The 57,671-nt window shown below is 56.9% G+C and carries 54 protein-coding genes, 1 tRNA gene and 1 pseudogene (2 of these 56 running past the window's edge); 47 read left to right on the plus strand and 9 right to left on the minus strand.

The annotated features are described in order from the left end of the window. From CLV97_RS02240 to CLV97_RS02295, 12 genes are all read left to right on the plus strand, one after another. Positions 1-711: the 3' portion of an energy-coupling factor transporter ATPase gene (locus CLV97_RS02240; protein ID WP_106343892.1), read on the plus strand. The gene continues 147 nt to the left of window position 1, outside the view; 711 of the gene's 858 nt are visible here — the last part of the coding sequence; its start codon lies off the left edge, out of view; its stop codon occupies positions 709-711. Further along, positions 711-1,568 carry an energy-coupling factor transporter ATPase gene (locus tag CLV97_RS02245; protein ID WP_425440537.1) on the plus strand — a complete coding sequence of 286 codons (858 nt, stop codon included), beginning with the start codon at positions 711-713 and terminating at the stop codon, positions 1,566-1,568. The genes CLV97_RS02240 and CLV97_RS02245 overlap by 1 nt, the downstream gene beginning before the upstream one ends. Positions 1,569-1,582: 14 nt before the next feature. Continuing rightward, positions 1,583-2,425, plus strand: coding sequence for an energy-coupling factor transporter transmembrane component T family protein (locus CLV97_RS02250; RefSeq protein WP_106343894.1), 843 nt, complete (start codon positions 1,583-1,585; stop codon positions 2,423-2,425). Between the two features lie 31 nt (positions 2,426-2,456). Continuing rightward, a complete protein-coding gene (locus CLV97_RS02255) occupies positions 2,457-3,014 on the plus strand; it encodes an ECF transporter S component (RefSeq protein ID WP_106343895.1) in 558 nt (185 codons plus the stop codon). 1 nt (position 3,015) lies between these two features. Continuing rightward, a complete protein-coding gene (locus tag CLV97_RS02260) occupies positions 3,016-3,993 on the plus strand; it encodes a P1 family peptidase (protein WP_106343896.1) in 978 nt (325 codons plus the stop codon). Further along, a complete protein-coding gene (locus CLV97_RS02265; protein WP_245891330.1) occupies positions 3,990-5,210 on the plus strand; it encodes a M20 family metallopeptidase in 1,221 nt (406 codons plus the stop codon). The genes CLV97_RS02260 and CLV97_RS02265 overlap by 4 nt, the downstream gene beginning before the upstream one ends. A 70-nt stretch (positions 5,211-5,280) precedes the next feature. Then, on the plus strand, positions 5,281-6,738 hold the full coding sequence (locus CLV97_RS02270) for an aldehyde dehydrogenase family protein (RefSeq protein ID WP_106343897.1): 1,458 nt from the start codon (positions 5,281-5,283) through the stop codon (positions 6,736-6,738). Positions 6,739-7,061: 323 nt separating this feature from the next. Next, positions 7,062-8,717, plus strand: a complete 1,656-nt coding sequence (locus tag CLV97_RS02275) for an acyl--CoA ligase family protein (protein ID WP_106343898.1) — start codon at positions 7,062-7,064, stop codon at positions 8,715-8,717. A 5-nt stretch (positions 8,718-8,722) separates the two neighbouring features. Beyond that, the gene (locus CLV97_RS02280; protein WP_425440535.1) at positions 8,723-9,517 is read left to right on the plus strand and encodes an enoyl-CoA hydratase; all 795 of its coding nucleotides are present in this window, start codon (positions 8,723-8,725) and stop codon (positions 9,515-9,517) included. Positions 9,518-9,829: 312 nt separating this feature from the next. Then, complete coding sequence (locus CLV97_RS02285; protein ID WP_106343900.1) at positions 9,830-11,083, plus strand: extracellular solute-binding protein; 1,254 nt, start codon at positions 9,830-9,832, stop codon at positions 11,081-11,083. Positions 11,084-11,133: 50 nt separating this feature from the next. Continuing rightward, positions 11,134-12,015, plus strand: coding sequence for a carbohydrate ABC transporter permease (locus tag CLV97_RS02290; protein ID WP_106343901.1), 882 nt, complete (start codon positions 11,134-11,136; stop codon positions 12,013-12,015). Continuing rightward, on the plus strand, positions 12,012-12,833 hold the full coding sequence (locus CLV97_RS02295; protein WP_106343902.1) for a carbohydrate ABC transporter permease: 822 nt from the start codon (positions 12,012-12,014) through the stop codon (positions 12,831-12,833). The genes CLV97_RS02290 and CLV97_RS02295 overlap by 4 nt, the downstream gene beginning before the upstream one ends. 397 nt (positions 12,834-13,230) lie before the next feature. Here CLV97_RS02295 and CLV97_RS02305 read toward each other — a convergent pair whose 3' ends face one another. Then, positions 13,231-14,418: an ROK family transcriptional regulator gene (locus CLV97_RS02305; protein WP_106343904.1), complete on the minus strand. Its 1,188-nt coding sequence runs from the start codon at positions 14,416-14,418 to the stop codon at positions 13,231-13,233. Between the two features lie 186 nt (positions 14,419-14,604). Between CLV97_RS02305 and xylF the strand changes: the two genes are divergently transcribed. From xylF to CLV97_RS02355, 11 genes are all read left to right on the plus strand, one after another. Further along, on the plus strand, positions 14,605-15,669 hold the full coding sequence (gene xylF / locus CLV97_RS02310) for a D-xylose ABC transporter substrate-binding protein (RefSeq protein ID WP_106343905.1): 1,065 nt from the start codon (positions 14,605-14,607) through the stop codon (positions 15,667-15,669). A gap of 45 nt (positions 15,670-15,714) precedes the next feature. After that, positions 15,715-17,220 carry a xylose ABC transporter ATP-binding protein gene (locus tag CLV97_RS02315; RefSeq protein ID WP_106343960.1) on the plus strand — a complete coding sequence of 502 codons (1,506 nt, stop codon included), beginning with the start codon at positions 15,715-15,717 and terminating at the stop codon, positions 17,218-17,220. Further along, complete coding sequence (locus CLV97_RS02320; RefSeq protein WP_106343906.1) at positions 17,213-18,349, plus strand: sugar ABC transporter permease; 1,137 nt, start codon at positions 17,213-17,215, stop codon at positions 18,347-18,349. Before CLV97_RS02315 ends, CLV97_RS02320 begins: the two co-directional genes overlap by 8 nt. Continuing rightward, entirely contained in the window at positions 18,346-19,893 is a 1,548-nt protein-coding gene (gene xylB, locus CLV97_RS02325; RefSeq protein ID WP_106343907.1) for a xylulokinase, read from the plus strand. The genes CLV97_RS02320 and xylB overlap by 4 nt, the downstream gene beginning before the upstream one ends. 90 nt (positions 19,894-19,983) lie before the next feature. Then, positions 19,984-21,150 carry a xylose isomerase gene (xylA, locus tag CLV97_RS02330; RefSeq protein ID WP_106343908.1) on the plus strand — a complete coding sequence of 389 codons (1,167 nt, stop codon included), beginning with the start codon at positions 19,984-19,986 and terminating at the stop codon, positions 21,148-21,150. A gap of 103 nt (positions 21,151-21,253) precedes the next feature. After that, positions 21,254-22,525, plus strand: coding sequence for a glucuronate isomerase (locus tag CLV97_RS02335; RefSeq protein ID WP_245891331.1), 1,272 nt, complete (start codon positions 21,254-21,256; stop codon positions 22,523-22,525). Between the two features lie 192 nt (positions 22,526-22,717). Beyond that, complete coding sequence (locus CLV97_RS18030; protein ID WP_170070334.1) at positions 22,718-22,858, plus strand: hypothetical protein; 141 nt, start codon at positions 22,718-22,720, stop codon at positions 22,856-22,858. A 17-nt stretch (positions 22,859-22,875) separates the two neighbouring features. Then, positions 22,876-24,948, plus strand: coding sequence for an alpha-glucuronidase family glycosyl hydrolase (locus CLV97_RS02340; RefSeq protein ID WP_106343909.1), 2,073 nt, complete (start codon positions 22,876-22,878; stop codon positions 24,946-24,948). Between the two features lie 32 nt (positions 24,949-24,980). Beyond that, positions 24,981-26,039: a mannonate dehydratase gene (gene uxuA, locus CLV97_RS02345; protein ID WP_106343910.1), complete on the plus strand. Its 1,059-nt coding sequence runs from the start codon at positions 24,981-24,983 to the stop codon at positions 26,037-26,039. An 87-nt stretch (positions 26,040-26,126) separates the two neighbouring features. After that, complete coding sequence (locus CLV97_RS02350; RefSeq protein ID WP_106343911.1) at positions 26,127-26,972, plus strand: SDR family oxidoreductase; 846 nt, start codon at positions 26,127-26,129, stop codon at positions 26,970-26,972. Positions 26,973-27,031: 59 nt separating this feature from the next. Continuing rightward, positions 27,032-28,024, plus strand: a complete 993-nt coding sequence (locus CLV97_RS02355) for an aldose 1-epimerase (RefSeq protein ID WP_281257567.1) — start codon at positions 27,032-27,034, stop codon at positions 28,022-28,024. 63 nt (positions 28,025-28,087) lie between these two features. Here CLV97_RS02355 and CLV97_RS02360 read toward each other — a convergent pair whose 3' ends face one another. Next, on the minus strand, positions 28,088-29,260 hold the full coding sequence (locus CLV97_RS02360) for an MFS transporter (protein ID WP_106343912.1): 1,173 nt from the start codon (positions 29,258-29,260) through the stop codon (positions 28,088-28,090). A gap of 225 nt (positions 29,261-29,485) precedes the next feature. On the opposite strand from CLV97_RS02360, the gene CLV97_RS02365 reads away from it, so the two are divergent. The 5 genes from CLV97_RS02365 to CLV97_RS02385 are packed head-to-tail and all read left to right on the plus strand — an operon-like array spanning position 29,486 to position 32,230. Continuing rightward, complete coding sequence (locus tag CLV97_RS02365; protein WP_106343913.1) at positions 29,486-29,719, plus strand: DUF2249 domain-containing protein; 234 nt, start codon at positions 29,486-29,488, stop codon at positions 29,717-29,719. A 13-nt stretch (positions 29,720-29,732) separates the two neighbouring features. Then, positions 29,733-30,080, plus strand: a complete 348-nt coding sequence (locus CLV97_RS02370; protein WP_106343914.1) for a hypothetical protein — start codon at positions 29,733-29,735, stop codon at positions 30,078-30,080. Between the two features lie 13 nt (positions 30,081-30,093). Next, positions 30,094-30,642, plus strand: coding sequence for a DUF2249 domain-containing protein (locus CLV97_RS02375; protein ID WP_106343963.1), 549 nt, complete (start codon positions 30,094-30,096; stop codon positions 30,640-30,642). Positions 30,643-30,655: 13 nt separating this feature from the next. Further along, positions 30,656-31,888: a hypothetical protein gene (locus CLV97_RS02380; RefSeq protein WP_106343915.1), complete on the plus strand. Its 1,233-nt coding sequence runs from the start codon at positions 30,656-30,658 to the stop codon at positions 31,886-31,888. A 36-nt stretch (positions 31,889-31,924) separates the two neighbouring features. Then, positions 31,925-32,230, plus strand: a complete 306-nt coding sequence (locus tag CLV97_RS02385; RefSeq protein WP_106343964.1) for a metal-sulfur cluster assembly factor — start codon at positions 31,925-31,927, stop codon at positions 32,228-32,230. Between the two features lie 119 nt (positions 32,231-32,349). Here CLV97_RS02385 and CLV97_RS02390 read toward each other — a convergent pair whose 3' ends face one another. The 4 genes from CLV97_RS02390 to CLV97_RS02405 form a co-directional block, all read right to left on the minus strand. Continuing rightward, on the minus strand, positions 32,350-32,877 hold the full coding sequence (locus tag CLV97_RS02390) for a nitroreductase family protein (RefSeq protein WP_106343916.1): 528 nt from the start codon (positions 32,875-32,877) through the stop codon (positions 32,350-32,352). Positions 32,878-33,010: 133 nt separating this feature from the next. Continuing rightward, positions 33,011-33,268: a ferredoxin gene (locus tag CLV97_RS02395; protein WP_106343965.1), complete on the minus strand. Its 258-nt coding sequence runs from the start codon at positions 33,266-33,268 to the stop codon at positions 33,011-33,013. A gap of 213 nt (positions 33,269-33,481) precedes the next feature. Continuing rightward, a complete protein-coding gene (gene wrbA / locus CLV97_RS02400) occupies positions 33,482-34,090 on the minus strand; it encodes an NAD(P)H:quinone oxidoreductase (RefSeq protein ID WP_106343917.1) in 609 nt (202 codons plus the stop codon). 190 nt (positions 34,091-34,280) lie between these two features. Continuing rightward, positions 34,281-34,727, minus strand: coding sequence for a MarR family winged helix-turn-helix transcriptional regulator (locus CLV97_RS02405; RefSeq protein ID WP_106343918.1), 447 nt, complete (start codon positions 34,725-34,727; stop codon positions 34,281-34,283). Between the two features lie 171 nt (positions 34,728-34,898). On the opposite strand from CLV97_RS02405, the gene CLV97_RS02410 reads away from it, so the two are divergent. Further along, on the plus strand, positions 34,899-35,705 hold the full coding sequence (locus tag CLV97_RS02410; protein WP_211295654.1) for a cyclase family protein: 807 nt from the start codon (positions 34,899-34,901) through the stop codon (positions 35,703-35,705). Then, a complete protein-coding gene (locus CLV97_RS02415) occupies positions 35,702-36,700 on the plus strand; it encodes a fumarylacetoacetate hydrolase family protein (protein WP_106343919.1) in 999 nt (332 codons plus the stop codon). Before CLV97_RS02410 ends, CLV97_RS02415 begins: the two co-directional genes overlap by 4 nt. A 38-nt stretch (positions 36,701-36,738) precedes the next feature. Here the strand turns inward: CLV97_RS02415 and CLV97_RS02420 are convergent, their stop codons facing one another. Continuing rightward, positions 36,739-38,397: an alkaline phosphatase D family protein gene (locus tag CLV97_RS02420; RefSeq protein ID WP_106343967.1), complete on the minus strand. Its 1,659-nt coding sequence runs from the start codon at positions 38,395-38,397 to the stop codon at positions 36,739-36,741. A gap of 276 nt (positions 38,398-38,673) precedes the next feature. Here CLV97_RS02420 and CLV97_RS02425 point away from each other — a divergent pair, with 276 nt between their 5' ends. The 17 genes and pseudogenes from CLV97_RS02425 to CLV97_RS02510 all read left to right on the plus strand — a co-directional run bounded on the left by CLV97_RS02425 (position 38,674) and on the right by CLV97_RS02510 (position 56,238). Continuing rightward, positions 38,674-39,123, plus strand: a complete 450-nt coding sequence (locus CLV97_RS02425) for a MarR family winged helix-turn-helix transcriptional regulator (RefSeq protein WP_106343920.1) — start codon at positions 38,674-38,676, stop codon at positions 39,121-39,123. Positions 39,124-39,223: 100 nt separating this feature from the next. Further along, positions 39,224-40,057: a glutamate racemase gene (racE, locus tag CLV97_RS02430; RefSeq protein ID WP_106343921.1), complete on the plus strand. Its 834-nt coding sequence runs from the start codon at positions 39,224-39,226 to the stop codon at positions 40,055-40,057. A gap of 95 nt (positions 40,058-40,152) precedes the next feature. Then, positions 40,153-41,211 (plus strand): GerMN domain-containing protein, encoded by a 1,059-nt coding sequence (locus CLV97_RS02435; protein WP_106343922.1) that lies wholly within the window; start codon positions 40,153-40,155, stop codon positions 41,209-41,211. A 102-nt stretch (positions 41,212-41,313) separates the two neighbouring features. Further along, on the plus strand, positions 41,314-42,126 hold the full coding sequence (gene rph, locus CLV97_RS02440) for a ribonuclease PH (RefSeq protein WP_106343923.1): 813 nt from the start codon (positions 41,314-41,316) through the stop codon (positions 42,124-42,126). Beyond that, the gene (locus CLV97_RS02445; RefSeq protein WP_106343924.1) at positions 42,059-42,727 is read left to right on the plus strand and encodes an XTP/dITP diphosphatase; all 669 of its coding nucleotides are present in this window, start codon (positions 42,059-42,061) and stop codon (positions 42,725-42,727) included. The genes rph and CLV97_RS02445 overlap by 68 nt, the downstream gene beginning before the upstream one ends. Next, a complete protein-coding gene (locus CLV97_RS02450) occupies positions 42,724-43,227 on the plus strand; it encodes a metallophosphoesterase family protein (protein WP_106343925.1) in 504 nt (167 codons plus the stop codon). Before CLV97_RS02445 ends, CLV97_RS02450 begins: the two co-directional genes overlap by 4 nt. Positions 43,228-43,305: 78 nt before the next feature. Next, a tRNA-Arg gene (locus tag CLV97_RS02455) sits at positions 43,306-43,382 on the plus strand. 178 nt (positions 43,383-43,560) lie between these two features. Then, a pseudogene (locus CLV97_RS02460) lies at positions 43,561-44,244 on the plus strand (HAD family hydrolase). Positions 44,245-44,585: 341 nt separating this feature from the next. Continuing rightward, positions 44,586-45,104, plus strand: coding sequence for a hypothetical protein (locus CLV97_RS02465; protein WP_106343926.1), 519 nt, complete (start codon positions 44,586-44,588; stop codon positions 45,102-45,104). 16 nt (positions 45,105-45,120) lie between these two features. Continuing rightward, a complete protein-coding gene (locus CLV97_RS02470) occupies positions 45,121-46,446 on the plus strand; it encodes a vWA domain-containing protein (RefSeq protein WP_106343927.1) in 1,326 nt (441 codons plus the stop codon). A gap of 281 nt (positions 46,447-46,727) precedes the next feature. After that, the gene (gene tig, locus CLV97_RS02480) at positions 46,728-48,020 is read left to right on the plus strand and encodes a trigger factor (RefSeq protein WP_106343929.1); all 1,293 of its coding nucleotides are present in this window, start codon (positions 46,728-46,730) and stop codon (positions 48,018-48,020) included. Positions 48,021-48,111: 91 nt separating this feature from the next. Continuing rightward, the gene (gene clpP, locus CLV97_RS02485) at positions 48,112-48,708 is read left to right on the plus strand and encodes an ATP-dependent Clp endopeptidase proteolytic subunit ClpP (RefSeq protein WP_106343930.1); all 597 of its coding nucleotides are present in this window, start codon (positions 48,112-48,114) and stop codon (positions 48,706-48,708) included. A 4-nt stretch (positions 48,709-48,712) separates the two neighbouring features. Beyond that, positions 48,713-49,975 (plus strand): ATP-dependent protease ATP-binding subunit ClpX, encoded by a 1,263-nt coding sequence (clpX, locus tag CLV97_RS02490; RefSeq protein ID WP_106343931.1) that lies wholly within the window; start codon positions 48,713-48,715, stop codon positions 49,973-49,975. A gap of 162 nt (positions 49,976-50,137) precedes the next feature. Then, positions 50,138-51,823, plus strand: coding sequence for an ATP-dependent protease LonB (gene lonB / locus CLV97_RS02495; protein ID WP_211295655.1), 1,686 nt, complete (start codon positions 50,138-50,140; stop codon positions 51,821-51,823). Positions 51,824-52,000: 177 nt separating this feature from the next. Then, entirely contained in the window at positions 52,001-54,340 is a 2,340-nt protein-coding gene (gene lon / locus CLV97_RS02500) for an endopeptidase La (RefSeq protein WP_106343932.1), read from the plus strand. Next, on the plus strand, positions 54,321-54,902 hold the full coding sequence (gene yihA, locus CLV97_RS02505) for a ribosome biogenesis GTP-binding protein YihA/YsxC (protein ID WP_106343933.1): 582 nt from the start codon (positions 54,321-54,323) through the stop codon (positions 54,900-54,902). The genes lon and yihA overlap by 20 nt, the downstream gene beginning before the upstream one ends. A 226-nt stretch (positions 54,903-55,128) precedes the next feature. Further along, the gene (locus CLV97_RS02510; protein WP_106343934.1) at positions 55,129-56,238 is read left to right on the plus strand and encodes a D-alanine--D-alanine ligase; all 1,110 of its coding nucleotides are present in this window, start codon (positions 55,129-55,131) and stop codon (positions 56,236-56,238) included. Between the two features lie 130 nt (positions 56,239-56,368). Here the strand turns inward: CLV97_RS02510 and CLV97_RS02515 are convergent, their stop codons facing one another. Both CLV97_RS02515 and CLV97_RS02520 read right to left on the minus strand, forming a co-directional pair. Then, the gene (locus tag CLV97_RS02515; protein ID WP_106343935.1) at positions 56,369-56,827 is read right to left on the minus strand and encodes a LiaF transmembrane domain-containing protein; all 459 of its coding nucleotides are present in this window, start codon (positions 56,825-56,827) and stop codon (positions 56,369-56,371) included. A 17-nt stretch (positions 56,828-56,844) separates the two neighbouring features. After that, positions 56,845-57,671 carry the 3' portion of a DMT family transporter gene (locus CLV97_RS02520; RefSeq protein ID WP_245891332.1) on the minus strand. The gene runs 151 nt beyond the window's last position, so 827 of the gene's 978 nt are visible here — the last part of the coding sequence; the start codon falls outside the window, past its right edge — the gene reads right to left on this strand; its stop codon occupies positions 56,845-56,847.

Consider the following 57,671-nt stretch of genomic DNA (forward strand, 5'->3'; position numbering starts at 1 on the left):
ACCTTGGCCAAGCATTTCAACGGAATTCTCAAGCCGAAAGAAGGAAATGTGTACGTGGCGGGATTCAACACCAGGGATGCTCGCCATACGCGGGAGATCCGGCAAAGGGTGGGGATGGTTTTTCAGCATCCGGACAATCAGATTGTGGCGACGATCGTGGAGGATGATGTGGCTTTCGGCCTTGAGAACATCGGCGTGCCCCCTCGGGAAATGAGAAGCCGGATCGACTTTGCCCTGAAAGCCGTCGGCATGTACGAGTACCGGAACCGCCCTCCCCACCACCTGTCGGGCGGGCAGAAGCAGCGGGTTGCCATCGCCGGGGTGCTCGCCATGAAGCCACGGTGCCTGGTCCTCGATGAGGCGACCAGCATGCTGGACGCCCACGGGAGAGGGGAGATCCTGCAGGTGGTAAGGCGTCTTCACCGAGAGGGCATGACCGTCATTGCCGTCACCCACCACATGTCTGAAGCGGCCGAGGCGGATCGGGTGCTGGTGATGGAGGCGGGGAGAATCGCGATGGAGGGTTCCCCCCGCGAAATCTTTCAACAGCGGGAAATCCTCCGCGGGCTTCAGCTGGATATTCCGGTCGCAGGCCGGCTGGCGGAGCGGGTCCATGCGCAGGTTCCCGAATTTCGACCGGATTTGATTCATCAGCGGGAGATTATTGACGAGGTGGTCAGGATCTCCGGAAAAAAGGGGGCGGCGGGGTGATGGGGAACATCATCGAGGTGAAGGATCTGAGTTACACCTACATGGAAAAAACCCCCCTGGAGCATCAAGCCCTTTCAGAGGTCGATCTGACCGTCGAGGAAGGGGAATGCGTGGCGATCATCGGCCATACCGGTTCGGGAAAATCGACGTTGATTCAGCATTTCAACGGGCTGTTGCGTCCGCAGCGGGGAAAGGTGGTGGTAGACGGCCGGGATCTGTCCGATCCCAAGCTGGATCTCAAAGATTTGAGGAGGAAGGTGGGCTTGGTCTTTCAAAACCCGGAGGATCAGCTTTTCGAGAAGCTGGTCGGGGATGACATCGCCTTCGGCCCGCTAAAAATGGGGCTGCCATTGAAGGAGGTGCGCGACCGCGTCCGATGGGCGATGGAGATGGTGGGGCTTTCCTTTGATGAGATGAAGGACCGACCCACCTATTCCTTGAGCGGCGGCCAAAAGAGAAAAGTGGCCTTGGCGGGGGTGTTGGCTCTGCGGCCGAAGGTTCTGGTGCTGGATGAACCGACGGCCGGATTGGATCCCCGTTCCCGCATCGAACTTTTGGATCGCATCGAGGGTTTCAACCGGAAGGAGAAGCTCACGGTGATCTTTGTCTCCCACAACATGGAGGAGGTGGCCAGCCTGGCGGACAGGATTCTGGTCATGGCCGCAGGGAAAATCATCGCCCGAGGCACTCCCCGGGAGATCTTCGGAAACCGGGACATCCTCTTGAAACACCGAATCGGCACGCCCGAAACCGTGGAAATTTTGTACCGGCTTCAGGGGTTGGGATATCCGGTGGACGCAGGAGCCTTCGAGGTGGATTCGGCGGCGGCGGAAATTGTCTCCATTCTTCGACCGTGAAGAGGTGACCCCCAATGGCCCGAGAATTCGAGTTGACGCGCAACATCACCATCGGCCAATATCTGCCGACCGGTTCCTTCGTTCACCGCTTGGATCCGCGAATCAAGCTGTTCTCCTTCGGGATCCTGATCCTGGCCATCGCCTTCTGCAACTCCTACGGCGGCAATTTCATCGTCCTCTGCTTTTCGCTCCTCCTGTTTCGACTATCCCGGATTCCCCTCCGCTACGGTCTGTCCGGAGTGAAGCCGGCGATTCCGTTCATTGTGATCTTGGCCGTGCTGCAGCTGTTGTTTTACGGGGACATCGCCTCCGGCGGAAGAGTCTATCTGGAGTACGGATTCATCGTCATCACCAGTGACAGCGTTCGCCTCGTGATCGTATCCGCCCTGCGCTTTATCGAAATCATCTTTGTCAGCAGCGTGTTGACCCTGAGCACATCCACCACGCAATTGACCCACGGTATGGAAAGCCTGTTGAAGCCGCTGAAGTACGTGAAATTTCCGGTTCACGAGTTTTCCCTGATCATGACCATCGCCATCCGTTTCGTGCCCACCTTTGCCATGGAAATGGAGAAGATGATGAAGGCCCAGGCGTCGAGGGGTGCGGAATTCGGGACCGGATCCTGGTGGCGGATCTTTCGGCGCACGAAGGAGATGTTTCCGATCATCGTTCCGCTGTTTCGCGTGGCCATGGAAAGGGCGGAGGATCTGATTCTGGCGATGGAGGCGAGGTGCTATGTACCGGGTGGAGATCGTTCAAAATTCAGAAAATACAAATCAAGTCCCGGAGATTTTTTAGTCCTGTTCTTTCTCCTCGCCTTTTCCGCCTTTTTGTTGATGTACCCCTTCCCTTATTGAAGGGTAGATTTCCGGAAGGGAGGAACAGCCTGTGGAAAAGGGTCTGACCGTGCGCAAGATCGTCGTCGCCGGAGTGTTGGGGGCTGTTGCCATTTTGCTCGGCGTCACCCGCCTGGGATATATTCCGGTGCCCACCGCGGCGGGAAATGCGACGATCATGCATATCCCGGCGATCATCGGGGGCATTCTGCAGGGGCCGCTCGTCGGTCTGATCATCGGTCTGATTTTCGGCATCACGTCCTTTCTCAACGCGACCATTCCCCTGTTCAAGGATCCGCTCGTCGCCATCCTCCCCCGATTGTTCATCGGGGTGACGGCTTATTTGGCGTACAGGGGGATCAGGAACATCAACGAATATGTGGCGGTGGGGATTGCCAGCTTCGTCGGTTCGATCACAAATACGGCCCTCGTTTTGATCATGGCCGTCATCAGAGGATACCTGGCGCCGGGGGTGGCCTGGGCGGTGGCTTTGACCAACGGCATTCCCGAAGCGGTGGTTTCGGTGGTGATCACCCTCGCGGCGGTGGCGGCCTGGATGAAGATCGGTCACTGGGGAAGGCGGAAATCCAAGATTTCGGAGGATATGTGATATGGGGCTGTACAACAACATTACGGACGTTCCCGGGATCAAGGTGGGGAATGCCGAGGATCGGCGCGCCCTCACCGGATGCACCGTTCTGCTGATGGAAGAGGGGGCCGTTTGCGGGGTCGATGTCCGGGGATCCGCCCCCGGAACGCGGGAGACGGATTTGTTGAATCCCGTCCATTTGGTGGAACGGGTTCACGCCATCTGTCTCTCCGGGGGCAGCGCCTATGGCCTCGATGCGGCCGGAGGTGTCATGAAGTATTTGGAGGAGCGGGGCTGCGGGTTTCAGACGGGGGCGGGGGTGGTCCCGATTGTCCCCGCGGCCGTCCTGTTTGATCTGGATGTCGGAGATGCAAAGGTTCGTCCCGACGGGAAGATGGGCTATCTTGCCGCGTCCAGAGCGGCCCGGGGCTCCTTTCCCCTGGGAAATGTAGGAGCCGGATGCGGTGCAACGGTCGGAAAGATGGCCGGCCCCCATCGCGCGATGAAGGGAGGATTGGGGTCGGCTTCCCGGGCATGGGGGGATCTGATTGTCGGGGCGATCGTGGCGGTGAACGCGTTGGGGGAAATCCGGGATCCCTCATCGGGGCGGATTTTGGCGGGCGCCAGGGATGATGAGGGGAGAATCCGCAGTTATCTCCACTGGATGGGGATGCAGCCTCTCTCGTTCTCCGGAGGGATGAACACGACGATCGGCGTCGTGGCCGCCAACGCCCGTCTCACCAAGGGGCAGGCCAGCAAGGTGGCTTCGATGGCGCACGATGGATTGGCCAGAACCATCTATCCCGCCCATACGATGGTGGACGGGGACACCGTGTTTGCCGTGGCGACGGGCGAAGTGGAGGCTTCCGTCGATCTGGTGGGGGCGATCGCCGCCGAGGTGTTGGCGGAGGCGGTCCTTGCGGCCATTCGGTCGGCTGAAGGGTTGGAGGGGATTCCCGCATATCGCGATTTGCAGAATGGGAGGGGTGAGGGGAGTTGAAGAGGGTGGAAGAGGCGGTTCTCCGTTTCATCGATGAAGATGAATTGATCCGCCTGACCCGGGAGCTCGTCCGGATCAAAAGCGTTTACCGTCCCGAAGCCGAGGACGGCAACGAGGAGCGGGCGGCCCGGTTCGTAGCGGGCTATTTGCGGAAAATGGGGCTGCAGGTGCACTATGAAGAGGTGGTTCCCGGGCGTCCAAACGTGATCGCCCTCTTGGATTTTCGGCGTCCGGGGAAGACCCTTCTGTTTGAAGCCCATACGGATGTCGTCACCGAAGGGGATCCGGAGGCCTGGAGCCATGATCCCTTCGGCGCCGTGATGGAAAACGGGAGAATCTACGGCCGGGGGGCGTGCGACACGAAGGGGAATCTCGCCGCAGCCATCTCCGCCGTCCGTGCCATCAAAAGATCGGGGGCCGATTTGGCGGGGAAAATCATCCTGTGCATTCCCTGCGACGAAGAGGGGATGATGATCGGGATCAAGGATTTCATCCGCCGCGGTTGGGCCCGGGGAGTGGACGGCGCGATCATCTGCGAACCGGAAGAAAATCAGCTATGCATCGCGCAAAAGGGTGCGATGAGGGTCCTCGTCAGAACGTACGGCAAGATGGCTCACGGGGCGATGCCGCTGACAGGGATCAATCCCAATACGCGGATGGCCAGACTGCTCCTGGAACTGGAGAAGTTGGAACGGCGCGAAAGGGAGCGGGTCGGAGAGCATCCCTATCTGGGGTGGCCGAGCATCACTCCCACCATCCTGCGCTCCCCGGTAAAGGGGGAACCGCAGATCAATGTGGTGCCCGATCAGTGCGAAGCCGCTTTGGATATCCGGACCGTCCCGGGGCAGGAACATGAATCGCTCCGGAGGCAGATGGAAGAGATTCTTGACGATCTGGGGAAGGAGGACCCTCATTTCAAGGCGTCCATCGAGGTGATCGAGGAGCGCCCCTGGACCGAGACGGATAAGGAGAACGGGATCGTCGTCGCCGTCGCGGACGCTTACCGGGAAGTCACGGGAAGAGAACCGGTTTACAACGGGGTTCCGGGAGCGACGGACGGCACGTTCCTCCATCTGGCGGGGGTGCCCATCGTCACCACGGGGGCGGGGGATCGCCACATCCCTCACCATGCGGATGAATATGTGGAAATCGACGAGTTGATCGAAACGACGAAAATCTATTGTCTCGCGGCCCTCAAGTTTTTGAGCCGGGATTAGCATGCATCCGCCTTTCGATCGAGTATTCCCGGGATGCTGCCCATTCTGTGAAGGTGAGGGAGGAGGAAAAATGGACCGTTACGGATTGTGGATCAATGGTGAGTTTACGGAATCCAAACGAAACGAGTGGTTTGAAACCCGCAACCCTGCGGACCAATCGGTGATCGCCCGGGTTGCCCGCGGACGCGGTGAAGACGTGGATGCCGCCGTCAAGGCGGCCAAATCCGCCTTTGAAAGCGACGGGTGGCAAAACATGCATCCGGCGGAGCGAGGCCGGATTCTGCTCCGCGCCTCGGAATTGATCCGCAGAGATCGGGATGAATTGGCGTTATTGGAGACGATGGACAACGGGAAACCGCTGAATCAGGCGCGGACGGATATCGAAGTCAGCGCGCGGTATTTCGAGTACTATGCGGGGGTTGCCGACAAGATCCTGGGGGAGACCATACCCGTGTCGCCGGGCTATATCGACTTTACCCAACGGGAGCCCTTTGGGGTTTGCGGTTTGATCATCCCATGGAATTACCCCATGCAGGTCGCCGCACGGACCGCCGCACCGGCGCTGGCCGCCGGCAACACGGTGGTTTTGAAACCGGCGGAAGAGACCCCGCTTACGGCTTTGAAATTGGGTGTCCTGCTGAAGGAGGCGGGTCTGCCCGACGGGGCCTTCAACGTGGTGCCGGGTTTCGGCGTAGAGGCGGGAGCGGCGCTGGCCGCACATTCCGGGATCGATCATTTGTCCTTTACCGGTTCCGTTCCGGTCGGGACGGAGGTGATGACTTCGGCGGCAAAAAACATCGTTCCCGTCACACTGGAACTGGGCGGCAAATCGCCCAACATCGTTTTTGCCGATGCGGACTTGGAGGAAGCCGTCCGGTGGGTGGTGAATTCCATCATACAAAATGCCGGCCAAACCTGTTCGGCGGGATCCCGGCTGCTCGTCGAGCGTTCCGTCCACGATCAATTGGTGTCGATGGTCAAAGACAGAATGGAATCCCTCACGGTGGGTCCCGGGATCAACAATCCGGATATGGGGCCGATCATTTCGGAGAAGCAGCTGAATACCGTTCTGAGATACATCTCCCTCGCCGAGGAGGAGGGGGCGGAAATCCTGACCGGGGGGTCCCGGCTCGAGGAGGGGGAGCTCGCCAAGGGCTATTTTGTACAACCCACCCTGTTGGATCATGTGCCCCGGGGCTGCCGGGTGGCCACCGAGGAAATCTTCGGACCGGTGTTGTCCACCCTGGTTTTCGATGAGGTGGATGAAGCGATTTCCATCGCCAATGAGACGCCGTACGGTCTGGTCACCGGCATTCACACCAGAGACTTGTCAAAGGCCCTGACCGTTGCAAAGAAGGTTCGGTCCGGCCAGGTATTCATCAACACGTACGGAGCCGGAGGAGGGGTGGAAATGCCCTTCGGCGGTTACGGAAAAAGCGGATTCGGTCGGGAAAAGGGGCTGGAGGCGCTCCTCCACTTCACGCAGCTGAAGAACGTGTTGATCCGGTACGGTTCTTCCCTTGCCTGAAGAGAAAAGCGCTTTGGACATCCGATGGCCGCTTCCGTCGTTAAATCAATATTACCAACTTGACTACTATGATAAATCGGATTAAACTGATATAAATCAAAGGATTTGGCTTGCATCGAAGGAGGAGGTGAGGCGGGGCGCCGGTTCGCCGGTTCGGAGACACCGCGAGGACCGATGATCGCATGCCTGCCGGGTGTTTTGAACCCCTGTTGTCCGGGCGGAAGTTTCACACCCCTACAGCGCGTGTGGAAGATTTTTTGAAACAGTTTTTGGATAAGGCCGAATATTGGGTCCAATCAGTCGGCGACAGAGGAGGGGCGGTCATGGAGAAACGGTTGTTCCAAAAGGTGTGGTCCAAGGCGCAATGGGAGGATCTTCCGGTTCATCGTTCCCTCTTGACTCCGATGATGTTTCTGGAGCGCGCATTGCACGTCTTTCCCGAAAAGACGGCCGTGGTGGACGGAGATCGCCGTTATACCTATGCGGAGTTCGGTTCCCGCGTCTATCGTTTGGCGAGCGCCCTGGTCAAGGCGGGGATCGGCAAGGGGGACCGCGTGGCGGTATTGCTTCCCAACACGGTGGAATTTCTGGAAATCTATTTCGCCGTTCCCCAGGTGGGGGCCGTGCTGGTTCCCATCAACCGGCTGCTCTCTCCCGGGGAGGTGAAGTACATCCTCCGGCATTCGGGGGCCGCAGCCCTGATTGTCCACGGGACGCTCGGCCACCTCCTGGAGCCGATTCGAGGCGAGCTGGATCTCCCTTTGGTGATCTGGACCGGACCGGAGAAAGAAGAGAGAGATCCGGCGGATCTCATCTATGAAGATTTCCTGCGGGAGGGACGGGCCGAACCCTTCGTCTACCGGGTGGATGACGAAGACCAGACCATCAGCATCAACTACACCAGCGGCACGACAGGGCGACCCAAAGGGGTGATGTACACGCACCGGGGAGCCTACCTCAACGCGATGGGGGAGATCGTGGAGACGGGTCTGACTCCTTCCAGCGTCTATTTGTGGACGCTGCCCATGTATCATTGCAACGGATGGTGTTTTCCCTGGGCCGTCACAGGGGTGGGCGCGCTCCACGTCTGCTTGCCGAAGGTGCGGTCCGAGGAGATTTTCCGGCTGATCGAGGAGGAGAAGGTGACCCACCTGTGCGCCGCTCCCACCGTGATCATCAAGATGATTACCGAAGCCCCTTCGGGATACCGCTTTCCGCGCCCGCTCCGCATCGTGACGGCCGCGTCCCCGCCGCCCCCGGCGGTGATTGAACAGGCGGAAAAGATGGGGGCGCAGGTGATCCACGTGTACGGTCTCACCGAAACCTACGGTCCCCACACGGTTTGCGTGTGGAAGGAGGAATGGGACGGCGAGGAATGGACGAAGCGGGCGATGCTGAAGGGACGGCAGGGGGTCGGCTACATTCACGCGCCGGAACTGAGGGTGGTGGATGAAAATATGGAGGATGTCCCCGCGGACGGAAAGACGATGGGGGAAGTGGTGATGCGGGGAAACAACGTGATGAAGGGCTACTACCGCGACGAGAAGGCGACGGCGGAGGCCTTCCGGGGCGGGTGGTTTCATTCCGGCGATCTGGCGGTGGTGCATCCCGACGGGTATATCGAGCTGAAGGACCGGAAGAAGGATATCATCATCAGCGGCGGGGTCAACATTTCCACGATCGAGGTGGAGCGCGTCCTTTACCAGCATCCCGATATCATGGAAGCGGCGGTGGTGGGTGTCCCCGATCCGTACTGGGGGGAGGTGCCCAAGGCCTTTGTCACCCTCCGGCCGGGAGCCCGCCTCGGGGAGGAAGAGGTGATCGCCTTTGCCCGGGAGCGCCTGGCCCATTTCAAATGTCCGAAGGAGGTATCCTTCGGACCGCTGCCGAAGACATCAACGGGAAAAGTACAGAAATTTAAATTGCGGGAGCGGGCGTTGGCCGAAAAAGAGGCCCGGCTCGCCGATCGGGAGGGATGATGTTCGTGAGTCTGGTGCGGACGGAGAATTACCGGCACATTTTGCCCCGTTTGGACGGAAGGGTGGCCGTCGTCTCGATGAACCGCCCCGAGCGGCGAAACGCCCTTTCCGAAGAGCACATGCGGGAGCTGACGGATTTCCTGAAGGCCGCCGGCGGCAGCGGAGAAGTGTCCGTCGTCGTTCTGAAGGGAGAGGGGCCCGCCTTCTGCGCAGGGCACGATTTGAGCGAGATGGTCGATCGGGACATCTCCTTTTACCGGCATCTGTTCGATGTCTGCACGGAACTGATGGAGACGATCCAGGCCATACCGCAGCCGGTCATCGCCCAGGTGCACGGGATGGCCACGGCGGCCGGTTGTCAATTGGTGGCTACCTGCGATCTGGCGGTCGCATCGGAAGAGGCGCGTTTTGCCACGCCTGGAGTGAAGATCGGCCTCTTCTGTTCGACGCCGATGGTTGCCCTGAGCCGGGCGGTGGGAAGGAAGAAGGCGATGGAGATGCTGCTGACCGGTGAACCCATATCCGCCCGGGAAGCGTTGGCGGTCGGATTGGTGAACCGGGTGGTTCCCGCCGAACGGTTGGAGGAGGAGACGCGCGCCCTGGCCGCCAAAATTGCGGAAGCCAGCGCCTTTACAGTGGGAATCGGGAAGCAGGCCTTTTACCGTCAGCTGGAGATGCCGCAACCCCAGGCCTATGCCTACGCCAAGGAAGTGATGTCCCTCAACGCCACGGCCGCCGACGCCCAGGAGGGAATGTGCGCCTTTCTGGAAAAGCGGCCGCCCCGGTGGCGCCATCGGTGAGGGATGCGGATTTTCGGACAGGTCCGGTGAATATTTGTTTCGCCGGGCCTTTTTTGCTGGACGTGGAACGACAGGGGCGGACACTTTGTTTAATGATTAACCGAAATATCCGGGTTTATCTCCTCCTGTATTTGGGTTAAAGCAAGACATATCAAGCGATTAAAGGAGGAATTCAAAGGGCTCAAAGAAGAGAAGGTTTAATCAATTGACAAACAAAAAAAGCAATGCTATAGTTAACGTTGAAACGAAAATATTTCGATAATACATCATCTTTTGATATGTATTGTGAATTTTTCTTTGAGGGGGAAGGCCATGAAAAAGCCAGGATTGTTGCTGATGGTGGGGCTCTTGGTTTTTTTGACCGCCTGTATGCCTTCGGCCGGTACCGAGAAGAAGACGCTGACCTTCTGGCATATCGGCATCGGAGAGGAGAGAACCATTCTTGAACAGGCAGTGAAGCGATTTGAGGAGAAGCACCCGGATGTCAAGGTGGAAATCGTGGCGCAACAGAACGATGCCTACAAGACCAAATTGCCCGTCGCGATGGGAGGCGGGAATCCTCCGGACATTTTCCATTCCTGGGGAGGAGGATGGCTGGGGGAATTTGTGGAAGCGGGACAAGTTTATGATCTGACGGACAAGGTGGAGGCGGACCGATTTGTCCCGGCCGCTCTGGAGGCCGCCACCTTTGACGGGAAAATCATGGGTGTTCCCTTGGCGATGGATGTGGTCCCGGTCTGGTACAATAAAGAGGTTTTTGAAAAGTACGGCGTCAAGCCGCCCAAGACCTGGGACGAAATGCTGCAAGCGGTCGAAACCTTCAAAAAGAACGGCGTGATTCCCTTTGCCCTCGCCAACAAGACGAAATGGACGGGCGCCTTCTATCTGATGTATTTTGCCGATCGTATCGGGGGAGAAAAGCTCTTCGAGAATGCGGTGAATCGGGAGGGGTCCTTTGACGATCCGGCGTATGTGAAGGCCGGCGAATACATTCAAAAACTGGTGAAGGAAGGAGCTTTCCCCGAGGGCTTCAACGGCCTGGATGAAGACACCGGCCAGTCGAGGCAACTGTTTTACTCGGGCAAGGCGGCCATGTACGTGATGGGAAGCTGGTTTTTGAACAATATCCGCGATGAAAACCCGGAAATGGAGAAAAAAGTGGCGTTCTTTCCCTTCCCGGCCGTGCCGGACGGCAAGGGGGATCCGAGCAACCTGGTCGGAGGTGTCAGTCCGGTCTATTCGATCTCCGCTTCCTGCAAATATCCCGATTTGGCCGTTGAGCTGCTGAAGGAACTGACCAGCGAAGAAACGGTGAAGCCCTTTGCGGAGAACAGGGGTGCCATTCCGGCCCTCAAAGGGGTCGAAGTTGATGACGATTTCGTTCAAAAACTGAATGACATGGTGGATCAGGCGAATTACCTGCAGGTTTACTACGATCAGACCTTGCCGCCCGAACTGGCTGAAGAGCACAAAAATACCACGCAGTCCCTGTTCGGTCTCAAGATGACGCCGGAAGAAGCGGCAAAGGCCATGGAGAAAAAGGCAAAGGAGATTTTGAAAAAATGACGGGGGCATCGCGGTGCCCCCGTACAAAAATCGGTTGAGGGGCAGGGTATATGAAAAAATCGTCCATCATCCTCGCATTCATCGGTCCGGCACTGCTCGTTTATGCCGTATTCGTCCTGTATCCCATTTTTTCCACCTTCTATTACAGCCTGTTTGACTGGAGCGGAATCGACAGCAGTGCCACCTTTTCCGGTTTGTCCAATTATATCGGCATTCTGTCGGACGATGTGTTCTGGCTTTCGCTGAAAAACAATCTGCTGTTGGTCGTCGCATCCCTGTTGACCCAGCTGCCCTTGGGACTTATCCTGGCTCTGCTTTTGTTTTCCCCGATCCGGGGGTTGCGCCTTTTCCGCACCGTCTATTTTCTTCCCCTGTTGATGTCCAGCGTTGCCGTCGGGATTTTGTGGATTTACATCTATGACCCCAATCAGGGGATTCTGAACCGCACCCTGGATCTCGTCGGACTTTCCTTTTTGAAGAGCAGCTGGCTCGGTAGCGAAGAAACCGCTTTTTGGTCGGTGGTTGCCACGGTCTGTTGGCAGTTCACCCCTTTTTACATGATTCTCTTTCGGGCGGCACTCGTCGGGATTCCGGAGGAAATCTACGAATCGGCGAGCATCGACGGAGCCGGTCCCTGGAAAAAATTTCGCCATATCACCCTTCCGCTGCTGCTTCCCACGATCATCACTTCTTCCATTCTGTCCATCATCGGTTCCCTCAAGTATTTTGACTTGATCTTTGTGATGACGGGCGGAGGACCCAACAATTCCACCGAGCTGATGGCGACCTATATGTACAAGCAGGCCTTTTCCTATTTCAATATGGGTTATGCGAGCACCATTTCCTTCGCCATGTTTCTGATCGCCTTCATCGTGACCGTGCTCGTATACTCCCTCGGCCATTTCAGAAGGAAAGGAAATGAGGCCGTATGATCAAGGAGATGAAAAAAATTCCCCTATACGCCTTGGCGATCCTGTTTTTGATATTTACGGGTTTTCCGTACCTGTATATGGTGATGATTTCCTTCAAGAGCCAATCGGATTTTTTTCAAAACCCGGTTTCCTTTTTTACGTCCTTCACATTTGAAAACTATGTTCGGGTATTGCAGATGGATATCCCGAGATATTTTCTCAACAGCATCATCGTTTCCGTCGTTTCCGTCATCGCGGTGGTCATCCTGGCGGCCATGGCGAGCTACCCCTTTTCACGGATGAAGTTTCGTCTGAATCGCCCTTTGTTTTTTCTGTTTTTGGCAGGGATGATGATTCCCGTTCACACGACCTTGATTCCCCTGTATATTCTCGTCAGGGAATGGGGCTGGTACGATACCCTGTTGGCGTTGATCGGCCCGTATATTGCCTTCAGCCTGCCGGTGTCGATCTTCATATTGACGCAATTTATGCAGGAGATTCCGCGGGAATTGGAGGATGCCGCGCGCATTGACGGGTGTTCTCATTTCAAGATGTTTTGGAAGATCCATTTTCCGCTGTCGACGCCGGCGATCGCGACGGTCGCCATCTACAACTTCATACAGATTTGGAACGAGTTCGTCTTTGTCCTGGTGCTGACCTCCAGTCCGGAAAACAAGACATTGCCGTTGGGGCTGCGGGATTTCTACGGGGAGTTCTCCGTCAATGTACCGGGGATCATGGCGGCGCTGGTTTTGGGAACATTGCCCCTGTTGATCGCATACTTCATTTCCCAGGAAAAAGTGGTGAAGGGCCTGGCTGCCGGTGCAGTGAAGGGTTGACAGGATCGGCAGTAGAGGAATTTGTCCGCAGCCTCGCTTTCAGGTGGTGGCGATCGCCGTCCGAGTTTGCTTGCATATTCCGCGTTGGAGCGCGGTGGTGCGCGACCGGTGGATGGATGTCGGGCCCGGGAGCCCGGAGATAATGCTCCGATTTTCGGCCCTTCGGCAAGCATGCGCGGGATTCGGACGGCGGTCCGATGCGGCAGAGAGGACGGAGGAGATGTTGCCTTGCGGTTTCGCAGGGAAGAAAGAGCGGTCCGGATTTTTCGGGGCAATCCGGGATGGGCCGGTGGGGGATGGCGTTCCATCACCCCAAATTGCCGATTGGCCGGACACAGGGACGGATTTTTTTCTATGCCCTTCGGCCACCGCCGAGGGCTTTTTTCTTTGCGCTCGTCTATTCGAGGGTCACCTTTGAGTCGGAAAAGAAGTTTGAGATCGCCAACGAGGAAGCCCCCAGGGCGCTCGAATAAACGCCCAGGTTGGAGAATTCGACCCTCAGCTTTTCCCGGTGGTAAGGCATCAGCCGGTTGCTCAGGACTTTTTTGACCGGATTCACGATCCACTGCTGGGCTTTACTCAGCCGGTTGCCGATGATCACCAGTTCGGGATTGAAGCTGAGGGCGATGTTCATGATCCCGATTCCCAGGTATTCACCGATCTGGTTGAACAGATTGATCACCTCGGTGTGCCCCTCATCGGCCAGGCGGATCAAAGATTCAAGATCGATTTCCCGATTGTCCCCGCCGCGGAACATCGGCAGGGATTTCGCCTGGGACAGCAAGGCGTGCTCCGACGCGTACAGCTCCCAACATCCCTTGTTTCCGCACCGGCACTTTTTTCCGTTTACTTCGATCGTGGTGTGGCCGATCTCCCCGGAGAAGCCGGAGATTCCCTTGTACAGTTCCCCGTTCAACACGATGCCCGTTCCGATGCCGATCCCGACGCTGACATAGACGAGGTCGGAGGCTTCCCGTCCGGCTCCGTACAACTTTTCACCCAAGGCCCCCGTGTTGGCCTCGTTGTCGATCCAAACGGGCACCTGGAATTCGTTGTTGATCACCCCTTTGAGGTCCACATCCTTCCATCCCAGATTGGGAGTGAACAGGACGGTTCCGTCGTTTCCGACAATTCCGGGAATGCCGATGCCGATCCCGATAATGCCGTAGGTGCTGGAAGGGGCCTGATCGATGATCGTCCGCAGGTCTTTTTTCAGCAGGGAAAGGATTTCATCGTACGACAAATCCTGATAGAGACTCGTTTGTTCGAGGACGATATTTCCCTGCAGGTCGGTCAGCACGGTCAGCAGGTAATTGACGCCCAGGTCGACGCCGATGGAATATCCGGCCGCCTTGTTGAACATGAGCATAACGGGACGTCTCCCGCCGCTGGAGCGACCGGGACCGATTTCGTACACCAGGTTGTCTTTCATCAAGTCGTTTACGATGGTGGAGACCGTCCCCTTGGTCAACCCGGTCAATTCGGCGATCTGAGCCCGGGAGATGGGGCAATGGTTTCGGATCATTTCGAGAACGATCGATTGATTGATTTTCTTGATCAGACTTTGATCCCCAGTAACTGGCATGGACAAGCCTCACTTTCTTTGATCATTCAACCATTATACTTTACAGTATCCAATAAACTCGCGAAAAAAGCAAATGAGCCGGTGCCCCGGTATTAATTAGTTAAGTCGATAGACAAAGTTAGTCGGTTGTGTTAAGATGGGAAGAGACAGACGTTTCAGGAAAATGCGAATTGGAGGGGGTCGTGAATGAGTGGGCGGCTGTCCCGTGCTTGGGTGATTTTTGCGGCTGCAGCACTCCTTCTTCTCCTTTCTGCGTGCGGCCAGGATGTCGGTTCCGACGCCGGGGATGATAAAATCACCATCGGCATGTCGATTGATGATCTCCGGCTGGAAAGATGGCAAAAGGACCGGGACTTCTTCATCCAGAAGGCCGAAGAACTGGGAGCCGAGGTGATCGTGCAGTCCGCCAACGGGGATGATGCCAAACAGCTTGCCCAGATCGAGAACATGTTGTCGAAGGATCTGGATGTGCTCGTGATCATTCCGCACAGTTCCGATGCGATGGCCTCCGCGGTCAATCTCGCCAATCAGGAGCAGGTGCCGGTGATCGCCTACGATCGGATGATCAACAATTCCGACGTGGACCTGTACATCTCCTACGACAATGTTCGGGTGGGCGAGTTGCAGGCGCAATATCTGGTGGAAAAGGTTCCTGAGGGAAACTATTTTCTGCTCGGAGGATCTCCCACTGACAACAACGCCAAGCTGTTTCGGGAAGGGCAGATGAAGGTGCTCAAGCCCCTGGTGGACAAGGGCGACATTCAAATCGTCGGGGACCAGTGGGCCAAGGATTGGCAGGCGGATGAAGCGCTCAAGATCATGGAAAACGCCCTGACAGCCAACAAAAACAAGATCGATGCCGTGGTCGCTTCCAACGACAGCACCGCGGGAGGAGCCGTGGAAGCGCTGGCGGCTCAAAACCTGGCGGGAAAAGTGGCCATATCCGGTCAGGATGCCGATCTTGCGGCCTGTCAGCGGATTGTGGAAGGAAAACAGACGATGACGGTTTACAAGCCGATCCGGGAGCTGGCCTTTAAGGCGGCGGAGGCGGCGGTTCGGCTGGCCAGGCAGGAAAAAATCGAGACCACCGATACGGTGAACAACGGGAAAAAGGACGTTCCCGCCCTTCTGCTCTCTCCCATCGCGGTGGACCGGGAGAACATGATGGAGACGATCATCAAAGACGGATTCCATTCCTTTGATGATGTATACAAAAACGTGCCGGAGGCCGAGCGTCCGAAACGGAATTGACAAAGCCGGCCTCTTACAGGGGGGGATCCCGTGCACGTCCTGGAGATGGAAGGGATCACGAAGAAATTTCCCGGCACCCGCGCCTTGGACGGCGTCTCCTTCGCCGTGAAGAAAGGGACGATCCACGCGCTTCTCGGCGAAAACGGCGCCGGCAAATCCACTTTGATGAAAATTTTGAGCGGTGTTTACCCGGCTGGAAGTTATGAAGGGAAGATCCGGATCAACGGGGAGGAAAAACGTTTTCAAACCCCCCGCGATGCGGAAGCGGCCGGAATCGCCGTCATTCACCAGGAGTTCTCGCTCGTCGGGGAGTTGACCGTTTCGGAAAACATCTTTTTGGGCGCTGAACCCTGCAGATACGGCGTGATTGACCGGGAAGCGCTGTACGTTCGGACGAAAAAGTGGATGGACTTCCTCGGGCTGGATCTCGATCCGGAGGCGAAGGTGGGCGGTCTGGGGATCGGACAACAGCAATTGATCGAAATTGCCAAAGCGCTTTCCAAAAACGGCGACATCCTCATCCTGGACGAGCCCACTTCCGCGTTGGCCGATGAAGAGGTCCGCCGATTGATGGGGATTTTGAAGGATCTGTGCGAAAAAGGAGTCACCTGCATTTATATATCCCACAAGTTGAACGAAGTGATGGAGTTGGCGGATGCGGTCACGGTGCTCCGCGATGGAAAAGTGGTGGGCACCTCTTCAATCGAAGCATTGAGCGAAGAAAAAATCATCTCCATGATGGTCGGTAGAAAGGTTGGCGCGCTGTATCCCCAGCGGGAGGGGGTTGCGGGCGAAACGATCCTCGAAGTGAGGAATTACACGGTGTATCACCCGGTTCACAGGGAAAAAAAGGTGGTTCATGACGTGTCCTTCGCCCTGCGAAAAGGGGAGGTGCTCGGATTTGCAGGACTTGTCGGCGCGGGAAGGACCGAGCTGTTTTCCGGCATTTTCGGCGCGTACGGGGGAAAGGCGGAGGGAACGGTGCTTCTCGAGGGAAGGGAGCTCACTCTTCGCCATCCGGGGGAGGCGATCCGTCACGGCATCGTTTATCTTTCCGAGGATCGCAAACGATACGGCCTGTTTCTCGGGATGGATATCAAGAAAAACTTCTCCATGGCATCCCTGGATCGGTTGGTGAAATGCGGGATCGTCGACGAGGAGCGGGAGCTGCGGGAGGCGGAGGAGCAGGCATCCCGAATGCGGGTTAAAATGGCCGACATCGAAATGAGAATCAAGGGTTTGAGCGGCGGAAACCAGCAGAAGGTCCTCCTCGGCAAGTCCTTGATGACCCACCCGAAAGTACTGATCCTGGACGAGCCGACCCGCGGGGTGGATATCGGCGCCAAAGCGGACATTTATCAGATCATCGACGAGTTGAGTCGGGAGGGCGTGGCGGTGGTGCTGATCTCCTCCGATTTGCCGGAGGTGATCGGGATGTCGGACCGCGTCCTGGTGATGGCCGGGGGGAGACTGGTGGGAGAATTTACCCGAAAGGAAGCGACGCAGGAGAAAATCATGGCATGTGTGACGGGAGGGGGCACCTTTGCGTAAAGCGCTGTCCTTCGACATTCGAGCATACAGCTTGATCATCGCCCTGGCATTCATCGCCCTCTTGTTCACCGTTCTGACTGACGGCGATTTCTTGTCGTCCCGCAATCTGTCCAACCTGTTTCGCCAGATGTCCGTGATCTCGATTCTGGCGATCGGAATGACGTTGGTGATCATCACCGGTCACATCGATCTTTCCGTCGGCTCCCTCGTGGGATTGGCCGGCGGAATGGCCGCCATCCTGCAAGTATGGTACGGGTGGGATACGGCTGCTGTCCTCCTGTTGACGCTCCTCGCCGGCCTCCTTCTGGGGGGGTGGCAGGGATGGTGGGTGGCATACCGGGGAGTGCCTTCCTTTATTGTCACCCTGGGCGGCATGCTGATTTTCCGGGGAATCCTCATCGGGATCAGCAAAGGGGAAACCGTCGCCCCCCTGAAGGAGAGTTTTCAGCGTATCGGCCAGAGTTACCTTCCCTATGCCGTCGGTTACATACTGGGTGGGATCGTCATCTTTCTCCTTTTTTTCCTGACCGCCCGCAAAAGAAAAAAGCGGCGGGAGTGGGGGCTGAAGCTGGAAAGTCCCGTTGTATCCTACGGCAAAATGGCGGGGTACTCCCTGCTGATCGTGGCCTTCGTCTACATGATGAACCGCTACCTGGGAATTCCCGTGCCCATCCTGTTTGTCTTCCTCCTGCTCCTGATCTTCGGTTTTGTTCTGAACCGAACCCGTTTCGGCCGGTATCTGTACGCCATCGGCGGAAACAGCGAGGCGGCCAAGTATTCCGGCATCAACGTCAAAAGGCATATATTTGCCGTCTTTGTCATCATGGGTTTGCTTTCATCTCTGGCCGGCCTGATTTTGACGGCCCGCCTCAACGCGGCGACGGTGGGGGCCGGTCAGATGTACGAGCTGGACGCCATCGCCGCCTGTGTGATCGGAGGGACCAGCCTCAAGGGAGGTACCGGAAGCGTGACCGGTTCCCTCATCGGGGCTTTGGTCATGGTCAGCCTGGACAACGGGATGAGCATGCTGGATATCGATGCCTTTTGGCAGTACATCGTCAAGGGACTCATTTTGATCTTGGCCGTCTGGTGGGACATTTCATCGGAAGCGGGGAGTGAGGGATCGTGAGTTTTTTGCTGGGGATCGACATCGGAACCTCGGGCACCAAAACCTGCCTGTTCCGTGAGGACGGGACGGTGATTTCATCGGCCCTTGCCGAATATCCGATGTACCAACCGAAGCCGGGATGGGCGGAGCAACATCCCGAGGACTGGTGGCAAGCGGTCAGGGATTCGGTGGGGCGGATTTTGGCCGAAACGGGCATTTCCGGGAAAGAGATCCGGGGCATCGGTCTGACCGGGCAGATGCACGGCTTGGTGCTGCTGGATCGGGAAGGGAAGGTACTTCGACCGGCCATCATCTGGTGCGATCAGCGGACCGAGGCACAGGCCAAGGGGATGGAGGAGCGGATCGGCAGGGAAAGGATCATTGAATACACGGCCAATCCGCCCCTCCCCAATTTTACCGCCGTGAAGCTGATGTGGGTGAAAGAGAGGGAGCCGGAGGTCTTTGAGCGGATCCACCGCGTTTTGTTGCCCAAGGATTACATTCGGTACAAACTGACCGGGGAATTCGCCACCGAGGTGTCGGACGCCTCGGGGACCTTGCTGTTGGACGTCGCCAATCGGTCGTGGTCCGGGGAGATGATTCGGCACCTCGGGATCCAGAGGGATTGGCTGCCTCGGCTGCACGAATCCCATGAAGTGACGGGAACGGTCCATGCCCAGGGATCCAAGGAGACCGGCCTCGCTGCGGGAACCCCCGTGGTCGGAGGCGGAGGGGATCAGGCGGCCGGCGCCGTGGGGAACGGCATCGTCCGGCCCGGGGTCGTATCCGCGGTGATCGGAACTTCCGGTGTGGTTTTCGCCTTTTCCGAGCAGGTGAAGGTGGATGCGGGAGGGCGGTTGCACACCTTTTGCCATGCGGTGCCTGGGAAATGGCATGTGATGGGAGTGACTCAGGCGGCTGGGGGATCGCTGCAGTGGTTTCGGAATCAGTTCGGTGATGCGGAAAGGAATGTCGCCGATCTGCTGAACAAGGATCCGTACGAATTGTTTTCGGAACAGGCGGCCCTGGTGGAGCCCGGCAGCGAAGGATTGATCTTTTTGCCGTATCTGATGGGTGAGAGGACGCCTCATCTGGATCCGGCCGCGAAGGGCGTCTTTTTCGGTATCACCTCAAGGCACCGAAAGAATCATTTTGTCCGTGCCGTCATGGAGGGAGTCGCCTACAGCCTGGCCGACAGTCTGTCGATCCTGAGGGAAATGGAGCTGAAGGTCTCGGAGGTCCGGGTGTCCGGAGGAGGAGCCCGGAGCCCCTTGTGGAGGCAGATCATCGCCGATGTCTTCGGACACGACGTATACAGCGTGCGGGCCAACGAGGGCCCCGCCTTCGGTGCGGCCCTGCTGGCCGGCGTGGGAACCGGGTTGTTTGCGAGCGTGGAAGAGGCTTGTGAGCAAACCATCCGGGTGGCCGAAAAATGTCGTCCCCTGGGGGAGAACCGGGCGGTGTACGACCGCTATTACCGGCTGTACCGAAAGCTGTATCAAGATTTGAAGGAAGACTTTCGGCTTGTTCACCGGCTGGTCGCCGACCATCATGGTGCCGAATAAAAGACAGGTTTTCCCCGGCTCTTGAAGGAAGTCTTCTTTCACTTCATTTCGGTTTCCATCAATTCTTTCACATAAAAGGAGTGGGGTTACATGACGGATCGTTTTCAGCCGAAACCGGAGGATCGTTTCACTTTCGGGCTCTGGACCGTTGGCAATCCGGGGAGGGATCCCTTCGGGGAACCGGTCCGCACTCCCTGGTCCCCCGTCGAAATTGCGAATGTGTTGGCGGAGGTCGGCGCCTACGGGGTCAATTTTCACGACAACGATCTGGTTCCGATCGACGCTTCCTTTGAGGAGAAGCGGAAGATCGTCAGCGATTTCCGCCGGGCGCTCGAAGAGACCGGTTTGAAGGTGCCGATGGCGACGGTGGACTTGTTCCGGAATCCCGTTTTTAAAGACGGGGCCTTCACGTCCAACGACCCGGAAGTCCGGGCTTACGCTATCCGGAAAACGATCGAAGCGATCGAACTGGGGGTGGAATTGGGCGCGGAAATCTTCGTCCTGTGGGGAGGACGGGAAGGCACCGAAGTGGATGCTTCCAAGGATCCCGTCACGGCGTTGAAGCGTCACCGGGAAGCGATCAACTATTTGTGCGACTACGTTTTGGATCGGGGATACCGCTTGAAGTTCGCATTGGAGGCCAAACCCAACGAGCCCCGCAGTGACCTCTATCTTCCCACGACGGGAGCCATGTTGGGTTATATCGACACCCTCGATCATCCGGAGATGGTGGGGGTCAATCCCGAGGTGGCCCATGAGCGGATGGCCGGGTTGAATGTGTATCACGCGGTCGCCCAGGCGTTGGAGCGCGGAAAGCTGCTCCACATCGATCTGAACGACCAGCAGATCGGTCGGTTTGACCAAGACTTGCGCTTCGGATCGGCGGACATCAAGGGCGCCTTTTTCCTGGTGAAGCTGTTGGAGGATTATCAGTATCAGGGTCCCCGTCACTTCGATGCCCATGCCTATCGGACGGAGGATCTTGAAGGAGTCAAGGATTTTGCCAAGGGATGCATGCGCACCTATCTGATTCTGAAGGAAAAAGTGAAGAGGTTCAATGAGGATCGAGAGATTCAGGATCTGTTGAAAAAGATCAATGCGGGGCGGGAGGTGGCCGGCTTTGAATTCCGGTATTCTCCCGAGGCCCATCGGTCCTTGATGGATTATGAGTTCAGCCGGGAGAAAATGGCTGAGAAATCCATGTACTATGAGCGGCTGGATCAGCTGACGATGGAGATCCTGCTGGGTGTCCGTTGATGCTGGGAAAGCCGTTGGCGGTTGCGCCGCTCGCGAAGTTGCCGCGTTTGCGCGCAACCGCTCAATTTTCTTCCGGTAGCCTTTGACGACAGGAGTGAAGCCATTGCCGGGCGTCATTTCCGATAAGGAACGTCTTTGGCAGGTTGTGTCCGAGGCGGTAGACCGAACCCCCGTGACGGACATGCACACCCATTTGTATGCTCCCGCCTTCGGCTGTCTGGGGTTGTGGGGCGTGGACCACCTGCTTACGTACCATTATCTGATCGCGGAAACGATGAGGCAGACGTCCCTATCCTATGAGGATTTCCGGGCCCTTGACCGAAAGGCGATGGCCGAGCATGTCTGGAGGACCCTTTTTGTCGAGCATTCCCCGTACAGCGAAGCGTGCCGGGGAGTGCTGACCACCCTGGGGCGGCTGGGGATGGATGTTTCCTCCCGGGATCTATCCACTTACCGGAAATGGTACGAAGGCCTGACGTACCGGCGGTTTGTCGATCTGGTATTTTCCGTCGCCAAGGTCAAAACCGCCGTAATGACCAATGACCCCTTCGATCCCGAAGAACGGGAGCTGTGGCTGAAAAAGGGGGATGAGCTGAAAAAGGACCCGCGCTTTCGCTCTTCCCTGCGTATTGATCCGCTGCTTTACGATTGGAAGAACCAATACCGGGTGTTGCGGGAGCTGGGATATGACGTGGGGCCGGAGTTTTCTCCGGGAAATCGTCGGACCGTGGAGGAAACCCTTCGATTTTTGGTCGACTGGGGACGCAGGATGGATGCCCTCTATCTGGCGGCTTCCTTTCCTCCGGATTTTGATTATCCGTCGAATTCCACGGCATCCGACCTGCTGGATCACTGCGTTCTGGAGGCCTGCAGCCGGCTGAACATTCCCTTCGCGATGATGATCGGGGTGAAGAGGAGGGTGAACCCGTCCCTCGGTCTCGCCGGCGACATGGTTGGGAGGGCGAGGGTGGAGGCGGTGGAGCGGATCTGTGCCCGACATCCGGATCGGCGCTTTTTCGTGACGATGTTGTCCCGGGAAAACCAGCACGAGCTGACGGTGCTCGCCAGGAAATTTCGCAATTTGATGGTTTTCGGCTGCTGGTGGTTTTTGAACAATCCTTCCCTGGTGGAGGAGATCACCGAAATGCGGTGTGAAATGCTGGGCACCGCCTTCATTCCCCAGCATTCGGATGCGAGGGTGTTGGATCAGCTGATCTATAAATGGGATCATTCCCGCCGGGTGATCGCCCGGGTGCTCTACCGAAAGTACGAGACGCTGTTCGATACCGGCTGGCGATTGACAACAAACGAGATTGAACGGGACGTGAGCGACTTGCTGGATAGAAACTTCTGGAATTTCGTAAAGGGAATGTGAAAGGAAGGGGGATCAGTATAGAACAATCCGTTTCGGTTTCGATATGGAAATGGGACGGCCGCCCGGGGAGAATGTTTTTGGCGGACTGGGGTCCCTGGGCCGGTGTTTCCACCCATTGCGGGAGGGGTTGGATCCCGACGGGCGCTTCGGTCAACATGTGCGGGTCCTGAAAAATATTTGGAGACCGTGCTGGTGAAGGGGGCTTGTCTCTTCGAAGACGGGGGCCGAAAGATATCCCCCGCCGGCAGCCATTCCTGGTTGATCAAAATCTTCCTTTGCCAGTCTGTCGCCCGTCACATTCTGGGGGTCAAAGGGGAAGAGGCGGGCGCTTGAGGAGAAGGGGGGATTTCATGGACTCTCGCCGGGTTGAAAAGAAGGGCAGGGAATCTGATCCGTGCTGGCTTCGCTATGAACGGATTGAAGACGAAGCGTTGGCGGATCAGTATCGGCAGTGGTGCAAAAAACTGGTGGTTTGCGGAAGCTCCCCGATTCTCGATTCCGCCAGGGAGGAGCTGGTGGCGGGGATTTCCTCGATGCTCGGCATCTCGCCGACCCTCTCCCGTGATCCCCAAGTCTCCCCGTCGTTGGTGATGGCCGCGCCCTCGGAGGGGCGGAACTGGGTGGACCGGCGGTCGTGGGAGGAGATGGGCGAGGAAGGATATCTCTTGAAAACCGCGCATCGCGAGGGAGGTGCATCCCTCCTCCTCCTCGGGAAGTCTGACAGGGGCGTGCTTTATGGGGTTTTCCATCTTCTGCGGCTGATGCAGATCGGCCGGCCCCTTCATTCCCTTGAGATCGTCGAAAATCCGGGAAACCGGCTGAGGATGATCAACCATTGGGATAATCTCGACGGAAGCGTTGAGCGCGGTTATGCGGGCAAATCGATCTTCTATCATGGGGGGCGGATCGCCCGCCGGCTGGATCGCGTCAGGGATTACGCCCGGCTCCTCGCTTCCACGGGGATCAACGCGATTTCCATCAACAATGTGAATGTGGGGCGGGAAGAATGCAGGTTGATCACCGGTTCCCTGCTGCCGGACGTGGCCCGGTTGGCGGACGTGTTTCGGGCTTACGGAATCCGGATGTTTCTCAGCGTCAATTTTGCCAGCCCCATGTGGATCGGCGGACTTCCCACCGCCGATCCGTTGGATCCGGAGGTTCGGCGGTGGTGGCGGGAAAGGACGGAAGAGATTTATCGGCACATCCCCGATTTCGGCGGATTTGTGGTCAAGGCCGACTCGGAACATCAGCCGGGTCCGCTTACTTATGGCCGGGATCACGCGGAAGGGGCCAACATGCTTGCCGAAGCCCTCAGGCCCCACGGAGGGCTGGTCGTTTGGAGGTGTTTCGTCTACAATTTCCAGGATTGGCGCGACCGGTCCACGGATCGGGCCAGGGCTGCCTACGATCATTTCAAACCCCTTGACGGTCGATTTGCCGACAACGTTGTGCTTCAGATCAAAAACGGGCCTATGGATTTTCAGGTTCGCGAACCCGTTTCCCCGCTTTTCGGCGCCATGGAAAGGACGAACCAGATGCTGGAGCTCCAGATTACGCAGGAGTACACCGGACAGCAAAAGGATTTGTGCTTCCTGGTGCCCCAGTGGAAGGAGGTTTTGGATTTTGACACCCATGCCGAAGGAAAGGGGTCGACGGTGAAGGCCGTCGTCGGGGGCCAGGTGTTTCCGTTCCGCTACAGCGGAATCGCCGGGGTGTCCAACGTGGGGGATGACCGAAACTGGACGGGACACACCCTGGCTCAGGCCAATTTGTACGGATTCGGCCGGCTTGCTTGGAATCCCGATCTTTCGGCGGAGGAGATCGCCGAGGAGTGGGTGCGCCTCAGCTTCGGGCACGATCCGCGGGTGGTGCAGACCATCCGCGACATGCTTCTGGAATCCTGGCGGGTCTACGAATCTTACACCGCCCCTCTGGGAATCGGATGGATGGTCAAGCCGGGGCACCATTACGGCCCGGATGTGGACGGATACGAGTATTCCTACTGGGGAACTTATCACTACGCCGATCATCGGGGGATCGGGGTCGATAGAACCGTGAAAACGGGAACCGGTTTTACTGGGCAGTATTTTTCGCCGAACCGCGAAAGGTATGAGTCTCTCGAAACCTGTCCGGATGAACTGCTATTGTTTTTTCATCATGTGCCCTACACCCATCGTCTGAAATCCGGAGAAACCGTGATCCAACACATTTACAACACTCATTTTGAAGGGGTCGAGCGGGTGGAAGACTTCATTCGGCGATGGACCCGTTTAAAAGGGAAGATCGATGAGGAAAGATATGAGCACGTGCTGTCGAAACTTCAGGAGCAACTGGCAAACGCCCGGGAGTGGCGGGACGTCATCAATGCATATTTTTTCAGAAAATCGGGAATTCCCGATGAAAAGGGCCGTAAGATTTATTGATATCCTTGACTGGACATCGGAGGAATGGAAAAGTGCGCATGGTTTTTCGCTGGTTCGGAGCGGGAAACGATACGGTCACCCTGAAGCAGATCCGTCAAATTCCCGGTGTCGAAGGAATCGTTTGGGCGCTTCACCGGATCCCTACCGGTGAAGAGTGGCCGATGGATGAGATCAGCATGGTAAAAAGGCAAGCGGCTGAATACGGCCTGCATGCCGAAGTGGTGGAGAGTCTGAACGTCCACGAGGATATCAAGCTGGGGCTTCCCTCCCGTGACAGGTATATCGAAAACTATCAAAAAACGATGGAGAAGCTGGCGGCCGTCGGTGTAAAGGTGATCTGCTACAATTTCATGGCGGCCTTTGACTGGATTCGCACCGATTTCTACAAGGAATTGGAGGACGGGTCCCGGGCGATGTTTTATGAGCATGAGAAGATCGACCGCATGGATCCGCGGGAACTGGCCGACATGTATTCCCGGGAGTACACGCTACCGGGATGGGATTCGAACCGGTCGAGGGAACAGCTCGTCGACTTGATCGAGCGGTATCGCCAACTGACGGAAGAGGCGCTCTGGGACAACCTCCGCTATTTTCTGGAGGCGATCATTCCGGTGGCGGAAAAGCTCGGAATCCGGATGGCCATCCATCCCGACGATCCGCCCTGGAGCGTGTTCGGGCTGCCCCGCATCATGAAAAACCGGGAGGACCTTCGCAGGCTGATTCGTCTGGTGGACAGCCCCTGCAACGGCATCACCCTTTGCAGCGGGGCCTTGGGTGCCGATCCCAACAACGATGTGGCCGGGATGGTGAGGGAGTTTTCAGACCGCATCCCCTTTGCCCACATCCGGAATGTGAAGGTTTACAAGGATGGTGATTTTATTGAAACCTCCCACCGGGACGGCTCCCTCGATCTTTATGAGATCGTCGAGGCCTATCACGACTGCGGTTTTAAGGGCTACGTCCGGCCGGACCACGGCAGGCAGATCTGGGAGGAGGAGAGCCGTCCCGGTTACGGGTTGTACGACAGGGCCCTCGGCATCATGTATCTATGGGGATTATGGGATGCCTTGGAAAAGGCGGGGAAGCGGTGACCAAGGGGGGATTTTTCCCCTGGAGCGGCTTTTTCGGACAGCCGCGGAATGAAGACTTGATCTTACTGCGATAGGGGAGGGTGAAACGTGCTGCCGATCCATCCCGGATTGAAGGGCAAGGTGGCGGTCATTACCGGCGGGGGAGGCGTTTTGTGCGGTTGCATGGCGGAAGAGCTGGCCAGACAAGGCATGAAAGTGGCGATTCTGAACCGGACGTACGAAAAGGCGGTTCGGGTGGCCGGGCGAATCCGGGATGCCGGCGGAGAAGCTTTGCCAGTCCAGTGTGATGTTCTTCAGGTGGAGAGCGTGAAGCGGGCGGGAGAAATCGTCGGTAAAACGTACGGCCCCTGCGATGTGTTGATCAATGGAGCCGGGGGAAACCGCCCGCAGGGAAGCACCACGAGGGAGACCTTCCGCCTCGAGGATCTGAACAACGAGGAGCTGGTCACCTTTTTTGACCTTTCGCCGGAAGGATTTGAATCGGTTTTCGATTTGAACGTGATCGGCACGCTGATTCCGACCCAGGTGTTTGTCAGGAACATGATCCCCAAAAAGGGGACGGTGATCAACATTTCCTCGATGAGCGCGCCCAGTCCCATGACGAAGGTTCCCGCATACAGCGCGGCCAAAGCGGCGATCAACAATTTCACCCAATGGCTCGCTGTTCACCTGGCCGATGCTGGAATCCGCGTAAACGCCATCGCTCCCGGATTTTTTCTCACGGAACAAAACCGTTATCTCTTGATGCATCCCGACGGCTCCTACACGGAAAGAGCGCAAAAAATCATTTCCCACACGCCGATGAGACGCTTGGGAAGACCCGAGGACTTGTTGGGCACGCTGCTGTGGCTGATTGACGAACGGGCGAGCGGATTTGTCACCGGCATCGTCGTCCCCGTGGACGGAGGGTTCATGGCCTATTCGGGGGTTTAGCGGGGGGTGTATCGGCCGCCGCAGAAGAAAAATGGAGATTGTGAACGGAGGAATCGATCTTGGCCCGTTGCGAAGAAACCGTGTTTCTGGGAGAACCGGCATACCGCGCCGGAAATGATCGATTGGAGATGATTTTGGTCCCGGGGTGGGGCAGCAACGTGATTTCCCTTTTCAGTCGGGAGTGGAACCGGCAACTGCTGCGGGTGCCCCGCTCCGTCGAGGAGTACCGCGCAAGCCCCGTCTTGTACGGCATACCGGTCCTTTTTCCGCCCAACCGGATCGGAGACGGCCGGTTCACCTTCCAGGGGCGGACCTACCGGCTGGAGATCAACGAAAAGGAGCGTCGCAACCATCTCCACGGATGGGTGTACCAGCGGGGATGGGAGCTGGTCAAAGCGGAGGCATTCGGTACATCCGCGGTGTTGGAGACGAGATTCGACACGGAAAAACATCCGGAGATCTACGAGCAGTTTCCGCATCCGTTCACCCTGTCCGTCCGGTACCGCATCGAAGGTTCCACCCTCCATAAGACGGCCACCATCGCAAACCGGGGGACGGAGGCATTTCCCTGGGGCTTTGGTTACCATACGACCTTTCGCTATCCCGTAGAACCCGGCGGATCCCTGGAGAAATGCTCCTTTTCCCTGGCGGCGGATAAGCAGTGGGTCCTGAACGAGCGTTTTCTCCCCACAGGAGAACTGAAAGAAACCGCAATCACTCTCCGGCTGAGGAAAGGGGACAACCTGATGGGCCGCAGCCTGGATGATGCGTTCCTCTCCTCCGGAGCATCGGAAGGGCGAAATGAAGCGGTCATCCGGGACGAAAATGCGGGGCTCATCATCGTTTACGAATGCGATGAGCATTTTCGACACTGGGTGATTTATAACGGAGGCGGAGATCGGGGATTTTTGTGCCCGGAACCTTACACCTGGGTGACCAATGCACCCAACCTGGATCTGCCCCCGTCCCTGACGGGACTCAACATCCTGCGGCCGGGAGAATCCGTGTCCCTGTGCGGCAGGATTACCGTTTGCCGGATCGGGGATTTGTGACGGGAAGGAAGGGCTGCCGGCTTCGGCTGGCGGTCCTTCTCTTTTTTCTCCGGATATCTGGGGTCAAGCGGCTTGTCGGGATTTCCATTCCCGGTGGAACTGTCGCCAAGAAAAGCCGACCACCCCGGCAAACGCCGCGGCGGCGAACAGAAACTCGGCATGGCTTCCCAGTTTGAACAGCAGTGCTCCGAGCAGCGGCCCCGCCGCCATTCCGAGATAGCGGGCGAAATTGTAGCCGCCCATGGCCGTCGCCCGGTTCTCCTGAAAGATGGTGGCGAGGAGAGTGGTTTGTACGGGGAGGGATAATCCGAGGAAAAGGCCGAAGAGGGCGGTGCTCGCCAAGATCAAGGGCAGCGAGAAGGAGGAGCAGCCGACGTAGAGCAGCGTTGCCAGCACGTTGGCGGAGCCGGCGGAGACCAGGAACTTGCGGCGGTCCCATTTCTCCTGCAGGCGTCCGCCCAGAAAACTGCCGACCACGATGCAGAGGGAGAGGGGCAGGAACGACAACCCCTTTTGACTTGAAGACAGGCCGAAGGATCCGGACAGCAGATGGGGAAGGAAGACGAGATAATTGTACAGGGCGTAATACTGGATAAAACCGAGCAGCGCGATGGCCAATCCGGTCCGTTGGGTCACCACCTTGAACATGTCCGCCGGATGAAATTTTTTGGTTTCGCTTTCCGGTTTGGTTTCCGGCAACAGGAAGATATTGGCGGCGCCGATCAGCAGTCCGGTGACCGTCAGGACCCAGAAAACCCCGTAAAAGCCGGTCCATCCGCCGACGATGCCCCCGATGACGGGACCGGCCACCGGCCCCAAGGTGACGAGCATTTGAAAGGTGCCCATCGCCCGTCCCAGCCGTTTTCCCTGGAAAAGGTCGCCGATGACAGTGGTGGCGATCACCGAACCGGCGGCGATCCCCACAGCCTGCAAGGCGCGGAAGAAAATGAGCCACCAGATGGTGGGAGACATGGCGGCGCCGACGGAAGCCCCCGTATAGATCAAAATGCCCGTGAGAAGCACTTTCCGTCTTCCCAAAAAATCCGCCAGGGGACCGTAGACGGGCTGCATGAGGGCGAGCCCGAGGGTGAAGATCGAGATGGTGAGGTTGACGACAAAGGCCGACGTGTGGAAGTGCCTTTGGATTTCGGGCAGCATCGGCGTATAGATGGATTGGGTGAAAGGGCCGAGAAAGGCGGCGAAGGATACCAGATAGACCAACAGGCTTCGGTTCATGGGCTCCCTCTTTTCGAGAACATTGCTCGGACGTTCTTTTCGTTACTCTAATATTTTTGTATACGAATCGTCAAGAGCTTTTCCCGTTCCGCGAACCGGAGAAATCCCGCGCATTCAGGACTTTCGAAGATATTTCGGCGGGTGTGACAGAGGTCACAATAAGGTTCCTTAAACAATTTTATCATTTAAGATGTCCGGTAATTTGATGCTTGGGAGGAGATGGCCATGAAGGAATTTGCAGCGACGATCAAGGTGACGGAATATCCGCCGCACCTGAAGCACAGGGTGATCTTTGAAACCTTTGATCAATTGAAGCCCGGAGAAGCCTTGCTTCTGATCAACGATCACAATCCGATCCCCCTGCGATACCAGTTTGAGTCGATGTATCCCGACGGATTCACCTGGGAGTACCTTGAAGAGGGACCCGAGGTATTCCAAGTGAAAATTGGGAAGAAATAAGGAGAGCCGTGCCATGGCGAAAATCACCGTTGTTGACGAAAAAACGATCAAAATCGCGGTGGAATTGGAAGATGCGATCACCATGATCCGTGAGGCGGAGAAGGATGTGGAGCGCTATGCCAAGGACATTGTGACGATCTACGAGAAGATGCCGGAGTTTCAATTTGTCCATTTCTGCTTTTATGCCTACGACAGCGCCGCCCTGTTTGAACACATGTTGGGAGCCGATCCGAAGCAGTACCTCTCCTTTTCCCTCGATGCGCCCGATGCCTTCTTCTACGCCCTTTACGGCGGGATGGCGGCTCTGTACGAACGGGCGAAGGCGGCGCTTCCTCCCGTCGTCACGGATCGGTCGCAGTGAGGAGATGATCAAGATGGGAGAACGCACGGTGGAGTTGGATGTCCGACCTTACCTGCGTAAAAAACTGGAACCCTTCAAGCTGATCATGGACACGGTGAAATCCCTCGGTCCGGAAGACACCTTCGTTCTGCACGCCACCTTTAAGCCCACACCGCTGCTGGGCGTCATGAAGGCCAAGGGTTTTGCCTACAAAACGGAGAAGCTGGCAAAGGATCATTGGGTGGTGACCTTCGTATCCAAGGAACGAAAAAAGGAATTGGGGGAGATGGGGGCGGCCGAAGAGAGGCTTCCCTCTTTGCAGAAATCGAAGGCGGACCCATCCCGGGACGGGACTGCGGATTCACCCCAGACCATTGAACTGGACAACCGCGGGCTTGAACCCCCACAACCGATGATGCGCACCTTGAATGCCCTGGAAAAGTGCCGGAAGGGGGACCGGGTTGTGATTCACAACGACCGGGTTCCCGTGTTCCTGTTGGAGGAGCTGGACTCGCTGGGATATCCCTACGAGATCGAGGAACAACCGGACGGTTCGGCTCGGGTGACGATCCAAAAAATGTAAAGGATGGCTTGTGATGTTTCGCCTCCCTTTTCTGTTTATCGCAACGGGACTTGCCCTGTTCGGACTGTTCAACCTCGCGACCCTCCTGCAGGCGTCCGGATGGATCCTCCAACCGCCGCGGAGCCCCTCCGGTTGGCTTTTTGCCCATTGGCTGATCCTCGGCTGGGCGACGATGATCGCCATGGGGGCGGTGTATCAGCTCATCAGCGTGGTGCTTCAGAGGGACGTGTTCAGCCGCCGGCTGGGGTATGTCCAGTTCGGCGTCTACTTTGCCGGGGTCCTCGGCCTGCTGACTGGATTCGGCTTTTTCCGGGTGCAGTGGATCGCCCTGTTCGCCGTGCTGGCCTTGCTGGGCATCCTGCTGTTTGTCCTGAATATCGGACTGACGATCCTGCAGGCCGCCCGGTGGAATCCGATCACCCTCAGCTCGGCTACGGCGCTTCTTTACCTCCTGCTTACGGGGCTGGCCGGATTTTTGATGGGAATCAATTTCGCGTTCGGACTGTGGCCTGAATGGCATGACCCGCTCTTTTTCAGCCATATCTGGATGGGGACGGTCGGGTGGTTTGGTCTGTTGATCACCGGCTTCAGCTACAAAATGCTGCCGATGTTTTATCTGGCGCACGGCATCTCCGACCGTTTGCCCCGCATCATCGCATGGCTGTGGAACGCTGCGGTTCTGGCGGGAGTCGTTCTTTTTCTGGCGGGATTTCCCGCCTTTGGCTTCGGCCTTTCCCTCGGCCTGCTGACCCTGGCGGTGTACGCTTACAACTTTTATATAACGAAGGTGCGCAAGGCGCGACACAAAAAGAATCCCGGTGGCGGCATCCGGGCATCCGTCTACAGCGCGCGGGCGCTGGCTGTCATCTGTTCGGCGGCGCTGGCGCTCATGCTGATTGCCCCCGATCTGGCGAAGGATGAGCGGTTCATTGTCATCTTCGCCTGGGCTTACCTGTGGGGTTGGGTTGCCATGACGATTCTCGGGTATTTGTCGAAAATCGTTCCCTTTCTCTGGTGGACCCACAAATACGGTCCCCGTGCCGGGAAGGAGAAGACCCCCACGATGGGCGATCTGCTGGATGACCGACAGGCGGCCTTTGTGTTGGCAGGCGTGGGATTGTGCCTTTTGGCCGTGATGGTCGGTCTGGGGATGGAGATGGCGGTTTGGACGCGGTGGAGTCTCGGTGCCCTTTCGCTCTTCTCGCTGTATTATGCATTTCTGATCGCGAGGGTGTTTGCCCGCTAGCCGGGAACCGTTGGACAGAGGAGGTGGCCAAAGGTGATTCATCTGAAGCCGGAAGAGATTCGCGAGCTGCTGCGGGAGGTTTACGATCCCGAGCTCGGAGTCAACATCGTCGACCTCGGGCTCGTGTACGAAATTCGGAATGACGACGGAGACGTCTATATCCGCATGACGCTGACCACGCCGGGATGCCCGCTGCACGATACCATTACCCGTGCAGTCGAACGGCTGCTTGAGGGACAGCCGGGGATTCGCTCCGTCAAAGTGGACATCGTCTGGAATCCTCCCTGGTCGCCCGACAAGATGTCGGAAGAGGCGAAAAGGCAACTGGGCTTCTTTGGCTGATCCGACGAAAAAAGCCGCCCCTCGGCCGGGGGCGGCTTGGTATTGTCATCGGGGAGTTTGAACCGCTTGGGGCTCATCGCTTTCGGGCGTCCGCCATCCGGACGGTCCCGGCAAGGGACTTACTTTCCGTATCCTTCCCGGTGGACCACCCGTTCCAGCGGGTACATTTCCTTTGGATTCGGCACTTCATCGGGGAATCCGAAGCCCAAAACGGCCACCACCCGGTGTTGATCGGGGACTCCCAGAAGCTTCCTGACCCGATCTTCCCGTCTCTTCGATTCCGCCTCATCCTCGGAGTGGTAAACGGCTCCCCAGGCGGCACCGAGTCCCAGCGAAACGGCGGTGAGCCAGGCGTACCCCCCGGCGATGGATGCGTCCTGCAGCCAATATTTGCTGACATCCGGCCTGCCGATGATGACGATTCCGACGGCGGCTTGTTCAAGCCATTTCATGTAGGGAGTGGTCGGAGTGAGGGATCGAAGCATTTCGCGATCCTTGACGACGATGAATTCCCGGGAGGGAAGGTTATTTCCGCTCGGGGCCAGATACAGGGATTGAAGCAATGCATCCATCAGACGGTCCGGAATCGGATCGGGTTTAAAACGGGTGATTTCCCGACGCTTTTCGATGGCGGTCAGGACATCCATTCAAAATTCCTCCTTTATTGATTTAAAGTAGATCATAATATAAATCCATCTAATTGGATAGGCGTTTGTGCATTTATTATTTCGAAAAAGCGCCATCCTGAAGGGTGATGGCGCTTCCGGCACCGCTGATCCGTTATTCTTCTGCTTTGTCGGGATCTCCGTCCATCGGCTGTGAGGAAATTTTGATCGATCCGGTGGGACAACCGGTATGGGCATCTTCCAGTTCCTCGTACAGTTCTTCGGGAACTTCCACCACTCCCCGGTTGTCGTCCCCTTCCAGGATGTTCTCGGCCAGCCCTTCATCATCATAGTCAAAGATGTCGGGTGCGGCCGCTCCGCAAGCTCCGCAGGCGATACATGTCTCTTTATCCACCAGGGTGTATTTGGCCATATCCGTATCCTCCTCTCTCCACTCCATGGCCTGTGGATCCGCGAGCCCGTCAGATTTCGTTTGGACGTGCGGAAGAACGGCGAAGAGTCCGTTCACCTCAATTGAAACCCATCCTTGAACATCCTTCTGTGATCCTGCTCACAATCCGGTCAGGCGGGGAAGGGTGCCGAAAACACAAAGATCCGCCGCGGCCACCCGCGGCGGATCTCTGGATCATTGCATTCCTTTCTGCAGCCACTGGGCGACCTGGACGGTGCGCCGGGCTTGATGTTTGACCGCGTCTTTCACGTCTTCTTTCATGTTTCCATCCTGGTCGACCGTGACGCTGGTTCCGTAGGGATTGCCTCCGCCCGCAAAAATGGAGGGATCCGTGTAACCGGGTGCGGCGATGATGGCTCCCCAATGCATGAACGTGGTATACAGGGCCAGGATGGTTTGTTCCTGCCCCCCGTGCGGGTTCGAAGCGCTGGACATGGCGCTCACCACTTTGTTGGCCAGTTTCCCTTCGGCCCACAGGCCTCCCGCGGTGTCCAGGAACTGCTTCATCTGGGAAGGTACATTCCCAAACCGGGTGGGAACGCTGAAAATATAGGCATCCGCCCACTCGAGATCCTCCAGGGAGGCAACCGGTTCATTTTTCGTCGCTTCATGGTGCGCCTTCCAAGCGGGGTTTTGTTCGATGGCCGACTCCGGGGCCAGTTCCTGCACCTTTCGGATCCTCACTTCGGCTCCGGCTTCTTGCGCCGCTTCGGCCGCCCATTTCGCCAGCTGGTGGTTGGTCCCGGTGGAGCTGTAATAGAAAATAGCAAGCTTGACGCTCATGTCGTATTCCTCCTTATAATGTTGCATGTTTTTGATACTCGGTCCTTCTTTAATCTGTAATCTGTCCTTTTCGGCTGATTGTGATAAGCTCAGCGCCTCCTTCGACAAACACCTCCTTTTCGGGGTGAGGGATGGAACCAATTATCCTGAGTTCATGTATCTTGAAATCAAGATAAAAACCCAAAATAAATCAGGTTTCCAAGGAGAAACCCAATTTCTTCAACAAGGAAATAAGGATTTGCTTTTCTTCCGGCGAGAGCGCTTGGAAAATTTGCTGAACGGCTTTTTTGTGCTTGGGAAATATCTCTTTCATTAACTGTTTGCCGCCGTCGGTGATGGTTGCATAGACGACCCGGCGATCCGTCGGGCAATTTCTGCGGCATACCAGGTTTTTCTCTTCCAATTTGTCGATGACGTAGGTGATGCTTCCGCTTGACAAGAGGATTTTTTTCCCGATTTGCTGAATCGGTTGATCGCCTTTGTTGTACAAAAGCTCCAGGACGGCGAATTCCGTCGTGTTCAGGTTGTGGCTTCGAATGTCTTCCTTTAATTTTTCCGCCACCCTGTGAAAGGCCCTCGAAAAAACAATCAGCAGTTTCAGAGACAATTCCTCATCATGGGAATGAAAGGATTCCATCGCGTCTTGAAGTCCTCATTTCAATATCTTGAATTCGAGATAAATGATAACCAAGATGAATGCCCGTGTCAACCGGAGGCAAAAAAATTGACTTTTCGAAACCCTTTTCACTACATTTGAATTGAGACAAGGGTTCTCGGCGTTGTCCGAAAAACGTGAGGAGGGACCGGAGTGCTTTTCGAAAACTGTCGACTGATCGATCTGAGCCTTCCGATCGAACACGAAGCCGTTTCCGAGCCGATGCCCGCCCGGATTCGGTACATCACCCATGATGGCGAGGGTTTGGAGCAGATGAAGCAGCTTTTTGGCGTGCAGCAAGAGGATCTGGTCTGGTCCGGCGGACTCGGCTGGGCCCTTGAGGAGATCACGGCGATCACCCACACCGGCACCCATGTGGATGCGCCCTATCACTACCATCCAACTTCCGGGGGCCGCCCGGCCCGACGAATTGACGAGCTTCCCCTGGAATGGTTTCTGGCGCCGGCGGTTCGCCTTGATGTTCGACATATCGAGGCGGGCAGGCGGATCCGGGTTTCCGATCTGGAAGAGGCCCTGGCCGGGATCGATTACCGGCTGCGGCCCGGCGACGTGGTCCTCCTCATGACCGGGAGGGACCGGTTTTGTCACAGCCCGGAGTACTACCGCCAGCCGGGATTGGGGCGTGAAGAGGTGTTGTGGCTTGTCGATCAGGGGGTGCGGGTGATCGGCATCGATGCCTACACCCTGGACCGACCCTTTGCGGACATGGTCGCCGATTACAAAAAAACCGGCGACGGCCGACATATCTGGCCGGCTCACTTTGCCGGAATCGAAGCGGAATACTGTCAAATCGAAAAGCTGGCCAATCTCGACCGGATTCCGGTCGACCACGGCTTCTGGATTTCGTGCTTTCCCGTGAAAATCGCCGGAGCGAGCGGGGCATGGTGTCGGGCGGTGGCCATCGTGCCGGAGCAGACGGAAGGGGGAAGGTCGACGTGAAGCTCCTGTCCTTTCAGCTTCAAACACCGGACGGCCCTGCGGCGCGGATCGGAGCCCTGGTGGACGGCGACCGGGTGGTCGACCTCACGTCCGCCTGCTACGTTCAACTGCTCATGGATCGAAGTTGTGACCCCCGGGCGGCGGCCCGAATCGCCCGGGCCCTGGTCCCTCCCGACATGGTGGCCTTCATCGAGGGGGGGGAAAGGACGCTGGATGCGGCGCGGGAGGCCCTCAACGCGGTTCTGAACGGGGATGAGCTTCCGACGGAAACGAAGGTCATTCATCCCCTCAAATCCTTAAAGCTGCTTCCGGCGGTTCCCCGTCCCCCGATGTTCCGGGATTTCATGGCCTTTGAAGAGCATGTGAAGGGGTCGGTGCAGGCGATGGGATTGGGGGAAGTGCCGAAGATGTGGTATGAGTTTCCCGTATTTTACAAGGGAAACGTCCAATCCCTGGCCGCCCACGGGGAAGACGTTCTTTGGCCGTCCTACAGTCGGCTGTTGGATTTTGAATTGGAGATGGCGGCGATCATCGGGCGCAGGGGCGCCGATATCCCGGAGGAGCGGGCCGGGGAGCACATTTTCGGCTTTACCATTTTGAACGACTTCAGCGCCCGGGATGTCCAGGGGCAGGAGATGAGCGTGGGGCTGGGGCCGGCAAAGGGGAAGGATTTTCGAACGGGGACCGCTTTGGGTCCGTGGATTGTGACGGCAGATGAACTCCCCGACCCCTACAACCTGAGGATGAGGGTGCGGGTCAACGGCGAAGTGTGGTCCGAGGGGCGTTCGGGAACCATCCACTGGCGTTTTGAGCAGATGATCGCCCATGCGTCGCGGAGCGAGACCCTCTATCCGGGAGAGGTTTTTGGATCGGGCACCGTGGGCCGCGGTTGCGGGCTGGAGCTCGGGCGCTGGCTGAAGCCGGGCGACGTGGTGGAGCTGGAAATCGAGGGGATCGGCGTGCTCCGCAACCGGGTGGTGCGTCCGGGCCGGTGAATCGGCGGATCAAAGGAGGCGGAAAACGCCGGGAATCTTCATCCGATGGTTACCATGGAGGATTCCCCGTCCGCTCGGCGCAATCCGGGTCGTCCGTTCTCCACCACGAAGGTGGCCCGGGTGGTAATCGGCGCATCGGGGCGGGACACGTAAGGGAGAACCCGGTAATCGGTCCGCCAGGTGTCGGGGGTCACGGTGCACCGAACGTATCCCCGTTGCCCGTTGAAGAATTTGATATGGGGATTTTCAGCCAGGATGCGCCGGATGTCGCTCCGGGTGTCGAAACCGTCTCCGTCGGAGGTGATGGAGGTCCCGACAAATTCGACACCGACGGTCGGCGAGTCCGGTCGGTCGAAATCGGCCTTGATCTCGTTGGCCCAGTTGGAATGCACGTCTCCCGTGAGAACCACCAGATTGGAAATCCCTTTGTGGGTGATGAACTTCAGGATCCGATCCCGGTTGGCCGGATATCCGTCCCAAGAATCCATGTTCAGCAGTTCGCCGTCTCCGATGCGCACATCCTTTTTTGAAAAGAAGACCTGTTGGGCGATCACATTCCATTGCGCCTCGGAGCGCTCAAGGCCGTTCAACAGCCAGCGTTCCTGTTCGGCGCCGAGAAGGGTGCGGTTCGGCTCGGTCGATTCCCGGCTCGGCGGCTTCCATCCGTCGCCGTTCGCCTGATCGTCGCGGTACTGGCGCGTGTCGAGGACGTGAAAGTCGGCCAGGTTTCCGCAACGGAAACGCCGGTACAGCTGAATCCCTCCCTGTCGGGGCATGAAGCGGCTCCGGAGGGGCATGTGTTCATAATAGGCCCGGTAGGCGGCCGTCCGGCGGCGGATGAAATCCCTTCTTTCTTCTTCCCCCTGGGGAACCGTACCGGCGTAGTTGTTTTCCACTTCGTGGTCATCCCAGACAACCACCCAGGGAAAGGCGGCATGCGCCTTCTGAAGCTCGGGATCGGTTTTGTACAGGGCGTGCCGGTTGCGGTACTCTTCCAGGGTTTGGGGTTTTCGGCTGTTGTGGGACCGGACGTTGCCGGAGGGGGAGAGGTATTCGCCGGTTCCGTGTTCGTATATGTAATCTCCCAGGTGAAGGATCAGGTCGAGGTCTTCCTCCGCCATCCGCCGGTAGGCGGTGTAATATCCGTGTTCGAAATGTTGACAGGAGGCAAAGGCGAAAGTAAAGACCGGTACGGCGGCGTCGGGAGCGGGAAGGGTCTTGGTCCGCCCGACGGGGCTCAGTTCGGACCCGGCTTTGAAACGGTAAAAATATTGGCGGTCCGGCTGAAGTCCCGACACTTCCACGTGTACGGTATGGGCGAGGTCCGACCGGGCGTAGGCGGTTCCGCTTTGGACGATGCGGCGGAATCCTTCGTCGGCGGCCACTTCCCACCGGACGGGAATGTCGCGGGGCGGCATTCCGCCGCCGTTCAGGGGATCCGGGGCCAGCCGGGTCCACAGGACGACGCTGTCCGGCATGGGGTCCCCCGAGGCCACCCCAAGGGTGAAGGGATAGGAGGGAAACCGGGGCGCAGCCTCAACGGGAACATTTTTCAGCAGGGCGCCTGAGAGGGTGAGGCTGAGGGAAAGGGTGGTGATTCGCCCCACCTCCTGCAAAAAGCTTCGGCGGTCCATCCGTTTCGACCGGAGGAAGTCGGGATCGAGCCATTGGTCCAGTGAAGGTTTGTCCTTGTCCATCATTTCATCCCCTTTTTGAGGCCCCTAATCGGCTTTTCCTTTTTATGGTTTCACATGTTTAATATTGGTAAACAAGACGGGGTTTATGTGGTTTCATAAAAGGTTCGCGTTTTTCTCCGGTTTCCGTGAAACCTGCCGGGTACAACGAGGGTTTTTCTATTTGGGAAAAATGAACGGATGACCGGCCCCGCCCCGTCGGGCAATCGTTTGTTTCCGCCATCGTTTTTTTATATACTTTGGATAACTTCATTGGCCTCCGGAAGGTGTGATGTTTGTATGGAAAACAACAAAGGAGCACTTTCGGAAGAACTGATCTCGGACATCGAGTATCTGCTTCGGGAGATGAGCTTGCTCATCAAAAGAAAGGGACGGGAGATCCTGAACCATTTTCCGATCACTCCGCCGCAGTTTACGGCGCTCTTGTGGCTGAACGAGGAGGGGGACATGACGATCGGGGAATTGAGCCAGAAGATGTATTTGGCCTGCAGCACAATGACCGACTTGATCGACCGGATGGAAAAAAACGGTGTCGTGGTGCGGGTTCGGGACGAACGGGACCGCCGGGTGGTACGGGTTCGCATGCTGGAGAGGGGAAGGGCGATCATTGAGGATGTGATGAAGGCGCGGCGGGAGTATCTGGCGGATATTTTGTCCACGTTTTCGCCGGAGGACGTGGAGTCCATCCGCAAGCGCCTTTCTATGCTGTACGAGAGGATGAAGGAGTAGCCGGGAACCAACATCGCCACATATGATATCCCAACGGGATCAACCTTTATCGCAAAATCTTCGCGGGCGGATATCGCAGAATGGAGGAATGAAAGAGCTTATGAATCGGGATGACCAACCGGCGGTCGGCATATTGGATTCCGGTGTCGGCGGATTGACCGTGGCAAAAGAAGTGTTGAGGCAGCTGCCCGGCGAACGCATCATCTATTTTGGGGACACGAGCCGATGTCCCTACGGCCCGCGGCCGGGAGAAGAGGTTCTTCGTTTCACGTTGGAGATCGTCCGGTTTTTGGAGCAATTTCCCCTCAAGGCCCTGGTCATCGCTTGCAACACGGCCACAGCCGTGGCAGTCGACGTGGTGCGAAAGCGGACGGCCGTACCGGTGCTGGGGGTGATCGAACCCGGAGCCCGCGCGGCAATCCAATCGACTCGTCAGGGACGGATCGGTGTGATCGGAACTCAGGGGACGGTGCGGAGCGGGGCCTACGAGAAGGCGTTGAAACGGTTAAATCCCGGGCTGTTTGTCGTCAGCCACGCCTGTCCGGCCCTCGTTCCGCTGGTGGAGAGCGATTGCGGCGGGACGGAAGAGGCCCGTCGGGTGGTGGAATCCTCGCTGGAGCCCTTGAAAAAGCACGATGTCGACACCCTGATTCTCGGCTGCACCCATTATCCGCTGATCGCCGATCTGATCGGCGAGGTGATGGGAGAAGGCGTGCAATTGATCAGCTCCGCCGAGGAGACGGCGCGGGAACTGAAAACCCTGCTGGAGGGCCGGAATCTTCTGTCTTCGGAGGGGACGGATCGTCCCGCTGCTCATCGCTTTTTTACCAGCGGCGATCCCGATTTTTTCCGGCGGATCGCCGAGCGGTGGCTGGGCTGCTCCGTGCAGGTCATCCGTGCGGCGGCGGAGACATCGGTTCCCACTTCCCTCTGATTCTATCAAGGGGACTCTTTTTCGATTTTTCGGTGCTAAAACCCCTCCTGGGCTCGTATACATGGGACTAGAGATTTGTCCAAGGAGGGAAAGCGATGCGGGTGAGGATCGCATGCACGGTACTGGTCTTGTTGCTCATGCCTTTCGCCCTGACGGGATGCTTGTTCGGTCCGGAGCAAGAGACCTCCGCACCGATTGATCCGCCTCCTGCAGGAGTGGAGGAGAAGTACGAAAAGCAGGGGGCGCAAAAGGAGGCTGAATCGAAGGAGGAGGCCAAGGCGGACAAAAAGAGCCAGGCGCGGGTTCAGCTCTATTTCTTGGCGAACAACGGATACGTGGTTCCCTACGCCGTGGACATGCCGAAGGTGGAGGGGATCGCCAAGGAAGCGATGAACATGCTGGTTGCGGGCAGCGAGGCCGAATCCCGGTTGCCCGAGGGGTTCAGGGGCGTCCTTCCGAAAGGGACGAAGGTGAAGGGGCTGAACATCCAGGACGGCACAGCCACGGTCGACTTTTCCAAGGAGTTTCTCTCCTACCGGACCGAAATGGAGAAAAAGATCCTGGACGCGGTGACCTGGACCTTGACCGGGTTTGATTCGGTAGAGCGGGTCAACATATGGGTAGACGGACGTCCCCTCGCCAAAATGCCCAAAGGGAAAAGCCCCGCCCAAGGACTCACGCGGAACCGGGGAATCAACCTGGAGTTGGCGGAAGGGGTGAACATCGGGCAAAGCATGCCGGTGACACTGTACTTCCTGGGTCAGGCGTCCGACAACACGGTGTACTACGTTCCGGTGACCCGGATGATCAACCGGTCCGATGACGTGGCCGAATCCGTGATGCAGCAACTGATTCTCGGGCCGAAACACGGTTCCGGACTGAGCGGAGCTCTGGCAGAGACCCTGAAGGTGAACAAGTTGGAGGTGAAGGACAAGACGGTGTTGGCCGACTTCGGCGGCCAGCTGCTTCAGTACGGCAAGGGGAAGTCCGCGTCGAAGGACGCCATCCAGACCATCGTTCTTTCCCTGACGGAAAATACGGGAGCCGACAAGGTGAAGATTACGGTCAACGGAAAAGCGGAGGCTAACGTGGAAGGAAAACCCCTGGACAAGGCGGTCAACCGCCCGGAAATCGTCAACCCTGCGAGCTTGTAACGAAGGTTGCGGATCGGAAGGGGCGAGAGGCGGCCTCTTTTCTTTTGGAGGGCGAAGCGGTTATGTTATAATAAGGTGAATTAAAATTGGAGGGAATAGCCATTGCGAGTAGACGGACGAAAACATGACGAAATGCGCCGCGTTGAGATCGTACGGGATTATATTAAACATGCCGAGGGGTCCGTCTACATAAGCGTCGGGGATACCAAAGTGATCTGCACCGCCACCGTGGAGGATCGCGTTCCTCCCTTTATGCGCGGAACCGGGAAGGGGTGGATCACCGCGGAGTACGCCATGCTGCCCAGGGCCACCCAGACGCGGACGGTGCGGGAAGCCAGCAAGGGGAAATTGGGAGGCCGGACGATGGAAATTCAGCGGCTGATCGGCCGTTCCCTGCGTTCCGTCGTCGATTTGACGGCCATCGGAGAGCGGACGCTTTGGCTGGACTGCGATGTGATCCAGGCCGACGGGGGGACCCGGACCGCGTCCGTCACGGGTGCCTTCGTGGCCATGGCTGATGCCTTCAGGAAGCTCACGGAGGAGGGAGTCATTTCTTCCTTTCCGGTAAAGGACCTTTTGGCGGCGACCAGCGTGGGGATCGTCGACGGTCAGACGTATCTCGACCTGTGCTTTGAGGAGGATTCCGCCGCCCAGGTGGACATGAACGTGGTCATGACGGGCACGGGAAAATTTGTGGAATTGCAGGGGACGGGGGAGGAATCCCCCTTCACTTCGGACCAACTCGTCCAGATGCTCGATCTCGCCCGTCGGGGAATCCAGCAATTGATCCAATATGAGCGGAAGTTGTTCGGCGACGTCTTTGACGGAATCGGGGAGGCTGGGGAGGATGCAGGCGGATCTTCGGAAAAAATGGCCGTGGACGGAGCTGATTATTGCCACGCGCAACAACCATAAGGTTCGCGAACTGAATGCTCTCTGCGAACGGGAGCTGGGCCTGCCGGTCGTCGGATTGAACCGGTTTTCGGGTGTTCCCGAAGTGGCGGAGGACGGGGATACCTTTGAGGCGAACGCCCTCAAGAAGGCGGAGACGGTCTCCCGCACCTTGAACCGTCCGGTTGTGGCCGATGACTCGGGACTGGTGGTTCCTTCCCTCGGGGGAGCTCCCGGCGTCCGATCCGCCCGTTACGCCGGTCCGGAGGCGGACGACCGGGCGAACAACGAAAAACTGCTCAAGGCTCTCGAGGGGAAATCCGGGAAGGAGCGGGCAGCTTACTTTGTGTGCGTTTTGGCGCTGAAGATTCCCGGGGAAGAACCCCGGTTGGTCCGCGGGGAATGCGGCGGCCGTATCGCCCTGGAACCGAAGGGGGATCAAGGTTTTGGATACGATCCCCTGTTTTTCCTCCCGGAATACGGGAAAACCATGGGAGAGATTCCGCCGGAGCTGAAAAACCGGATCAGTCACCGGGCAAAGGCTTTTCAAGGGTTGCTTCGGCTGCTGAAGGAGATTTACCGCTTTGAAAAAACCGTTCCTACGGAAGGGGGAGGGGGGCGGTGAGAGTCCTCATCATCAGCGATTCGCACGGCCGGGCCGACCTCCTCGCCCGGATCGTGGAGGATGTGCAACCGGACCACATGATTCACTGCGGGGACTTTTGCACCCCGTTGGACCGAGTGCCGGACGTTTCCCGGTCGGTGGTTCGGGGCAACTGCGATTGGGAAGAAGTGGCCGATGAGCAGGTTTGGGAGAAGGAAGGCATCCGCTTTTTCGTGGTCCACGGACACCGGCACCAGGTCAAAAGGGATTTGTCCGCGATTCGGGCCCGGGCCGAGGAGGCGGGGGCCCAGATCGCCTGCTTCGGCCATTCCCACGTGCCGGTCTGCGAACAGAAGGGAAACATCCTGCTGATAAACCCCGGGAGCATCGCGCAGCCCCGGGGGGTTACCCATCCCTCCTACGCCGTATTGGAAACGGAGGCGCCGCGACGGGTTCGGGTTTCTTTCTTCATCCCGGACGGGCGGCCCCTTCACCCGTGGGGCGGGCGGTTCTCCCTCTGACGGGGGGATACGTCCATTGACAAACGGGGATATCATGTTATAATAATTCAGCGCGGTTTTTTGAAACCCAACTTTTTTGTCCCAGTAGCTCAGCTGGATAGAGCAGCGGCCTTCTAAGCCGTCGGTCGGGGGTTCGAATCCCTCCTGGGACGCCACTTTCATCCGCTCTGTCTAATTCAAACCCTTGAAATGACCGCATTCGCGGTCGTTTTTCATTTTTGGGGAATCTCGAAAGAGGTATGGACTTAAAGAGGGAATATCCTGATTGGAAAAAGAAGCCGAACAAGAAACCGGAGCCGACGCCTGCAGTTAAAAATTAAGGGGTGATTGGGATTGGTGAAATATGCGATTTTTGACGTGGATGGCACGATACTGGATACTGAAAGGGCCATATTAAAGTCTCTGCAAAAAGTGTTGAAGGAAGAAGGAATGAATTGGAGGATTTAAGGTTTGTATTGGGAGTTCCGGGAAGAGAAGCATTAAAAGAATTAAATGTCTCGGATTTGGATCGCGTGCATTCGAAGTGGTCAGAGACTGTACTGGAGTTTTCCCATGAGGTAAGTGTTTTTCCGGATATCGAAAACGTGTTGAAGTCATTGTCGGAAAGTTCTGTGAAAACGGGTATTGTGACTTCGAAAAACAAAACAGGAGATGATCGATGAGTTTGAACCGTTCGGATTGAGTTCATTTTTTGAGTACACGATTTGTGCGAGCGATACCGAAAAACACAAACCGCATTCCGAACCCTTATTGGCTTGTTTAAAGGGGTTAAATGCTCATCCGGATGAAGCCCTGTATATCGGGGATTCCGTATATGACTTGCAATGCGCCAAAAGCGCAGGTGTTCCATTCGCCCTCGCGCTCTGGGGCTCTAAAACGACCGAAGGATTTGAATCGGCGGAGTTTGTCTTAAAAGAACCGAAGGGCATATTGGAATTGGTGAAAATTGGATCAATGCGGAATTCACAAATAGCCGGGATTCCACAAACATCATTTTTGCGAAGTATGTTCGCCTGATCGGTCATGTCCTTCTCATCGGAAGTGGAGCACCGCTCTTCAAGCCTGATAGCTTATGTTCTTTCCTTATCTTACTGGGCGATGTGTCGCCTTTTTTATATTCGGATCCCCATCGTATCCGCTGACGATATTGGGAGGTTGTATGAAGGGCGCTGGCTCACAGTGCGAACCTCAGGGGATGGTCCTTTGCCGCTGATGTGGAAGTGGGAGACAAAAAGCGGTGAAACGGTTCGCAAGCCGGAGCCGATGCGCGAACCTGTTTTTAGATGACTTCAATCGAAAAAGATGGTAAAATAATGATGCTTTTCTTTTATAGAGATATAAAATGGGGGGTGTTAGTTTTGAAGCGTTTCTTATTGTTGTTATTGGTATTTTCATTCGCTTTTATGAGTACCGGCTGCGGCATGATTGAAAAAGTAGTCGATGCCGGGAAGGAGAAGGGAGAAAAGGCCGCGGAGGAGTCCGGAGAAGACACTGCGGAAGCAATTGAGCCGAACGAGTCCTACAAGGAGCTTGAGTTCAACCGGATCAACTGGATTGGCGGAGCGCCCTCCGTCGAACAGGAAGGCGGAATCTGGGTTTATACGAAGGACAAGCATCCTGCGGGGCTTGGCAATCAGGACTGGGATCACGAAGACATACTTTACATCCAGGCGTCCAGTGATTATGAGCACCAAGATATTGTCATCAGAAAATTGCAGGTGATCAGTGATGACGTGGTGAAAATCGTTGTTGATTGGGAAAAGGATATCGGACGGGATGCGCCGCCCCGCGATTGGGCCAAAGTGGAAACCGGCTTGCTGCAGGGGAAAAAGTTCATTGTTGAAGATACATCCGGAGAAAAGGTGAAATTCAAATAATCGTTGGAGGATACCGATGAGAAGGCTGCTCTCGTGCTTGATGATCGTTGGGTTAATCCTGGCAGGCGGCTGCATTCCTTTAGAAAATCCTGTTTCCAAGGCCTCTTCAGAGGCGCAAAAAGCTGAAAAAAAGGATGTCGAGAAAAAGAGAATCATTCCCGAAGCCCTGAAAGGTGTGGATCTTCCACCGGCCGGCAAGTATGCGGGGGACAAATATGACTGGGTGAAAGTGAAAGAAGAGTTGAATGACATTCCGAAGGACGCCACCGGGAGTCAAATTCTGAAAAAGCTTTATGAGCTCGCCGCGGAGGACTATACGCCATACTTTGAATTCTATGAGACGTTTGATCCATCAAATATCGATGTATCCCCCGGTCCGGGCGAATTGAAAAGCTTGAAGCTGCCGGAACAAAAATCGGTCAACATCATGATTCTGGTGGATTCGAGCGGATCCATGGCTGGGAAAGTCGATGGCGGCGTGAAGATGGATCTGGCGAAAAACGCGGTGAGGGAATTTTCCAAGCAGATGCCCGAAGGTGCCAATGTTTCCCTGGTCGCTTACGGACATAAAGGAAGCAATCAAAGCAAGGACAAGGCCATATCCTGTAAGGGCATTGAGGAAGTCTATCCGCTGGGGGCTTATGATGAAGGCAAATTCAATCGGGCTCTGGACAAATTCAAACCCGTCGGTTATACCCCGCTGGCCGACAGTCTGAAATATGCCCAAAAGAAACTGTCCAATCAAAAAAACGCTGAAAATATCGTCTATGTCGTGAGTGACGGCATCGAAACCTGCGGCGGGGATCCTGTGAAAGCGGCTAAAGAGCTCAACAGTTCAAGCATCAAGGCCGTGGTCAACATCATCGGCTTCGATCTGAATGATGAAGGCCAGCGGCAGTTAAAAGCAGTTGCCGATGCCGGCGGTGGCAAATACAGCTCTGTTGACTCGAAGGTGGAACTCGACAAGTACTTCGAGGAGGAACGACGACGGCTGTACAACGCCTGGTCAGCTTGGGCAAGGGAACATTATAACAACGCTGCAAATGTCGCTCGAAAGAAAATTAATGAATTGGAACGGATAACTGCGGAGTTTAGAAGCGTAGCTAATCGGGAAGAAAAGCGCTTTGATCGGATGAGCAAATATTTGGAAGAGGAACGGGGGTTCGAATTCCAGCTGCTTTATAACCATGTCAAGAAGAAATATAGAGAGCGGGCCGGGTATCTTAGAGACTATCGTATGTATATCGAGAGCAAACTGAAGCAACAGGTTTGGGATGAAAGGGACAAAATCCAGGATCACGTGACGGACAAGCGTGATGAAGAGCAGGACAAGCTGTACTGAGAGTAAGAAGCGATCAATAAGGAACCCGTGGAAGTTGACCTCCGGGTTCTTCTTTCATTTTCTCCCGGGGCGAGGCAGCGCCGTGTCCAAAGATTTCCACCCGTTTTTATTCTTCCCCGGCACAATGCTTGGACAGGCGTTTATCGCTTTTCTTTCCCGCTTGGAGATTTTTATCTTTAGGGCAAAATCGTTGAACAGTGTCGGCGATTTGCTTATAATGTAGTGAGGGTTTTATCCGCTTGCGTTTTTGAAGAGAGTTCGGGTAGGAGGGAAACAACCCCATGAAAGCTAGCTGGGAAAAGACAGAAAACAACCAGGGTGTCCTGACGGTGGAAGTGGACGCGGAAACCGTGGAAAAAGCCCTGAATCAAGCCTTTCGCAAGGTCGTCAAAAAGGTGACCGTACCGGGATTCCGCAAAGGGAAGGTCCCCCGTGCGATTTTTGAAAGGCGGTTTGGCGTCGAAGCCCTGTATGAGGACGCCCTGGATATTCTGCTTCCGGAGGCCTACGCGTCGGCCGTGAAAGAGACGGGAATCGAGCCCGTGGATCGGCCGGAGATCGACATTGAGCAGATGGAAAAGGGAAAATCCCTGATCTTCAAGGCGACCGTCACCGTGAAGCCTGAAGTGAAGTTGGGAGAATACAAAGGGCTCGAGGTCCCGAAAAAGGATTTCGAAGTGAAGCCGGAAGATGTCGATGCCGAATTGGAGGCGATGCGGCAGCGGCAAGGCCAGCTGGAGGCCGTTGAAGAAGGGGCCGTGGAAAAGGGTGACCGGGTGATCATCGACTTCGAGGGCTCCATTGACGGAGAACCCTTCGAAGGCGGAAAAGCGGACGGCTTTTCGCTGGAGGTCGGTTCGGGCCGCATGATTCCCGGTTTCGAGGATCAGCTGATCGGCATGAAACCCGGCGAGGAAAAAACGATCACCGTCACTTTCCCGGAAGATTACCACGCGAAGGATTTGGCCGGCAAAGAAGCCTCTTTCCGGATCAAGCTGCACGAAATCAAACGCCTCCGCCTTCCGGAACTGGATGATGAGTTCGCCCAGGATGTCAGCGATTTCGACACCCTGGAAGAACTGAAGAAGGACATCGAGAATAAATTGAAAGAAAAGGCGAAACGGGAAGAAGAGGAATACCGCCGGAATCAGTTGGTGGAAATGGCCGCCGCCAACGCGGAGATCGATTTGCCTCCGGTCATGGTGGAGCACGAGATCGATCACATGCTGGAACATTTCGAGCAGCACCTCAGGTTCCAGGGGATGAATCTGGAAATGTACAAACAGTTTTCCGGCAAGGATGACAAGGCCCTGCGCGATGAATTCCGTGAAGAGGCGGAGAAAAAGGTTCGCGCCAATCTCGTCCTGGAAGCCATCGCGAAGGAAGAGAAGCTGGAAGTGTCCGATGAAGAGATCGATGGAGAACTGGAAAAACTGGCGGAACAGCTGAACCGGCCCAAGGACGAAGTACGGCGCCTCCTGGAGGAACGCGACGGCCTGGAAGGCATTAAAAATCAGCTGCTCACGCGCAAGGCGGTCGACCTACTTGTATCCAACAGTAAAAATGCGGCATAATGAATAGAGAGCGGTGGAAACGAGGCACGTATATCCATGCGTGCCTTGTTTTACAACCGTTCCGAACCTTGAAAGGAAAGGGGTGTGGCTGATGCCGCTGATTCCGATGGTGGTCGAGCAGACCAACCGGGGTGAACGCGCCTATGACATATATTCCCGGCTACTGAAGGATCGGATCATTTTCATCGGAAGTCCGATCGATGACAACGTGGCCAATCTGGTGGTTGCCCAACTGCTGTTCCTTCAGGCCGAGGATCCCGAGAAAGATATCAACTTGTACATAAACTCGCCGGGGGGCTCCGTGACGGCGGGGATGGCCATTTACGACACCATCCAGCACATCAAACCGGACGTCTCCACCATCTGCGTGGGCCTGGCTGCCAGCATGGGGGCATTCCTGCTTGCGGCCGGAGCAAAGGGGAAGCGTTTCGCTTTGCCCAACAGCGAGGTGATGATTCACCAGCCGTTGGGAGGCGTACGCGGACAGGCGTCGGATATCAAGATCCACGCCGACTGGATCTTGCGGACTCGCCAAAAAATCAATGAAATTTTAGCGGAACGAACCGGCCAGCCGTTGGAGAAAATCGAGCGAGACACGGATCGGGACCACTTCATGGATGCCAACGAAGCCAAGGAGTATGGCTTGATTGATGAAGTGATCACCCGGAGAGACCTCCGAAAGGGGTGATACCATGTTCAAGTTCAACGAGGAAAAGGGCCAGCTCAAATGTTCCTTCTGCGGAAAGTCCCAGGATCAAGTCCGGAAGCTGGTTGCGGGTCCGGGGGTCTACATCTGCGATGAGTGCATCGAGCTGTGCAACGAGATCGTCGAGGAGGAACTGGGGGGCGAAGAGGACATCGACCTCAACAACCTGCCCAAACCCCAGGAAATCCGGGATATCCTCGATCAATACGTCATCGGGCAGGACCATGCCAAGAAGGCGCTGTCCGTTGCCGTTTACAACCATTACAAACGAATCAACAGTTCCGCCAAAATGGATGACGTGGAGCTGCAGAAAAGCAATATCATCATGATCGGGCCCACCGGGAGCGGGAAAACCCTTTTGGCCCAGAGCCTCGCCCGCATTCTCAACGTTCCCTTCGCCATCGCCGACGCCACTTCCCTTACCGAAGCCGGATACGTCGGGGAGGATGTGGAAAACATTCTCCTGAAACTGATCCAGGCGGCGGATTACGATGTGGAAAAGGCGGAGCGGGGGATCATTTACATCGATGAAATCGACAAGGTGGCCCGGAAATCGGAAAATCCCTCCATCACGCGGGATGTTTCCGGGGAGGGCGTGCAGCAAGCGCTGCTGAAAATCCTGGAGGGGACGATCGCCAGCGTTCCGCCGCAAGGCGGCCGGAAACATCCCCACCAGGAGTTTATTCAGATCGACACCAGCAACATCCTGTTCATCTGCGGCGGGGCCTTTGACGGTCTGGAGCAGATCATCAAACGCCGGATCGGCAAAAAAGTGATCGGCTTTGGGGCGGACACCACGACCACCGACATGAAGCCCGGAGAATATCTGAAAATGGTTCTGCCCGAAGACTTGCTCCGCTTTGGGCTGATTCCGGAGTTTGTCGGCCGGCTCCCGGTCATCACCACGCTGGAGCCCTTGGATGAAGCCACCCTGGTTCGCATCCTGAAGGAGCCCAAGAACGCGCTGGTGAAACAGTATCAGAAACTGATGGAGATGGACGGAGTGGAGCTGGTGTTTGAGGAAGAGGCCCTTGAATCGATCGCCGCGGAAGCGATCAAGCGGAACACCGGGGCGCGGGGTCTCCGGGCGATCATCGAGTCGATCATGCTCGATGTGATGTTTGAACTGCCTTCCCGGGACGATGTGACCAAGTGTGTGGTGACCAAAGAAAGCGTCTTGAACAAGGTGGGTCCCCGCCTCACCACCCGCGAAGGTCGCATTATCGAAAAGAAAGAGGAAAGCGCCTGAGACAGGTTGCAAATCAAAAACAGCCGCTCGCCGGAAGATGGCGGTCGGCTGTTTTTTTGTGGCATCTCGCCAGCGGTGACTATCCCCATTTCCCCTCGGCCATACTATGCGTGAAGTCGAAGGACCGGTGCCGGCGCATATTTGGATCGGGAGGAATGGGATGTGAACTGGACGGTTTTCTTGATGTTGCTTCAGGTGTTTTTCTCGGTGGTCATCGGCTTGTACTTTTGGAATCTGCTCAAAAACCAGCAAACCAACCGGACGGCCATCGATCGGGAATCACGGAAGGAGATGGAGAAACTTCAAAAATTGCGCGCCATCTCCTTGACGGAGCCCCTTGCGGAAAAGACGCGGCCGTCCTCAGTGGATGAGATCATCGGACAAGAGGAGGGAGTGAAGGCTCTGGCGGCGGCCCTCTGCGGTCCCAATCCGCAACACGTGATCATCTATGGACCGCCGGGGGTCGGCAAAACCGCCGCCGCACGCGTCATTCTGGAAGAAGCCAAGAAAAATCCCCTTTCTCCCTTCAATGCCGAGTCCAAATTTGTGGAGATCGACGCGACCACCGCCCGGTTTGATGAGCGGGGCATTGCGGATCCCTTGATCGGTTCGGTTCACGATCCGATTTATCAGGGAGCGGGAGCGATGGGAATCGCCGGAATTCCCCAGCCCAAGCCGGGAGCGGTCACAAAGGCCCACGGCGGCGTGCTCTTTATCGATGAGATCGGGGAACTGCACCCCATTCAGATGAATAAGCTTTTAAAGGTGCTGGAAGACCGAAAGGTGTTTTTGGAAAGCGCCTATTACAATCCGGAAGACTCCAACATCCCTTCCCACATCCACGACATTTTCCAAAACGGGTTGCCCGCCGATTTCCGCTTGATCGGGGCGACCACCCGCATGCCTGAAGAGATTCCGCCGGCGATTCGTTCCCGCTGCATGGAGATTTTCTTCCGGCCGCTCCGTGCGAAGGAGATCGGCGAGATTGCCCGTCAGGCCCTGAAACGGACGGGGGTTCACTTTGAGGAAGAGGTGGTCCGGATCATTCAGAAGTATGCCACCAACGGCCGGGAAGTGGTCAACATCGTGCAGACCGCCGTCGGATTGGCCCTCACGGAGAAGCGAAACCGCGTTCTTGCTTCCGATGTGGAATGGGTGGTGCACAACAGCCAGCTGTCTCCCCGGCCGGAACTCAAGATGCCGGACTTTCCCCAGGTGGGAGTGGCGACGGGATTGGCCGTTTCCGGCCCCAACATGAGCGCCTTGTTGGAGATCGAGGTGACGGCGGTTCCCGCGGAGAAGAAGGGAGGCGGAAGTCTGCGCATCACGGGAGTGGTCGACGAGGAGGAACTGGGAAGCCGATCCCGGACCCTTCGCCGGAAAAGCATGGCCAGGGGCTCCGTGGAGAACGTGATGACCGTTCTCAGACGGAACGGTTTCTCTCCGGACGATTACCACCTGCATGTCAATTTTCCGGGAGGTGTGCCCGTCGACGGCCCTTCGGCCGGTGTGACCATCGCCACGGCCATCGTTTCGGCGATCCGGGGAATCCCGGTGGACAATCGGTTGGCCATGACCGGGGAATTGAGCATTCACGGCCGGGTGAAGCCTGTGGGCGGGGTGGTGGCCAAGGTGGATGCCGCTCGCCAGGCGGGGGCTTCCCGCGTGATCATTCCGGAGGAGAATATGCAAAGCCTGTTCGAGCAGATGGAAGGAATTCGGGTCATCCCGGTCCGCCGATTGGAAGAGGTGTTGGATTGCGCGCTGCTCAAAGAGGAAAAAGAGGAGAGGGAGCGTTCGATTCCGGCACCCGGGGGGGTACTTACCGCCTCCACCACCCCGGTGTGACTTCCGCGCATCCCATCCCTCCGGAGGATGTGATATAATAGGGAAAAGCCGAACATCTTTTCCTTATGCCTGTTGGGTTGCCGGTCATATCCCGCCTTTGGGACCGGCTTTCCTTTTCAATCGAGCCTTTTATGATCCTTTTCGACCTACACCTGCACTGGAGGTGCACCGAAAGCAGTGAAATCCGAAGAACGCGTACTCCCTTTGTTGCCTCTTCGCGGGTTGATCGTATATCCCAATATGGTGCTCCATCTGGACGTGGGGCGGGAAAAATCGGTCAAGGCACTGGAACAGGCCATGGTGGATGACAACCTGATTTTGCTCGCTTCCCAATGCGAAGTCCACATCGAAGATCCCAAACCTGATGATATCTACAAAATGGGAACCATCGCCCGGGTTCGGCAGATGCTGAAGCTTCCCAACGGAACCATTCGCGTCCTGGTGGAGGGGCTTTACAGGGCGAAAATTTTGGAGTACGTCCGCCAGGACGACTTTTTCCAGGCACGGGTCGAGCAGATTGTGATCGAGGAGAAAACCGATCTTCATCTCGAAGCACTGATGCGTTCCGTCCTGGATCATTTTGAGCAATATCTGCGCTTATCAAAAAAGGTGTCTCCGGAGACCTATTCGGCCGTTTCCGATATCGACGAGCCGGGACGGTTGGCGGATGTGATCACCTCCCACCTGCCCCTGAAAATTGCCGACAAGCAGAAGATCCTGGAGACGATCGACATCAAGGAACGCCTGGAGACCCTGCTCCAGATCATGAATAATGAGCGTGAAGTCCTGGAATTGGAGCGGAAAATCAGCCAACGGGTCAAGAAACAGATGGAAAAGACCCAAAAGGAATATTATCTGCGCGAGCAAATGAAGGCGATCCAGCGGGAGCTGGGAGAAAAGGAGGGGCGAATCGGGGAGGTGGAGGAACTCCGCAACCAGCTGAAGGAGTTGGACGCCCCCGATTATGTCAAGGAGAAGGTGGAGAAGGAGATCGACCGCCTCGAAAAGATTCCGACCACGTCGGCGGAGGGCGGCGTCATCCGCACCTATGTGGAGTGGCTCCTGAACCTGCCCTGGAGGAAGGAAACGGTCGATGACCTCGATCTGAAAAAGGCGGAACAGATTCTGGATGAGGATCATTACGGCTTGGAAAAGGCCAAGGAGCGGGTGTTGGAATATCTGGCCGTGCAAAAGATGGTAAAGCGCTTGAAGGGGCCCATTTTGTGCTTTGTCGGGCCGCCGGGAGTGGGAAAAACCTCCCTCGCCCGTTCCATCGCCAGGGCACTGGGTCGCAAATTCGTGAGGGTCTCCCTGGGAGGCGTGCGGGATGAGGCGGAGATTCGCGGGCATCGGCGCACTTACGTGGGAGCGTTGCCGGGGCGGATCATACAGGGGATGAGGACGGCGGGGACGATCAATCCGGTCTTCCTGCTGGATGAAATCGACAAGATGTCCATGGATTTTCGGGGCGACCCATCCTCCGCCCTGCTGGAGGTCCTGGACCCGGAGCAGAACAATTCCTTCAGCGATCATTACATCGAAATTCCCTACGATCTGTCCAAGGTGATGTTTATCACTACGGCCAACGCCATGCACAACATTCCGCGTCCCCTGTTGGACCGGATGGAGGTCTTGTACATTTCGGGATATACCGAGCTGGAGAAGGAGAATATCGCCCGGCAGTACCTGATTCCCAAGCAGCGGGAGGAGCACGGACTGGCCGAGGACCAGCTCCGGATCAATGCCGACGCTATCCGCAAAATCATCCGGGAATATACCCGGGAAGCGGGGGTCCGCAACCTGGAGCGGACCATCGGCACCCTTTGCCGGAAAGCGGCCAGGGAGCTGGTCAGCGGTAAGAAGAAGAAAACGGTGATCACCGCGCGGAATCTCTCCCGCTATCTGGGTTCTGAACGGTACCGGTACGGACGGGCCGAAGAAGAGGATCAGATCGGTGCCGCCACCGGCCTTGCCTGGACCGAGACAGGAGGGGACACGCTGAATATCGAGGTGTCGGTTCTTCCGGGCAAGGGGCAATTGACCCTGACCGGGAAGCTGGGAGACGTGATGAAGGAATCGGCTCAGGCCGCCTTCAGCTATATCCGGTCCCGGGCGAAGGAATTGGACATCGAACCGGATTTCCACGAAAAGCACGACATTCACATTCACGTTCCGGAAGGAGCGATCCCCAAGGACGGTCCGTCGGCGGGAATCACCATGGCTACGGCACTCGTTTCGGCCTTGACCCGGATCCCGGTTTCGCGGGAGGTGGCGATGACCGGGGAGATCACCTTGCGGGGACGCGTCCTGCCCATCGGGGGGCTGAAGGAAAAGGCCTTGGCGGCTCACCGGGCGGGGATCACCCATGTGATCATCCCCCAGGAAAACAAGAAGGATCTGGAGGATATTCCCAAAAGCGTCCGCAGGGATTTGACCTTCTCGCTGGTGAGACATATGGATGAAGTGCTCAAACTGGCGCTGGTGGGGAAGAATTCCGATGAGCAAAATCAAAGCTGAATTTGTCGGAAGCGCGGTGAAACCGGATCAATATCCCCGGGACGCCCTGCCGGAGATCGCTTTGGCCGGGCGTTCCAACGTGGGGAAGTCCTCCTTGATCAATCGATTGCTCAACCGCCGGAAATTGGCTCATACCAGCGGCAAGCCCGGAAAGACCCAGACGATCAACTTTTATCGGGTGAACGACCGGTTTTATCTGGCGGACATGCCGGGATACGGTTTCGCCCGGGTTTCCAAGGCGGTCAAAGCCGCCTGGGGGAGGATGATTGAGCATTATCTGACGAGTCGGAAAGAGTTGAGGGGAATTGTTCACGTCATCGATCTGCGCCATCCTCCGACGGCGGATGACCGGCAGATGTACGACTGGCTGAAGCACATCGGACTTCCGGCGATTGTCGTCGCCACCAAGGCGGACAAGATTTCCCGAGGGCGCTGGCAAAAACATTTAAAACAGGTGCGGGAAGGGCTCTCGCTTCGCTCCGGGGATCCCCTGATCCTGTTTTCCGCCCAGAACGGCCAGGGCAGAGATGAATTATGGCGCGCCATTCAGGAATGGCTTTGATTTGTTCTTGACCGGCCGCCGGGACCGGTATATAGTGATGCTGTAGAGTCCAGTGTGGGTTCGGCCCTAACGGTTCGCCTGCTTCAGGCGATATTTTTTTGTCACGGGCTTTGTGCCGGTCAAATCCGGGAATCCGGATGACTCGGTTTCCGCCGGGGCATTCGTTGAATATGTTATGAAGGGAAACGCATCCCCTGCTGACGGGAATTGGAAAGGTTGGGTGAGAATGGGACAAAAGCTACGCGTCGCTGTGTTGTTCGGCGGGAAATCGGGAGAACACGAGGTGTCGCTCATGTCGGCGGCTTCCCTCATTCGCTCGATGGACCCCGGGAAATATGAGGTGTTTCCGATCGCCATCGACAAGGAAGGGAAGTGGCAGGTTCGGGAAAAGGCCGTCGCCTTTTTGGAAGACAAGGTGGAAAGGGACTTATTGGACACGATTCGGAAGGATGTGCCTTCCACGCTGCCTGCCGAGGCGGAGAAGGCAGCCTTGGCCCCCTTGGACTTTGAAACGATCGACGTGGTGTTTCCCGTGCTTCACGGAACCTATGGGGAGGACGGGACGGTTCAGGGATTGCTGGAACTGGCCCAGGTTCCCTATGTGGGAGCGGGGGTGCTCGCTTCCGCGGTGGGGATGGACAAGGTCATGATGAAAAAGGTGTTTGCCCAAGAGGGAATCCCCCAGGTCCGCTTCACCCACTTTTTGCGCCATGAGATGGAAGCGGAATTTGAACGGGTGGTGGCGGAGGTGGAGGATACCTTCGGCTATCCCTGCTTCGTCAAGCCGGCCAATCTGGGATCCAGCGTGGGCGTTTCCAAGGCCAAGGACAGGGAGAGCCTGATCGAAGCGATGAAGCTGGCGGCCCGATATGACCGGAAGGTGATCGTGGAGGAGTTTGCTCCCGCCCGGGAAGTGGAGGTGGCCGTTCTGGGCAATGATCGTCCGGTCGCCTCCGTGCCGGGAGAGATCGTTTCCTCCAACGAATTTTACGATTACCGGGCGAAGTATATCGACGGGAAGTCGGAAATGCGCATCCCGGCGGAATTGCCCAAGGAAAAGGAGGAGGAAGTGAGGCGCCTGGCGGTCAAATGCTTCCGGGCGATCGACTGTTCCGGGCTGGCCCGTGTCGACTTCTTCATCCGGAAGGACAACCACCAGGTCCTGGTCAATGAAATCAACACCATGCCCGGTTTCACCCAGTTCAGCATGTACGCCAAGCTGTGGGAGCATACGGGACTCAGCTATCCCGAACTGGTTGATCGGTTGATTCAACTGGCGATCGAACGCCATCGGGAGAAGGAGCAGCTGGTGACAACGTACGAAGTGGATGAGTGATTGGATCTCACGCAATCCCGATCCCTTTTGACAGGGGAAAGAGCCGCATCGCGGCTCTTTTTTTTAGGGCGGGCGGTGAAGGTCCGATGCTGCACTCAACGGAAGCGGATGACAATTCGGCTTATGTAGGTCATGCCTTCTTGGTGATCAGGAAAATTCCAAGCACCACCAACAGCACGGGCCAGTAGTTGTTCAGGGAACCGGCAACCCAGGGGAGGCCCGGCCAGGCGGCGATGCCGGTCAGGATCAACAGAATACCGATAATTCCGCTCCGGCGGTCTTTCTGACTGGCGAAAACCAGCAGGAAGGAGGCTCCGACGATGATAAACAGGAAAAACCAGTGGTCCGGCCATCCGTCCACATTGGCTTTTCCCCACATGTGTAGGCTCATTCCGGTTATCAGGCCCGCCCACAGCATCAGGTTGCGGTTGGAACGGAAGTGGGCGATCACAAGCATGACAACTCCGGTCAGGAACAGGATGAACTCCCAGGTGCCGAAGCGCTCGGCCATGGGAATGTCAATTTTTCGAAGCAGCAGCAACAAACCGGCGACGATCAAAAAAATCCCCACAACGTTTGCACGAATCATCCGGTATTCCGCTCCTCTTATCGTTTTTTTCTAATGGGCGGGAGAGAGGCGGGGGAGGGATCGGGGAGAAGCTCCCGATTCCGGTTTTCTTTCGGGTGTTTCCTCCAAATCGGCGGCCATTCGATTTCCGCCAGCACCATTCCCGCAAAAATGAGGATGCAACCGGTCAAGGTGCGAGTTTCGAGGGCCACATCCATCCACCAGTAGTCCGCCAGGGCGGCGAAGACGGGCTCCATGGCAAAGACCAGGGCCACGCGGGTCGGAGTGGTGAACTTTTGAAAATGGGTTTGGGCGAGATATGCCAAGGAGGTAGCCAAAAAAGCCGTTATCAAAAGGGCCGTGTAAACGGCCGGAACCGACCACGCGCCTTCCTTGAGCGCCCTTTCCCAGGGTTCGAACAGAAAGGAGCATCCGCCGCTCAAGAGCGCTACGGTAAAGATCTGGATCGTGACCAGGTGCAGGGTCTCAACCTCCGGCGCGTATTTGGCCGTGTAGACGATCTGCAGTCCAAAGGCGACGGCGCAAAGAAGGGCGAGGATGTCGCCGCGGTTGATCGACGAGAAGTCGGCAAAGGCCAGCAGATACAATCCGGCTACCGCCAGCAGGACGCCGACGATGGCGGTGGGACGGGGCTTTATCCCGAGAAGCACCAGGGACCAGATCGGAACCATTGCGACGGACAGGCCGGTTAAGAAACCGGATTTTCCCGAGGTTGTGTATAGCAGGCTGAAGGTTTGCAGTGCATACCCCAGGAAGAGCCACATCCCGATGAAGGCTCCGACGGTCACGTGCTTAAGCGGAATGTTGTAGGAGACGCCTCTCCACCGGAAGATGAGGAGGAGGA

This window comes from Planifilum fimeticola, from assembly GCF_003001905.1.
Taxonomy (GTDB): domain Bacteria; phylum Bacillota; class Bacilli; order Thermoactinomycetales; family DSM-44946; genus Planifilum; species Planifilum fimeticola.

Bases quoted from the DNA above. Each gene is read 5' to 3' on its own strand.
- CLV97_RS02245 (WP_425440537.1), top strand. From the start codon at position 711: ATGGGGAACATCATCGAGGTGAAGGATCTGAGTTACACCTACATGGAA.
- CLV97_RS02370 (WP_106343914.1), top strand. From the start codon at position 29,733: ATGGCGAAAATCACCGTTGTTGACGAAAAAACGATCAAAATCGCGGTG.
- CLV97_RS02270 (WP_106343897.1), top strand. From the start codon at position 5,281: ATGGACCGTTACGGATTGTGGATCAATGGTGAGTTTACGGAATCCAAA.
- CLV97_RS02295 (WP_106343902.1), top strand. From the start codon at position 12,012: ATGATCAAGGAGATGAAAAAAATTCCCCTATACGCCTTGGCGATCCTG.
- xylF (WP_106343905.1), top strand. From the start codon at position 14,605: ATGAGTGGGCGGCTGTCCCGTGCTTGGGTGATTTTTGCGGCTGCAGCA.
- CLV97_RS02315 (WP_106343960.1), top strand. From the start codon at position 15,715: ATGGAAGGGATCACGAAGAAATTTCCCGGCACCCGCGCCTTGGACGGC.
- racE (WP_106343921.1), top strand. From the start codon at position 39,224: ATGAATCGGGATGACCAACCGGCGGTCGGCATATTGGATTCCGGTGTC.
- CLV97_RS02340 (WP_106343909.1), top strand. From the start codon at position 22,876: ATGGACTCTCGCCGGGTTGAAAAGAAGGGCAGGGAATCTGATCCGTGC.
- CLV97_RS02425 (WP_106343920.1), top strand. From the start codon at position 38,674: ATGGAAAACAACAAAGGAGCACTTTCGGAAGAACTGATCTCGGACATC.
- CLV97_RS02380 (WP_106343915.1), top strand. From the start codon at position 30,656: ATGTTTCGCCTCCCTTTTCTGTTTATCGCAACGGGACTTGCCCTGTTC.
- CLV97_RS02510 (WP_106343934.1), top strand. From the start codon at position 55,129: ATGGGACAAAAGCTACGCGTCGCTGTGTTGTTCGGCGGGAAATCGGGA.
- CLV97_RS02305 (WP_106343904.1), bottom strand. From the start codon at position 14,418: ATGCCAGTTACTGGGGATCAAAGTCTGATCAAGAAAATCAATCAATCG.
- CLV97_RS02275 (WP_106343898.1), top strand. From the start codon at position 7,062: ATGGAGAAACGGTTGTTCCAAAAGGTGTGGTCCAAGGCGCAATGGGAG.
- CLV97_RS02260 (WP_106343896.1), top strand. From the start codon at position 3,016: ATGGGGCTGTACAACAACATTACGGACGTTCCCGGGATCAAGGTGGGG.
- clpP (WP_106343930.1), top strand. From the start codon at position 48,112: ATGCCGCTGATTCCGATGGTGGTCGAGCAGACCAACCGGGGTGAACGC.
- CLV97_RS02390 (WP_106343916.1), bottom strand. From the start codon at position 32,877: ATGGATGTCCTGACCGCCATCGAAAAGCGTCGGGAAATCACCCGTTTT.
- CLV97_RS02360 (WP_106343912.1), bottom strand. From the start codon at position 29,260: ATGAACCGAAGCCTGTTGGTCTATCTGGTATCCTTCGCCGCCTTTCTC.
- CLV97_RS02395 (WP_106343965.1), bottom strand. From the start codon at position 33,268: ATGGCCAAATACACCCTGGTGGATAAAGAGACATGTATCGCCTGCGGA.
- CLV97_RS02470 (WP_106343927.1), top strand. From the start codon at position 45,121: ATGAGAAGGCTGCTCTCGTGCTTGATGATCGTTGGGTTAATCCTGGCA.
- CLV97_RS02375 (WP_106343963.1), top strand. From the start codon at position 30,094: ATGGGAGAACGCACGGTGGAGTTGGATGTCCGACCTTACCTGCGTAAA.
- CLV97_RS02250 (WP_106343894.1), top strand. From the start codon at position 1,583: ATGGCCCGAGAATTCGAGTTGACGCGCAACATCACCATCGGCCAATAT.
- xylA (WP_106343908.1), top strand. From the start codon at position 19,984: ATGACGGATCGTTTTCAGCCGAAACCGGAGGATCGTTTCACTTTCGGG.
- CLV97_RS02420 (WP_106343967.1), bottom strand. From the start codon at position 38,397: ATGGACAAGGACAAACCTTCACTGGACCAATGGCTCGATCCCGACTTC.
- CLV97_RS02285 (WP_106343900.1), top strand. From the start codon at position 9,830: ATGAAAAAGCCAGGATTGTTGCTGATGGTGGGGCTCTTGGTTTTTTTG.
- wrbA (WP_106343917.1), bottom strand. From the start codon at position 34,090: ATGAGCGTCAAGCTTGCTATTTTCTATTACAGCTCCACCGGGACCAAC.
- CLV97_RS02445 (WP_106343924.1), top strand. From the start codon at position 42,059: ATGCAGGCGGATCTTCGGAAAAAATGGCCGTGGACGGAGCTGATTATT.
- clpX (WP_106343931.1), top strand. From the start codon at position 48,713: ATGTTCAAGTTCAACGAGGAAAAGGGCCAGCTCAAATGTTCCTTCTGC.
- yihA (WP_106343933.1), top strand. From the start codon at position 54,321: ATGAGCAAAATCAAAGCTGAATTTGTCGGAAGCGCGGTGAAACCGGAT.
- CLV97_RS02515 (WP_106343935.1), bottom strand. From the start codon at position 56,827: ATGATTCGTGCAAACGTTGTGGGGATTTTTTTGATCGTCGCCGGTTTG.
- CLV97_RS02290 (WP_106343901.1), top strand. From the start codon at position 11,134: ATGAAAAAATCGTCCATCATCCTCGCATTCATCGGTCCGGCACTGCTC.
- CLV97_RS02435 (WP_106343922.1), top strand. From the start codon at position 40,153: ATGCGGGTGAGGATCGCATGCACGGTACTGGTCTTGTTGCTCATGCCT.
- CLV97_RS02365 (WP_106343913.1), top strand. From the start codon at position 29,486: ATGAAGGAATTTGCAGCGACGATCAAGGTGACGGAATATCCGCCGCAC.
- CLV97_RS02405 (WP_106343918.1), bottom strand. From the start codon at position 34,727: ATGGAATCCTTTCATTCCCATGATGAGGAATTGTCTCTGAAACTGCTG.
- tig (WP_106343929.1), top strand. From the start codon at position 46,728: ATGAAAGCTAGCTGGGAAAAGACAGAAAACAACCAGGGTGTCCTGACG.